This window comes from Massilia niabensis, assembly GCF_042655085.1.
Classification (GTDB): domain Bacteria; phylum Pseudomonadota; class Gammaproteobacteria; order Burkholderiales; family Burkholderiaceae_D; genus Telluria; species Telluria niabensis.
On record NZ_JBHSMU010000014.1, the window covers coordinates 227583 to 282460 of the forward strand.

At 64.8% G+C, this 54878-nt stretch carries 54 protein-coding genes (2 of these 54 cut by a window edge); 24 read left to right on the top strand and 30 right to left on the bottom strand.

Going from position 1 to position 54878, the window contains the following annotated elements; all coding sequences use genetic code 11:
- The 6 genes from ACFPN5_RS14160 to ACFPN5_RS14185 all read right to left on the bottom strand — a co-directional run.
- Nucleotides 1-920, bottom strand: the 5' portion of a protein-coding gene (locus ACFPN5_RS14160) for an HDOD domain-containing protein (protein WP_379784318.1). Its footprint begins 103 nt before the window's first position; only the first 920 of its 1023 coding nucleotides appear in the window; its start codon is at nt 918-920; its stop codon lies beyond the left edge, outside the window.
- A gap of 51 nt (nt 921-971) precedes the next feature.
- Nucleotides 972-1316 carry a Dabb family protein gene (locus ACFPN5_RS14165; protein WP_379784320.1) on the bottom strand — a complete coding sequence of 115 codons (345 nt, stop codon included), beginning with the start codon at nt 1314-1316 and terminating at the stop codon, nt 972-974.
- 64 nt (nt 1317-1380) lie between these two features.
- On the bottom strand, nt 1381-2442 hold the full coding sequence (locus tag ACFPN5_RS14170) for a porin (protein WP_379784322.1): 1062 nt from the start codon (nt 2440-2442) through the stop codon (nt 1381-1383).
- Nucleotides 2443-2564: 122 nt separating this feature from the next.
- On the bottom strand, nt 2565-3890 hold the full coding sequence (locus ACFPN5_RS14175; protein WP_379784324.1) for an MFS transporter: 1326 nt from the start codon (nt 3888-3890) through the stop codon (nt 2565-2567).
- A 116-nt stretch (nt 3891-4006) separates the two neighbouring features.
- Nucleotides 4007-5005 carry a transketolase family protein gene (locus ACFPN5_RS14180; RefSeq protein WP_379784326.1) on the bottom strand — a complete coding sequence of 333 codons (999 nt, stop codon included), beginning with the start codon at nt 5003-5005 and terminating at the stop codon, nt 4007-4009.
- Complete coding sequence (locus ACFPN5_RS14185; protein ID WP_379784328.1) at nt 5002-5880, bottom strand: transketolase; 879 nt, start codon at nt 5878-5880, stop codon at nt 5002-5004. The genes ACFPN5_RS14180 and ACFPN5_RS14185 overlap by 4 nt, the downstream gene beginning before the upstream one ends.
- Before the next feature lie 114 nt (nt 5881-5994).
- Here ACFPN5_RS14185 and ACFPN5_RS14190 point away from each other — a divergent pair, with 114 nt between their 5' ends.
- Nucleotides 5995-6939 carry a LysR substrate-binding domain-containing protein gene (locus ACFPN5_RS14190; RefSeq protein WP_379784330.1) on the top strand — a complete coding sequence of 315 codons (945 nt, stop codon included), beginning with the start codon at nt 5995-5997 and terminating at the stop codon, nt 6937-6939.
- A gap of 32 nt (nt 6940-6971) precedes the next feature.
- Here the strand turns inward: ACFPN5_RS14190 and ACFPN5_RS14195 are convergent, their stop codons facing one another.
- Entirely contained in the window at nt 6972-7721 is a 750-nt protein-coding gene (locus ACFPN5_RS14195) for an SDR family NAD(P)-dependent oxidoreductase (protein WP_379784332.1), read from the bottom strand.
- 166 nt (nt 7722-7887) lie between these two features.
- Here ACFPN5_RS14195 and ACFPN5_RS14200 point away from each other — a divergent pair, with 166 nt between their 5' ends.
- A complete protein-coding gene (locus ACFPN5_RS14200) occupies nt 7888-8151 on the top strand; it encodes a hypothetical protein (RefSeq protein WP_379784334.1) in 264 nt (87 codons plus the stop codon).
- Between the two features lie 49 nt (nt 8152-8200).
- Here the strand turns inward: ACFPN5_RS14200 and ppsR are convergent, their stop codons facing one another.
- Nucleotides 8201-9052 (bottom strand): posphoenolpyruvate synthetase regulatory kinase/phosphorylase PpsR, encoded by an 852-nt coding sequence (gene ppsR, locus ACFPN5_RS14205; RefSeq protein WP_379784336.1) that lies wholly within the window; start codon nt 9050-9052, stop codon nt 8201-8203.
- A 177-nt stretch (nt 9053-9229) separates the two neighbouring features.
- On the opposite strand from ppsR, the gene ppsA reads away from it, so the two are divergent.
- Complete coding sequence (gene ppsA / locus ACFPN5_RS14210; protein WP_379784338.1) at nt 9230-11674, top strand: phosphoenolpyruvate synthase; 2445 nt, start codon at nt 9230-9232, stop codon at nt 11672-11674.
- Between the two features lie 134 nt (nt 11675-11808).
- On the opposite strand, the gene ACFPN5_RS14215 is transcribed toward ppsA, so the two are convergent.
- The 10 genes from ACFPN5_RS14215 to ACFPN5_RS14260 form a co-directional block, all read right to left on the bottom strand.
- Nucleotides 11809-11949, bottom strand: coding sequence for a hypothetical protein (locus ACFPN5_RS14215; protein WP_379784340.1), 141 nt, complete (start codon nt 11947-11949; stop codon nt 11809-11811).
- Nucleotides 11950-12097: 148 nt separating this feature from the next.
- Entirely contained in the window at nt 12098-13030 is a 933-nt protein-coding gene (locus ACFPN5_RS14220; protein WP_379784342.1) for an ACP S-malonyltransferase, read from the bottom strand.
- Nucleotides 13031-13032: 2 nt separating this feature from the next.
- Nucleotides 13033-13950, bottom strand: coding sequence for a triphosphoribosyl-dephospho-CoA synthase MdcB (gene mdcB, locus ACFPN5_RS14225; RefSeq protein ID WP_379784344.1), 918 nt, complete (start codon nt 13948-13950; stop codon nt 13033-13035).
- Nucleotides 13938-14645 carry a malonate decarboxylase holo-[acyl-carrier-protein] synthase gene (gene mdcG / locus ACFPN5_RS14230; protein WP_379784346.1) on the bottom strand — a complete coding sequence of 236 codons (708 nt, stop codon included), beginning with the start codon at nt 14643-14645 and terminating at the stop codon, nt 13938-13940. Before mdcG ends, mdcB begins: the two co-directional genes overlap by 13 nt.
- On the bottom strand, nt 14629-15345 hold the full coding sequence (gene mdcE, locus ACFPN5_RS14235; RefSeq protein WP_379784349.1) for a biotin-independent malonate decarboxylase subunit gamma: 717 nt from the start codon (nt 15343-15345) through the stop codon (nt 14629-14631). The genes mdcG and mdcE overlap by 17 nt, the downstream gene beginning before the upstream one ends.
- On the bottom strand, nt 15345-16235 hold the full coding sequence (locus ACFPN5_RS14240) for a biotin-independent malonate decarboxylase subunit beta (protein WP_379784351.1): 891 nt from the start codon (nt 16233-16235) through the stop codon (nt 15345-15347). The genes mdcE and ACFPN5_RS14240 overlap by 1 nt, the downstream gene beginning before the upstream one ends.
- Nucleotides 16232-16546, bottom strand: coding sequence for a malonate decarboxylase acyl carrier protein (mdcC, locus tag ACFPN5_RS14245; RefSeq protein WP_379784353.1), 315 nt, complete (start codon nt 16544-16546; stop codon nt 16232-16234). Before mdcC ends, ACFPN5_RS14240 begins: the two co-directional genes overlap by 4 nt.
- Before the next feature lie 23 nt (nt 16547-16569).
- Entirely contained in the window at nt 16570-18267 is a 1698-nt protein-coding gene (mdcA, locus tag ACFPN5_RS14250) for a malonate decarboxylase subunit alpha (RefSeq protein ID WP_379784355.1), read from the bottom strand.
- 13 nt (nt 18268-18280) lie between these two features.
- A complete protein-coding gene (locus ACFPN5_RS14255) occupies nt 18281-19711 on the bottom strand; it encodes an SLC13 family permease (protein WP_379784357.1) in 1431 nt (476 codons plus the stop codon).
- Nucleotides 19712-19863: 152 nt separating this feature from the next.
- Complete coding sequence (locus ACFPN5_RS14260; RefSeq protein WP_379784359.1) at nt 19864-20796, bottom strand: LysR family transcriptional regulator; 933 nt, start codon at nt 20794-20796, stop codon at nt 19864-19866.
- A 287-nt stretch (nt 20797-21083) separates the two neighbouring features.
- Here ACFPN5_RS14260 and ACFPN5_RS14265 point away from each other — a divergent pair, with 287 nt between their 5' ends.
- From ACFPN5_RS14265 to ACFPN5_RS14275, 3 genes are read left to right on the top strand one after another with little or no spacing between them, the layout of a single operon-like run.
- Nucleotides 21084-21506 carry an NfeD family protein gene (locus ACFPN5_RS14265; RefSeq protein ID WP_379784361.1) on the top strand — a complete coding sequence of 141 codons (423 nt, stop codon included), beginning with the start codon at nt 21084-21086 and terminating at the stop codon, nt 21504-21506.
- 33 nt (nt 21507-21539) lie between these two features.
- Nucleotides 21540-22460, top strand: a complete 921-nt coding sequence (locus ACFPN5_RS14270; protein ID WP_379784363.1) for an SPFH domain-containing protein — start codon at nt 21540-21542, stop codon at nt 22458-22460.
- A complete protein-coding gene (locus ACFPN5_RS14275) occupies nt 22457-22867 on the top strand; it encodes a hypothetical protein (RefSeq protein WP_379784365.1) in 411 nt (136 codons plus the stop codon). The genes ACFPN5_RS14270 and ACFPN5_RS14275 overlap by 4 nt, the downstream gene beginning before the upstream one ends.
- Nucleotides 22868-22876: 9 nt before the next feature.
- Here the strand turns inward: ACFPN5_RS14275 and ACFPN5_RS14280 are convergent, their stop codons facing one another.
- Nucleotides 22877-25081, bottom strand: coding sequence for a TonB-dependent receptor (locus ACFPN5_RS14280; RefSeq protein ID WP_379784367.1), 2205 nt, complete (start codon nt 25079-25081; stop codon nt 22877-22879).
- A 107-nt stretch (nt 25082-25188) separates the two neighbouring features.
- Here ACFPN5_RS14280 and ACFPN5_RS14285 point away from each other — a divergent pair, with 107 nt between their 5' ends.
- The 3 genes from ACFPN5_RS14285 (at nt 25189) to lepB (ending at nt 27303) form a co-directional block, all read left to right on the top strand.
- Entirely contained in the window at nt 25189-26370 is a 1182-nt protein-coding gene (locus ACFPN5_RS14285; protein WP_379784369.1) for a PepSY-associated TM helix domain-containing protein, read from the top strand.
- Nucleotides 26367-26543 carry a hypothetical protein gene (locus tag ACFPN5_RS14290; protein WP_379784371.1) on the top strand — a complete coding sequence of 59 codons (177 nt, stop codon included), beginning with the start codon at nt 26367-26369 and terminating at the stop codon, nt 26541-26543. The genes ACFPN5_RS14285 and ACFPN5_RS14290 overlap by 4 nt, the downstream gene beginning before the upstream one ends.
- A gap of 88 nt (nt 26544-26631) precedes the next feature.
- Nucleotides 26632-27303, top strand: coding sequence for a signal peptidase I (gene lepB / locus ACFPN5_RS14295; RefSeq protein ID WP_379784373.1), 672 nt, complete (start codon nt 26632-26634; stop codon nt 27301-27303).
- A 242-nt stretch (nt 27304-27545) separates the two neighbouring features.
- Here the strand turns inward: lepB and ACFPN5_RS14300 are convergent, their stop codons facing one another.
- From ACFPN5_RS14300 to ACFPN5_RS14325, 6 genes are all read right to left on the bottom strand, one after another.
- Nucleotides 27546-29000 carry a catalase gene (locus ACFPN5_RS14300; protein ID WP_379784375.1) on the bottom strand — a complete coding sequence of 485 codons (1455 nt, stop codon included), beginning with the start codon at nt 28998-29000 and terminating at the stop codon, nt 27546-27548.
- Nucleotides 29001-29135: 135 nt separating this feature from the next.
- Nucleotides 29136-30227, bottom strand: a complete 1092-nt coding sequence (locus ACFPN5_RS14305) for a porin (RefSeq protein ID WP_379784377.1) — start codon at nt 30225-30227, stop codon at nt 29136-29138.
- Complete coding sequence (locus ACFPN5_RS14310; RefSeq protein WP_379784379.1) at nt 30224-30790, bottom strand: TMEM175 family protein; 567 nt, start codon at nt 30788-30790, stop codon at nt 30224-30226. Before ACFPN5_RS14310 ends, ACFPN5_RS14305 begins: the two co-directional genes overlap by 4 nt.
- A 49-nt stretch (nt 30791-30839) precedes the next feature.
- Nucleotides 30840-31661, bottom strand: coding sequence for an alpha/beta fold hydrolase (locus ACFPN5_RS14315; protein WP_379784447.1), 822 nt, complete (start codon nt 31659-31661; stop codon nt 30840-30842).
- Nucleotides 31662-31709: 48 nt separating this feature from the next.
- Nucleotides 31710-33587 (bottom strand): amidohydrolase, encoded by a 1878-nt coding sequence (locus ACFPN5_RS14320; RefSeq protein WP_379784381.1) that lies wholly within the window; start codon nt 33585-33587, stop codon nt 31710-31712.
- Nucleotides 33588-33601: 14 nt separating this feature from the next.
- Entirely contained in the window at nt 33602-34228 is a 627-nt protein-coding gene (locus tag ACFPN5_RS14325; protein ID WP_379784383.1) for a response regulator, read from the bottom strand.
- 249 nt (nt 34229-34477) lie between these two features.
- Here ACFPN5_RS14325 and ACFPN5_RS14330 point away from each other — a divergent pair, with 249 nt between their 5' ends.
- The 3 genes from ACFPN5_RS14330 (at nt 34478) to ACFPN5_RS14340 (ending at nt 36431) form a co-directional block, all read left to right on the top strand.
- The gene (locus tag ACFPN5_RS14330; RefSeq protein ID WP_379784385.1) at nt 34478-35161 is read left to right on the top strand and encodes a YoaK family protein; all 684 of its coding nucleotides are present in this window, start codon (nt 34478-34480) and stop codon (nt 35159-35161) included.
- A 113-nt stretch (nt 35162-35274) separates the two neighbouring features.
- On the top strand, nt 35275-35961 hold the full coding sequence (locus tag ACFPN5_RS14335; RefSeq protein WP_379784387.1) for a hydrolase: 687 nt from the start codon (nt 35275-35277) through the stop codon (nt 35959-35961).
- Between the two features lie 80 nt (nt 35962-36041).
- A complete protein-coding gene (locus ACFPN5_RS14340) occupies nt 36042-36431 on the top strand; it encodes a DUF1622 domain-containing protein (protein WP_379784389.1) in 390 nt (129 codons plus the stop codon).
- On the opposite strand, the gene ACFPN5_RS14345 is transcribed toward ACFPN5_RS14340, so the two are convergent.
- Together ACFPN5_RS14345 and ACFPN5_RS14350 are read right to left on the bottom strand one after the other, a co-directional pair.
- Nucleotides 36416-37051 (bottom strand): response regulator, encoded by a 636-nt coding sequence (locus ACFPN5_RS14345; RefSeq protein ID WP_379784391.1) that lies wholly within the window; start codon nt 37049-37051, stop codon nt 36416-36418. The genes ACFPN5_RS14340 and ACFPN5_RS14345 overlap by 16 nt on opposite strands.
- Nucleotides 37052-37086: 35 nt before the next feature.
- Nucleotides 37087-39117: a sensor histidine kinase gene (locus ACFPN5_RS14350; protein WP_379784393.1), complete on the bottom strand. Its 2031-nt coding sequence runs from the start codon at nt 39115-39117 to the stop codon at nt 37087-37089.
- 319 nt (nt 39118-39436) lie between these two features.
- Here ACFPN5_RS14350 and ACFPN5_RS14355 point away from each other — a divergent pair, with 319 nt between their 5' ends.
- The 5 genes from ACFPN5_RS14355 to ACFPN5_RS14375 all read left to right on the top strand — a co-directional run bounded on the left by ACFPN5_RS14355 (nt 39437) and on the right by ACFPN5_RS14375 (nt 43872).
- Nucleotides 39437-39727: a XapX domain-containing protein gene (locus ACFPN5_RS14355; protein ID WP_379784395.1), complete on the top strand. Its 291-nt coding sequence runs from the start codon at nt 39437-39439 to the stop codon at nt 39725-39727.
- On the top strand, nt 39717-40157 hold the full coding sequence (locus ACFPN5_RS14360) for a response regulator transcription factor (RefSeq protein WP_379784397.1): 441 nt from the start codon (nt 39717-39719) through the stop codon (nt 40155-40157). The genes ACFPN5_RS14355 and ACFPN5_RS14360 overlap by 11 nt, the downstream gene beginning before the upstream one ends.
- Complete coding sequence (locus tag ACFPN5_RS14365) at nt 40154-41326, top strand: sensor histidine kinase (RefSeq protein ID WP_379784399.1); 1173 nt, start codon at nt 40154-40156, stop codon at nt 41324-41326. Before ACFPN5_RS14360 ends, ACFPN5_RS14365 begins: the two co-directional genes overlap by 4 nt.
- Nucleotides 41323-41943: a response regulator transcription factor gene (locus ACFPN5_RS14370; RefSeq protein WP_379784401.1), complete on the top strand. Its 621-nt coding sequence runs from the start codon at nt 41323-41325 to the stop codon at nt 41941-41943. The genes ACFPN5_RS14365 and ACFPN5_RS14370 overlap by 4 nt, the downstream gene beginning before the upstream one ends.
- Before the next feature lie 129 nt (nt 41944-42072).
- A complete protein-coding gene (locus ACFPN5_RS14375) occupies nt 42073-43872 on the top strand; it encodes an amidohydrolase (RefSeq protein ID WP_379784403.1) in 1800 nt (599 codons plus the stop codon).
- Nucleotides 43873-43957: 85 nt separating this feature from the next.
- Here the strand turns inward: ACFPN5_RS14375 and ACFPN5_RS14380 are convergent, their stop codons facing one another.
- Entirely contained in the window at nt 43958-46951 is a 2994-nt protein-coding gene (locus ACFPN5_RS14380) for a sensor histidine kinase (protein ID WP_379784405.1), read from the bottom strand.
- Between the two features lie 258 nt (nt 46952-47209).
- Between ACFPN5_RS14380 and ACFPN5_RS14385 the strand changes: the two genes are divergently transcribed.
- Nucleotides 47210-48136, top strand: a complete 927-nt coding sequence (locus ACFPN5_RS14385; RefSeq protein ID WP_379784407.1) for a helix-turn-helix domain-containing protein — start codon at nt 47210-47212, stop codon at nt 48134-48136.
- Nucleotides 48137-48226: 90 nt separating this feature from the next.
- Nucleotides 48227-49393, top strand: coding sequence for a multidrug effflux MFS transporter (locus tag ACFPN5_RS14390; protein WP_379784409.1), 1167 nt, complete (start codon nt 48227-48229; stop codon nt 49391-49393).
- A 44-nt stretch (nt 49394-49437) separates the two neighbouring features.
- On the opposite strand, the gene smpB is transcribed toward ACFPN5_RS14390, so the two are convergent.
- Entirely contained in the window at nt 49438-49887 is a 450-nt protein-coding gene (gene smpB / locus ACFPN5_RS14395) for an SsrA-binding protein SmpB (RefSeq protein ID WP_379784411.1), read from the bottom strand.
- Between the two features lie 98 nt (nt 49888-49985).
- Here smpB and ACFPN5_RS14400 point away from each other — a divergent pair, with 98 nt between their 5' ends.
- The 3 genes from ACFPN5_RS14400 to ACFPN5_RS14410 all read left to right on the top strand — a co-directional run bounded on the left by ACFPN5_RS14400 (nt 49986) and on the right by ACFPN5_RS14410 (nt 52153).
- A complete protein-coding gene (locus ACFPN5_RS14400) occupies nt 49986-50420 on the top strand; it encodes a type II toxin-antitoxin system RatA family toxin (RefSeq protein WP_379784413.1) in 435 nt (144 codons plus the stop codon).
- Nucleotides 50410-50721, top strand: coding sequence for an RnfH family protein (locus ACFPN5_RS14405; RefSeq protein ID WP_379784415.1), 312 nt, complete (start codon nt 50410-50412; stop codon nt 50719-50721). Before ACFPN5_RS14400 ends, ACFPN5_RS14405 begins: the two co-directional genes overlap by 11 nt.
- A 142-nt stretch (nt 50722-50863) precedes the next feature.
- The gene (locus tag ACFPN5_RS14410) at nt 50864-52153 is read left to right on the top strand and encodes a GGDEF domain-containing protein (protein ID WP_379784417.1); all 1290 of its coding nucleotides are present in this window, start codon (nt 50864-50866) and stop codon (nt 52151-52153) included.
- 21 nt (nt 52154-52174) lie between these two features.
- Here ACFPN5_RS14410 and ACFPN5_RS14415 read toward each other — a convergent pair whose 3' ends face one another.
- Nucleotides 52175-52687 carry a DUF4124 domain-containing protein gene (locus ACFPN5_RS14415; protein WP_379784419.1) on the bottom strand — a complete coding sequence of 171 codons (513 nt, stop codon included), beginning with the start codon at nt 52685-52687 and terminating at the stop codon, nt 52175-52177.
- 149 nt (nt 52688-52836) lie between these two features.
- Here ACFPN5_RS14415 and guaB point away from each other — a divergent pair, with 149 nt between their 5' ends.
- Complete coding sequence (guaB, locus tag ACFPN5_RS14420; RefSeq protein WP_379784421.1) at nt 52837-54297, top strand: IMP dehydrogenase; 1461 nt, start codon at nt 52837-52839, stop codon at nt 54295-54297.
- 84 nt (nt 54298-54381) lie between these two features.
- A protein-coding gene (guaA, locus tag ACFPN5_RS14425) for a glutamine-hydrolyzing GMP synthase (protein ID WP_379784423.1) crosses the window boundary here: on the top strand, nt 54382-54878 show its start. It continues 1114 nt past the right edge of the window; the window shows 497 of its 1611 coding nt (coding positions 1-497); the start codon lies at nt 54382-54384; the stop codon falls past the right edge of the window.

Below are 54878 nucleotides of genomic sequence, written 5' to 3' on the forward strand. Positions count from 1 at the left end.
TGGCGCAGCTTGGCCAGGCGGTCACCCAGCGCCAGCGCCTGCGCCAGCGCGCTGCTGCCGCTGTTGCTATTCGCGCCGCTGCCGCCAGCCGCCGCGATGGCCTGCGTAACCGGATCGGGAAACTCCCACAGCGCGGCAATGCGCGCCGACAGGACGCGTGCCCCGTTGAACAGCGCGGCAATGAAGGCATCCGAGTGCGGCAGCGTTTCTCCCGGGCAGACCTGGTCGATCAGGCGGAACGCGACCACGAGGCCGATGTTTTCCATCAGGCCGGCCAGGTAGGCCTCGAACGGGTTGGCGCGCATGGAGGGAGCGAGGCGGCTGGCGGCGAGCGCGCAGGTTTCGGACTGGCGCCAGATGGCCGGCGCCACGCGCCGCGCATGGCGTCCGCTCCCCATGCCGATGATCGGCCGGAACGCGACCCGGGCCAGCAGCATGCGCATGCCGTTTTGCCCGAGCAGCATGATGGCCGCCTCGATGCTGCTGACCGGGGGGCCGGCATGGTAACGGGGCAGATACGCGGGCCGGTTCGCTTCGCGGAAGACCTCGGCCACCAGTACCAGGTCCTGCGACAGCTGGCGCGACAGTTCGGCGGCGTTCATGCTGTCGTCGCGCAGGCTGCGCATCAGCTGCGGGATGATCTCGGGCATGCGCGGCACCAGCGCGGCGCCGGCCAGCGGCGCCTCGGCCAGGCGCGCCAGCTCGTCCAGGACGCGCTGTTCGCGGTCCGGCACGGCATACGGAGGCAATGCGGCCGCGAGCCAGCGGTACCAGGTCGCGTCGATCTCGGCGGCGCTCGAGCGCTGATCGGCGTGCGCCGGCACGGGCGATGCGCTAGCGACGGCGCTGCGCTTGTCCGCATTCTCGCCGCCTAACAGTTTGTCCAGCCACCCCATGTTGCCGCTGCCCGTCAAAGTCAAGGCTGCGATTCTACATGATGGAGGGTGGCGGACGACAGCGTGCCGGCGGTGTTACTGGGTCCAGTAATCCACGACCAGCGAGCGTTCGAGGCAGGCGCCGAGCGTGGCGACGAAGGCCTGGTGCGCCGCGTGGACCAGGTAGCCGTCGCGCGCCTCGGCGGTGGCGAAGCTCAGTGTGAAGCAGTGGGTGAAGCCGTCGTTCAGGCCTTCCGGGCTGACGTTGGTGCCCCATTCATAGGCCTCGATGCCGGGAACGGCGTCTTTCAGTGTGCCGAAGTCGCCGACGACACGGTCGACCTGCTCGGCGCTGGCGCTGGCCTTGAAGGAAAACAGGACGACGTGGCGCAGTAGGGATGAGGGGTTGGCGGCTGGGTTGGCAGCTAAGTTGGCAGACATGGCGTTCGACAGGAATGGAGGGATGCGCCATCTTACCGCGTTGCCGCCGGCTGCTGCGCCGGCGTCAGAAGCGGTGCTGGATGCCCACCAGGACACTACGCTGGCTGTCGCCGGAGCCGGCTTCGTCGCGCGACAGGCTGACCCGCCTATCCTGTCCGGCCCGTGCGTAGGCGGCCACCAGATACAGGTCGGTGCGGCGCGACAGCGCATGGCGCACACGCGCCACTACCATGGCCGGGTCGGCGTCGGCGTCGCTCGTTCCTTCCTGCACCTCCTGGTAGTAGAGCGCGCCGGTCAGCGTGGTGGCGGGCGTGGCCTGGTAGTTGGCGCCTGCCCAGTACAGCCTGGCGCGCTCAGAGGGCAGGCCGGGCTGCGCGCCGCTGCGCCGGTAGTCGCGCACGGCAGCCTGCAGCTTCCACGGGCCGCGCCCGAACATCGCGCCGAGGTGCCAGGTGGTGGTCGCGGTGCGCTCGCCGGTGCCGGCCGGCGCATTGGCGTTGATCCGCTCGGCAGCAGCGACAAAGGCAAGCGGCCCGCGTGCATAGTTGACGGCTGCCGCCGCTTTCGCGCCGTCGGCGCTCGCCGATCCCTCGCCGGCGCCGAGGCTCGCTCCATAGCTCAGGCTGCCCGACTTGCCGGCGTATTTGAGCATGTTGTCGAAGGCTAGCGTCATGCCGTATTTGTTGCTGCCGCTGCCGTTGCCGGTGGGCGCCCACGAGTAGAAGGGGGCATAGCCCATCGGGTCATAGGGCAGCAGGAAATCATAGACGGTGGTGAAGGCGCGGCCGGCGAGCAGGCTGCCGAAACGGCCTTCGAGGCCGACGGTGGCCTGGCGCTTGAACAGGGGCGTGTCAGCGACGCCGGTGTCGGCTGCGATCCCCATTTCGAGCTGGTACACCGCCTTCAGGCCGCCGCCCAGTGCCTCGCTGCCGGCAAAGCCGAGTCGCGAGCTGTTCATGCCCCCGGAACCGATGCGCAGGGCGTTGCCGCCGTCGGGGTTGACGTGCGTGGTGTGGCCAAGGTGCAGGTCGACCAGGCCGTAGACGAGGGGCCCGTGCTGCGCCCATGCAGCAGGGGAGGACAGGAGGAGGATGCAGCAGGTCAGCCGCAGGGAGACGGTTTTCATGATGGGGTTCCGAAATGGTGTGGCGTCAGGACGAACACATCCGCACCAGGCGGGCGCCTGGCGCAGTCCAGAGACGAGAAAGCGAAGGAGGAGGTCAGGCGGCGCGGCGCGCCGCCACCCGGTCAGCGGTCGACCATTTTCCCGGGCACGAAGGCGAGCATGCAGGCGCCGACGGCCAGGGCGCCGGCAGTGAGCCAGAGGCCGGCGCCCTGCTTGCCGGTGAAGTCGTTCAGCCAGCCGACCATCGACGGCGAGAAGAAGCCGGCAAGGTTGGCGATGCAGTTGATGGTGGCGATACCCGCCGCCGCCGACATGCCGCTCAGGAAAGCCGTCGGCAGCGCCCAGAACTGGGCCGTGCCGCAGATGGCGCCGGCCGCCGCCGCGCTGAGCAGCACCAGCGCGCTGGTCACGCCGTCGGTGAAGGGCAGGGCGAACAGCGCCGCCGCGGCAACCAGCATCGGCACGCCGCAATGCAGGCGCCGAGCCAGGGTGCGGTCCGAGCTGCGGCCGACGAACGGCAGGCAGAGCAGGGCGACGGTATAGGGGATGGCCGCCAGCAGGCCGACCATGCCAACGCCAGTCACACCGGCATTCCTGACGATGGCGGGCAGCCAGAAGGTGATGCCGTACTGGCCCATCACGATGCAGAAATACACGCCGGTCAGCAGCCACAGGCGCCGGTCCGAGAAGAAGGCGCCGACCGAATGGTGCGCGACCTTCTCGCCTTCTTCGGCGGCGATGTTGCGTTTGAGAAGCGCCTTTTCTTCCGGCGTCAGCCATTTGGCATCGTCGATGCTGTCGTCCAGGTAGAACAGGATCGCGATGCCGAGCAGGAGCGAGGGCAAGGCTTCCAGCGTGAACAGCCATTGCCACCCCGTCAGGCCGCGCAGGCCAGCGAACGACTCCATGATCCAGCCCGACAGGGGGGCGCCGACGATGCTTGCCAGCGGGATCGCCATGAAGAAGATCGCCATCACCTTGGCGCGGCGCGCCGACGGGAACCAGTAGGTGATGTAGAGGATGACGCCCGGCGCGAAACCGGCCTCGGCCACGCCGAGCAGGAAGCGCAGGATATAGAAGGTGGTAGGGGTCTCGACGATGCTGAAGCTGGCCGAGATGATCGCCCAGGTGATCATGATCCGGGCCAGCCAGCGGCGCGCGCCAAAACGGTGCAGGATCATGTTGCTCGGAACTTCGAACAGGAAGTAGCCGAGGAAGAAGACGCCGGCGCCGAGGCCATAGACCGTGTCGCTCCAGCCCAGGTCGCTGAGCATCTGCAGTTTGGCGAAGCCGACGTTGACCCGGTCCAGGTAGGCGCCGAGATAGCACAGCATCAGGAAGGGGACGAGCCGGCGCACGACCTTGCCATAGGCGCGCGATTCGAGATCCTGGGCTGCGGACGGGATGCCGGCGGCGCCCGCCGGGGAAATGACGGTATGCGATTTCATGTGTGTCTCCATTATTATCGTTCCGGTGCCGTTTGTCGGCACTCTCCAGCCATGGGCAGGCCGGAGGTCTTCGCCTCCTGGCACTGCCCTTCGGTGCGTTCGTCCTGGGCGAGTACTCAGCGAAGCCAGGACTTGATGCTGGCCGCCATCGCCTCGGTCGAGATGCCGTAGCGGTCGTGCAGCGTCGGCAGCGCACCCGCATCGAGGAAGGCGTCCGGCAGGGCGATCTGGCGGAAGGGCGGGGCCACGCCTGCGCGTAGCAGGGCCACCGCCACCGCTTCACCCAGGCCGCCGACGACCGAATGGTTTTCGGCGACGACCACCAGGCGTCCAGGTTTCGAGGCTTCGCGCACGATGGTTTCCGCGTCGAGCGGCTTGATGGTCGGCGTGTGCAGTACCGCGACACCGATATTATCCGCGCGCAGGCTTTCCGCCACTTCGAGCGAGCGCATCGTCATGATGCCGCTCGAAATGACCAGCACCTCGCGCCCGTCACGCAGCAGCTTGGCTTTGCCGAGCTCGAACTGGTAATCGTACTCGTCCAGCACCAGCGGTACCTTGCCGCGCAGGAGGCGCATGTAGACGGGGCCCTTGTGTGCGGCGATGGCGACGGTGGCCTGCTCGGTGTCGAGCGCGTCGCACGGGTCGACGATGGTCAGCCCCGGCACGCCGCGGAAAATGGCGATGTCCTCGGTCGCCTGGTGGCTGGGACCGTAGCCGGTCGTCAGTCCCGGCAGCGCGCAGCAGATCTTTACGTTCAGGTCTTCTTCCGCGATCACCTGGTGGATGAAGTCATAGGCGCGGCGCGATGCGAACACGGCGTAGGTCGTGACGAAGGGCGTGAAGCCTTCCTTGGCCATGCCGCCGGCCGCGCCCATCAGCAGTTGCTCGGCCATGCCCATCTGGAAAAAGCGTTCCGGGTATTCCTTGGCGAACAGGTGCAGGTCCGTGTATTTCGCCAGGTCGGCGCTCATGCCGACGATGTCGGGCCGCCCGGCGGCCAGTTGCACGAGGGCGTTGCCGAACGGTGCGCTGCGGGTGCGCTGGCCTTCGCTGGCGATCGAGGCGATCATCGCCGAGGTGGTCAGGCGGGGTTTGGTGGCGGTGGCGCTCATTGGGTGTCTCCTGCGTGTTGGGTGTCTCCTGTGTGCTCGGCGTCGAGGATCGCGATGGCTTGCTGCCATTCGTCGGCTTCGACCCGGATGAAGTGGTTCTTGTCGCGCTCCTCGAGGAAGGGCACGCCGCTGCCCATCAGGGTGTCGCACAGGATCACGCGCGGCTGCGGCAGCGGATGGCTGCGTGCGGCGTCGAAGGCGGCGAGCACGGCCTCGATGTCGTTGCCGTCCACGCGCTGGACGTACCAGCCGAAAGCGATCCACTTGTCGGCCAGCGGCTCGAAGCCGAGTACCTTGCCGGATGGCCCGTCGGCCTGCTGGTTGTTGACGTCGACCAGGGTGATCAGGTTGCCGAGCTGATGGTGGGCGGCGGACATGGCCGCTTCCCAGGTCGCGCCTTCGTCGAGTTCGCCGTCCGACATCGAGTTGTAGACGAAGGCCGGATTCTTCTTCTGGCGCAGGCCGAGCGCCATGCCGACGGCAATCGTCAGGCCCTGGCCGAGCGAGCCGCCCGACATTTCCATTCCCGGCGTATAGGTCGCCATGCCCGACATCGGCAGGCGGCTGTCGTCGCTGCCGTAGGTGTCGAGTTCGGCTTCCGGGATGACGCCCGCTTCCAGCAGGGCGGCGTAGAGGGCGATCGCATAATGGCCGTGCGAGAGCAGGAAGCGGTCGCGGCCTTCCCATTCCGGCTCGTCAGGCCGATAATTCAGCGCATGCCGGTAAGCAACTGCGAGGATGTCGGCCATGCCGAGGGCCTGGCCGACATAGCCCTGGCCCTGGACTTCGCCCATGCGCAGGGCGTAGCGGCGGATGCGGTAGGCCGCGCCGCGCAGGGCGGCCATGCGTCGCTGGTGATCTGATTCGTGTTCCATGTGTGTCTCCAGTAGTTGATCGCAGCGATCGGATCGCCGTCTTGTGCAGCGCTTGATGGAGACCAGTGTATAAATGCACCCATGAACCGTATAGCGAGTATTTCTTACCAATAGATGAAACCAGTTCAGCGATACCGCGCCCTGCGCAAGGCCTCCCTCAAGGGACTGCAGGCATTCGAGGCGGCCTACATGCACCGTTCGTTCGCCAGCGCCGCGCAGGAGCTGTCGATCACCGCGTCGGCGGTCAGCCATTCGATCCAGACCCTGGAAGAGGCGCTCGGCACGCTGCTGTTCGAACGCGCCCGACGTGGCGTGGTGCCAACCGAGGCCGGCGCCCGGCTGTTCGAGGTGATCCGGCGCTCGTTCGGCGAGATCGACGACGAACTGCGCACGATCCTCGACCGCAGCGACAGGCAGCAGGTGGTGACGATCCAGTGCGCGCCGAGTTTCGCCGCGATCTGGCTGATGCCGCGCCTCCCGGCCTTCCTGCGCGCCCATCCGGAAATCGACGTACGGCTGTGGGCGGTCCACCAGGCGCCCGATTTTTCGCACAGCGGGGTCGATGTGGCGGTGACCTATGGCCGCCCGCCGGCGTCGGCCGGCGTGCACGTGGAGCCGATCTCCGCGCATGAGCGCTACCTGCCCGTGTGCAGTCCCACGCTGGTCGACGGCTGGACGCTACCGCTGCCGCCGGGCGACATCGAAAACTTCTACCTGATCCAGAACGATGTCTCGCTGACTTCGTGGGACGAGTGGATCGCGTGCTTCGCGCCCGGCTGCGGCAACCCGGTGCGCGGGCTGCGGCTCGACCGCGCGTTCATGACCCTGAGCGCGGCGGAAAACGGGCTGGGGATGTGCATCGAAAGCAGCGTGCTGGTGCAGGAATACCTGCGCGAGGGGAAGCTGGTGTGCCCGTTCGGGGAACTGGCGATCGAGGCGACCGCGCACTACCTGGCAGTGCCGAAGAGCCGCGAAGGCTTGCAGGCGGTGCGCACGGTGCTGGACTGGATCCGCGGCCTGGTGGGCGCGGGCGCGCAGGGCGCCGGCGCTGGAGCGTGAAGCGGCCGGCAGGGTGCCGGCCGCCCGTTCGATCAGTGAATCAGCATGCCGCCGTTGACGTCGAGGGTGATGCCGGTGCAGTAGGCGGACAGCTCGCTGGCCAGGAAGACGACCGCGCCCCCGATGTCGGCGGCGCGCCCGAGGCGTGCCAGCGGGATTTCCCGTGCGATTTCGACCTTGCGTTCCTCCGTCAGCTTGCCCTTGATGATGTCGGTCGCGATCAGTCCAGGTGTAATCGCGTTGACGCGGATGCCGTCGGGCCCGAATTCGCGCGCCATGGCCTTTGTCAGCCCGAGCACGCCGGCCTTGGCGGCCGAATAGTGCGGACCGCCGAGGATGCCGCCGCCCCGCTGCGCCGACACCGACGAGGTGTTGACGATGCTGCCCCCACCCTGGCGCTGCATGGCCGGCAGCACCGCCTGCGACATCAGCAGCGTGCCGCGCAGGCTCACATCGAGCACGGCATCGTAGTCGGCGTCCGTGATGTCGAGCGTCTTTTTGGCCTGCGTGATGCCGGCATTGTTGAACAGGATGTCGATGCGCCCGTAGCGCGCCAGCGCGGCCTCGGCCGCTGATTCGCATTCGTCACGCCTGGTCACGTCGGCGACCACGCCGAGATGTTGCGGCCCGAGCTCGGCTGCCGCCGCAGCCGGGTTGGCCGCCGCCAGGTCGAGGATCACGACCTGGGCGCCGTGCGCCGCCAGCATGCGGGCAGTGGCAAACCCCAGGCCATTGATGCCGGCGCCGCCGGTCACGATTGCCACGCGATCTTTGAGTAACATGTTTGTCTCCATGGAAGTGTGATTGTCTTCGCATGGTGGCGTGGGGCCGGCGCGCGGGCAAACGAGGAAATCTCAGGCCGGGGCGAAATCAATTCATGCCAGGCACGCGCTGCCGGATGCGCATCACCGCTAGAATGCATTTTTAGAAACGAACGAAAGATCCACAATGAAAAAGACCGGCCTGGCAAAGAGCGACGCCAAGAAACTGATGAACCAGATGGGCGCGCGTGGCGGCGCGATCGGGGGCGGCGAGGCGCCCGCGCCGGACAAGCGCGAGCAGCGCGAACGCGACCGCGCGGCAGGGCTGGTGCCATTCGCGGTCAAGCTCAATGGCGACCTGGTGAAGGAACTGCAAAGCCGCGCCGCCGACGAAGGACGCGACATGAACGAGCTGGTGGCCGAGCTGCTCAAGAAGGGCATGGCCGGCTGACGAGCCTGTGCAAGCCGGCTGCAAGCCGGCCGCGTGCCCTTCGAACTTGTCAGTACTCGCGCCGGTCCGGCTTGATTTCCTGCAGGATCGTCGTTGCGATCTCCTCGATCGACTTGGTGGTCGAGGACAGCCAGCGAATCCCTTCGCGCTTCATCATCACTTCCGCTTCGTTCACCTCATAGCGGCAATTCTCGATCGACGCATACTTGCTACCGGCGCGGCGTTCGTTGCGGATCTCGGCCAGGCGCTCGGGCGTGATCGTCAGCCCGAACAGCTTGTGTTTGAACTGCGGCAACGACGAGGGCAGCTTGCCGCGCTCGAAGTCGTCCGGGATGAGCGGGTAATTGGCGGCCTTGATACCGTACTGCATGGCAAGATACAGGCTGGTTGGCGTCTTGCCCGAGCGCGACACGCCCACCAGGATCACGTCGGCGTCGGCCAGGTTCTTGTGCGACTGGCCGTCGTCGTGGGCCAGCGAGAAGTTGATCGCCTCGATCCGGTTCTTGTATTCCTCGGAGTCGACGATGTTGTGGATGCGCCCGATGGTGTGGGTCGACTTGACGCCCAGTTCCATCTCGAGCGGCGCGACAAACGTCTGGAACAGGTCCATGTGCATGCCGTTGGCCGCGCGGATCACGCCCGACAGGTCGTGCTTGACGAGGGTCGAGAACACGATCGGCCGCTGCTGGTTGTCCGCGTGATACACCTCATTGATGCGCCGCGCCGCGTCGCGCGCCTTGTCGAGCGTGTCGATGAAGGGAATGCGGATCTGGCGAAAGCGCATCTCGAACTGGCTCAGGACCGCGTGGCCGAAGGTCTCGGCGGTGATACCGGTGCCGTCCGACACGAAGAACACGGTGCGCGTGGCGGGGGGGAGAGATGGGCGGCCTTCAACTGTCATAATATTTTTTTAACTATTGCTGTCAGGGTTGCAGTGTTGTGCGATGTGAATTCGCGATACCCGATGTAGAATGCTCGGCAACGATTTGGCATTGTGCTGCACGGCGACCAGAATAACAAGAACGCTCGCCGGCGGCCCGCACTACAGATTTCTATCATCAAGCAAGGGTGTTTTACTATGACTAACCTGTCCAACGCAGCATTGAAGGAACCCGAACAAGCCACCGGCGTCTATGTGGCCGCGTTCGAGAACCTGCGCATGACCGATGTCGAATCGGTCGGCGGCAAGAACGCCTCACTCGGCGAAATGATCAGCCAGCTTGCCGAAGCCGGCGTGCGCGTGCCGACCGGCTTCGCCACCACGGCCGAGGCTTTCCGCGACTTCCTGGGCCACTCGATCGATGGCGGCCCGTCGCTGGCCGACCGCATCGCCACCCGCCTGGAAGGCCTCGACATCGACGACGTGCGCTCGCTCGCCGCCGCCGGCGCCGAAATCCGCCAGTGGATCGTCGAGACCCCGTTCCAGCCGCGCCTGGAAGAGGAAATCCGCAGCTACTACGAGCGCCTCGTCGCTGACTCGACCGCCGAGATGTCGTTCGCCGTGCGCTCGTCGGCCACCGCCGAAGACTTGCCGGACGCTTCGTTCGCGGGCCAGCAGGAGACCTTCCTGAACGTGGTCGGCATCGACAACGTGCTCGAGGCCATGAAGCATGTCTTCGCTTCGCTGTACAACGACCGCGCGATTTCCTACCGCGTGCATAAAGGCTTCACCCACGCCGAAGTGGCGCTGTCGGCCGGCGTGCAGCGCATGGTGCGCTCCGACCTCGGCGCGGCCGGCGTCATGTTCACGATCGACACCGAATCGGGCTTCAAGGACGTGGTCTTCATCACCTCGAGCTACGGCCTGGGCGAAACCGTGGTGCAGGGCGCGGTCAACCCGGACGAGTTCTACGTCCACAAGCCGATGCTCCAGCAGGGCAAGTCGCCCGTCATCCGCCGCAACATCGGCTCGAAACTGATCAAGATGGAATTCACCAGCGAGGCGAAAGCCGGCCGCTCGGTGAAAACCGTCGACGTGCCGATCGAGATGCGCAACCGCTATTCGCTGACCGACGCCGAAGTCGTCGAGCTGGCAAAGTACGCCGTCATCATCGAAAACCACTACGGCCGTCCGATGGACATCGAGTGGGGCAAGGACGGCCGCGACGGCAAGCTCTTCATCCTGCAGGCGCGTCCCGAGACCGTGAAATCGCAGCAGAAGTCGACCGACGCCCAGCAGCGTTTCAGCCTGAAGGGTACCGGCACCATCCTGACCCAGGGCCGCGCGATCGGCCAGAAGATCGGCGCCGGCCCGGTGCGCGTCATCAAGGACCCGTCCGAGATGGAACGCGTGCAGCCGGGCGACGTGCTGGTTGCCGACATGACCGACCCGAACTGGGAGCCGGTCATGAAGCGCGCCTCGGCGATCGTCACCAACCGCGGCGGCCGTACCTGCCATGCGGCCATTATCGCCCGTGAACTGGGCGTGCCGGCCGTCGTCGGCTGCGGCGACGCGACCGAACTGCTGAAAGACGGCACCTTCGTGACCGTGTCGTGTGCCGAAGGCGACGAAGGCAAGATCTACGACGGCCTGCTGGAAACCGAGATCACCGAAGTGTTGCGCGGCGAACTGCCGCCGATCGCCACCAAGATCATGCTCAACGTCGGCAACCCGCAGCTGGCCTTCGACTTCCAGTCGGTGCCGAACAACGGCGTGGGACTGGCGCGTCTGGAATTCATCATCAACAACAACATCGGCGTGCACCCGAAGGCCATCCTCGAGTACCCGAACATCGACGCCGACCTGAAAAAGGCGGTGGAATCGGTGGCGCGCGGCCACGCTTCGCCGAAAGCCTTCTATGTCGACAAGCTGGCCGAAGGGGTGGCAACCATCGCCGCCGCCTTCTGGCCCAAGCCGGTGATCGTGCGCCTGTCCGACTTCAAGTCGAACGAGTACAAGAAGCTGATCGGCGGTTCGCGCTACGAGCCGGACGAGGAAAACCCGATGCTGGGCTTCCGCGGCGCCGCGCGCTACCTGGCCGAGGACTTCGCCGAGTCCTTCGAGATGGAATGCCTGGCCATGAAGCGCGTGCGCGAAGAGATGGGCCTGACCAACGTCGAGCTGATGATCCCGTTCGTGCGCACCCTGGGCCAGGCCGAGAAGGTCATCGACCTGCTGGCGAAATACGGCCTGAAACGCGGCGAGAACGGCCTGCGCGTCATCATGATGTGCGAAGTGCCATCGAACGCGATCCTCGCTGACCGCTTTCTCGAGTTCTTCGACGGCTTCTCGATCGGCTCGAACGACCTGACCCAGCTGACCCTGGGCCTGGACCGCGACTCCGGCATGCCGCTGCTGGCGGCCGACTTCGAGGAGCGCGACCCGGCCGTGAAAGCCATGCTCTCGCTGGCGATCAAGGCCTGCCGCGCGCAGGGCAAGTACATTGGCATCTGCGGCCAGGGGCCGTCGGACAACCCGGACTTCGCCCAGTGGCTGGTGGAAGAGGGCATCGAGTCGATGTCGCTCAATCCGGATTCTGTGATCGAGACCTGGCAGAAGCTGGCGTCGATGAACACGAAGTAATCCGGCGCGCAGTACTTCACTGCCGTCGACCGAACCCTCGCCAACCCTCGCGGTGGCGAGGGTTTTTTTATGGCTCGGGCAAAAAAACGCCAACCGGGCGGTTGGCGTGTGTGCATGCAGGGCTGGGCAAACGCTTAGTTCCAGCCGCCCGCATTCGCACGGTAGTCTTCAGCGGCCTTGCTGCGCGCCTGCGCCTGCATGTGCATGACCTGTTCGGCGCGGCCGTGGGCGGCGCGCATCAGTAGCGTTGCCACTGCGTTCAATACCTGTTTCATATGATCTCCTGAGATTGCCTTGCAGCGTCCGGCAAAAGCCGGTTTCGCGTGGATTGCCGATACTCCCGTTATAGGCTCCTTCGGGCGTTTCGGCCAATTCTCATTGGCAATATCAGGTATCGGACTGATGAATAGGTTTTTTGACAGCTCACTCGACATGGCGGCCCAGCCAGGCGGCGATACCGCCCAGTGAGCGGAAGTCGGCAACGGAGCGGGTGGCGATCTGCGGATGCCGTGCCTGCAGCATGCGCGACAGGCCGGCGCCGGGGCCGAGTTCCAGCGCCACGGTGATGCCGGCCTCCACCAGCGCGTCCATGCAATCCTTCCAGCGGATCGGTTCGGCCAACTGACGCGACAGGTGCTCGATTGCCTTCGCGCCGTGATTGAGGCGCTCGGCGGAGATGCCGGACAGGACGGGCACGGCGGGGTCGGGGATGGCGTGCTGCCGTAAGGCGGCGGCGAACGGGTCCACGGCGCCGCGCATGAATGGCGTGTGCGAGGCGACGGTGACGGGGAGCAGGCCTGCGCGGCCGCCAAGGGCTCCGATGGCGCGTTCGAGGTCGGCGGCCTGGGCGGCAGGTCCGCCGGCGATGAAGCTGTCGTCCCCGGTCTCGATGGCGAGGTGGAAGTCGAGCCGGCGCATCACGCCATCGATGGCGCCGTACGGCAGGGCGGAAATGGCGACCAGCGCCTGCGCCGGTCCTGCCGCGACGCAGTCGTCCATCAGCCCGGCGCGCGCGCGTGCCAGTGCCACCGCGGCCGCCGGCGCCAATCCGCCGGCAACGGCCCAGGCGGTGAGTTCGCCGATGCTGTAGCCGGCCACCAGGGCCGGCGCCGGCAGCACGGCGGCCAGGGCGCGCCAGTTGGCCAGCGTCGCCGCGACCATCAGCGGCTGGGCGAGTCGGTTCGAGAACAGCCGGGCGTCGTCCTCCAGCACCTGCGCAAGCGTTGCGTCGAGCCTTATTGCGGGAAGCAGTGTGTCCAGCAGTTCGCTGGCGCCGGGGCTTGTCCCCGCCAGGTCGAACATGTGCCGGTGCTGCGCGCCCTGGCCGGGGCAGAGGAGTGCCAGCCTGGAACCCATGGTCAGGCGTCGCCCGCCGTCACGGCGTCGACCAGGCAGGCGGCCGCCAGCAGGTCGGCGGCGCCGCCGGGCGAGAGCCGGCGCGCCACGAACAGGCGGTGGCAGCGCTCGGCGCGTTCTTCCCAGCCGGCGGCGCCGGTGCCGCCGCTGGCGAGGAAGGCGCGCGCATGTCGCGACACGGTCGCCGCGCCCGCGGCGCCGCCCCGGTGATACACATTGGTGTCGCCGATATGGGCCATCAGGGCGAACAGGGTGTCGACGCGCGCCCGCCGCTGTCCGCGCCCGGCGGCGAGCGCGCGGCGCAGGGCCGGCAAGGCGACCTCGAACACGGCAGGCAGGCCGCGCGCGGCTTCGTGGCGGGCGCCGCCGACGCCATGGCGGGCCGCCACGCGCCGGCCGTGGGAGCCCGTATTCGGCGTGCGCGCGTGCGCCGCCAGCGCCGCGCCCCAGCGCGCGACCATGGCCGCGCGGATCGCCTGCGCGCTCAAGGCCTCGCCCTGCGCGCGGCAATTGCCGATGGCGGCGCACAGCAGGCCCAGGCCGAAGATGGCGCCGCGGTGCGTGTTGACGCCGCCGGTCGCCGCCAGCATGCGCCGTTCGGCCTCGATGCCGAGCGCCGCCAGGACGCCGAAGGGTGCGCCGCGGCTGCCGGCCAGCGTGATGCGCACGAAGTAGTGGCGCAGCGCGAAGATGCTGCGCATGAAGGTCTCGGCGCTCATGTCGTCGTGGCTGCCGTTGTCCCGCAGCGAGACCAGGCCGGGTTTCGGATACAGGGTCAGCTCGGCGTACAGGCTGCGCAGGGCGAGGCGGCCAATGCGCAGGCAGAAGCCGCGCTCGTCCTCATGCACCGGCGCTGCGGCGGGCAGGCCAGGGGCCGCGCGGGCGCCGGCCATGTCCGCGGGGGCGATCAGGCCGTGCATCTGTCTGTCCTCAAGGCTGCCAGCAGGCTGCCCACGGTCACGAGCTCCGCCCCACGCAGCGATTTGGCGAGCACCCGTGCCGTGGCACCTGGCAGGTGCAGGAGCTCCTTCCACGCCACCGTCCAGCCTTGCGGAAAGACGATCTCCCCGTCCAGCGGTAGCAGGAGCGCGTGGCGCGCCAGCAGGCCCAGTGCGCAGCGGTATGCTTCCAGCGTGCGCGGCGCCAGCAGCAGGTCGATGTCGGAAGCGGCAGTCAGGTAGCCTTGCCCCGTCAGCGCCTGCAACGCGACCGAACCATAGACCCGCACGTCGAGGCGGGCATTGCCGGCTTCATCGAGCAGGGCCGTCAATGGCCCGCGCCATGCTTCGGGGACAGCCGGCAACGCTTGCGCAAGGGGCAGGGCGGGGCAGGTGTCAGCAATATCGGCCATGTGCGCAATGAAGGCGATGCGCGGTTTGGCGCCGTCGCTCGCACTCGGCGGCAGTGCCAGTCCGAGTGGTACATCGCCCGGCGCGAGACCGGGTGGGACCCGGGTGGCGACGGCGGGCCAGCGCGCCCGGCCCCAGCGCATGATGGCAGCACGCGCATCGCCGGCATCGCGTGCGCCGGGCGCCGCCAAGGCGGCAGCACGCTCCCAGCCGGCCTGGCTCAGCCAGACCAGGTTGTGTCGCGCAAGTTCAGGCCGCGCCAACATGGCTGCCTGTGGACACCGCTTCCGCTACCGGATGCGCCAGCTTGCGTCCGCCGCGTTCGAACCCGAGCAGGCGCCGTCGATCGACCTGGTCGTCGCTTGCCAGCGCAGCGGCCAGCAACGGGGCAAAGTCACCCTCCCACAGCGCCTGCAGGCCACCCATGCGCAGGTAATTCTCAGCACCCGGCGCGAAGACCGGGTCGGTTTTCGCGAGTTCGGTCAGCCTTTCCTCGGGCACCTTGGTGATGCGCGCCATTGCCGGCAGGCCCATGACGCGGATCGTGGCGTCGGGCAGGGCGAAGCAGGCGTCGGCCATCAGGCCGCTCGTGATGAAGCCGCCCGACAGGGCCTGGTCGTACACCAGGCCAATCACCTTGTGACCCTGGCGGCGGGCGAAGTCGATGCATTTGCCGAGGTGCGCCATGTAGCTGTTAATGCCCAGCATTTCGTCGCGGTGGCGCAGGCGCTGGCCCTGGGTATCGACCAGGATCAGGATCGGCCGCCCCGGGTTCGCGCGCACGGTCGCCAGTACGGCCGTCGCCTGGGCAAGCGCAATCTCGATACCGATCGGTGCATGCCCGGTGGTGCCGATGACGGCCACCGTCTCGCCGTCCACGGTACCGGTGCCGGACAGTAAATGGTCATGCTCGTGGATGGTGTGCCCTTGCGGGAAAAGCCCTGATGCCACAGTCTGCCAGTCCATCAATGGACTCCTTTGCGATAGGCGTGTGCCAGCCCGGTGAATTCAAAGGCGTCGAGCATCGGGATCGCGGCCGGGTCGGGAATGCCCAGCGCTTTCCAGACGTCCAGGGGTTCGGCGATGCCGCCAAAGTCGCGCAGGCGCGTCGCCAGCATCATGTGTTCGTCCTCGAGCTCGGCGCGCGTCAGCTCGGCCTGCCCCTGGGCCTCGCGAATGACGTCGATCGCCGCCTGGCGAAACGCCTGCACGTCATCGAGCACCAGGCGCTGGCAGTCGCCCAGCAGGTAGCGGTGCTTGCCGCCGGTGGTGCGCCAGACGAGCGCCCGGTCCTTCGAATCGAATTCCTCGACGCCGTTCGCCGTTTCGATGACTTCCGGACCGGACATCGCCAGCCGGCCTTCCTCGGACATGACGATGGCGTTGGCGCAGCGCGCCGCGATGCCCATGCCGCCGAAGCAGCCGTTGGCGCCGCCGATCAGCGCCACCACGGGAATGCCCTGCGAGCGCACTTCGAGGATCGCGCGCATGACTTCCGAGACCGCAATCAGCCCGGCGTTGGCCTCGTGCAGGCGCACGCCGCCCGACTCGAGCAGGAGCAGCACCGCATGCACGCGTTCGCGCACGGCGCGCTCGAGCATGCCGACCAGCTTGGCGCCATGCACTTCGCCGACGGCGCCGCCCATGAAGCCTCCTTCCTGGGCGGCGCCCAGGACGAGCTGGCCATCCAAGAGCGCGCGGCCCACGATGACGCCATCGTCGAAGGACACCGGCGCGTCCAGCTGCGCCAGGTGCGGGCTGACGATGCGCAGCGAGGGCGGCAGGAATTCCTCGAATGAGCCGGGGTCGAACACCTGGGCGATGCGCTCGCGCGCGTTGCACTCCAGATAGCTCATGGCAAGCCTCCCGTCATGGTCTCGGCGGCCTGGTCGAGGCGCAGGCTGACCACGGCGGGAGTGGCGCCCATGTCGTTGATGCAGATGCGGGTGTCCGTCAATTGCCAGCGGTCGTGGAAGTCGGCCATCACGGCCTGCCAGGTAGGCCCGAAACCGTTGGCGGCGGTGCGGATCTCGATTTCGCAGCCCCCGGCCAGGGGCGCCGGCTCGATCAGCACTTCCAGGTTGCCGGAGCTGACCACGCCTACCAGTTGCGGCTGTGCCGCCAGCTGGCGGCGTCCGTTTTCGAAGCGAAAATGCAGGGTTTCCATGCTGATTCCTTAGTACAGCTCCATTACCAGTTGCGAAAGCGCTTCGGCGGCTCGTACAGCCCGCCGGAGGCCCGGACCAGGTCCTTCATGTTCTTTGCGGCGAGCAGGTCGCGCGTGGCGAGGCGCTTGTCGATGCCGAGGTCTTCCGGACGCTGGACGATGCCTCTGTCGCGCAGGTTTTCCACCATGCGCTTGTCGCGCGCCATGCCGACCGGCGTGTAGCCGGCCACGGCGCGGATTGCCTGTTCGCGTTCCTCGCCCGTGCGGCACAGCAGCAGGTTGGCAATGCCTTCCTCGGTCAGGATATGGGTCACGTCGTCGCCGTAGATCATCACCGGCGGGATCGCCATCCCGGCCTGCTCGCCGAGCTTCCAGGCGTCGAGTTCTTCCACGAAGGCCGGCGCCATGTGCTCGCGGAAGGTCTCCACGATCTGCACCACGAGCTTCTGGCCGCGCGGGACGGTATCGCGACCGGTGCGCGCCTGCTGGCCCGCCTTCAGCCAGGCCGGGCTGACGTGGCGCCGTCCGCGCGCGTCGCTGCCCATGTTGGGGGCGCCGCCGAAGCCGGAGATGCGTCCGGTCGTCGCGGTCGAGGAATTGCCCTGCAAGTCGATCTGCAGGGTCGAGCCGATGAACATGTCGCAGGCGTAGTGGCCGGCCGCCTGCGAAAAGGCGCGGTTGCTGCGCATCGAGCCGTCCGGGCCGCAAAAGAAGACGTCCGGCCGCGCGCGGATATAGTTTTCCATGCCCAGCTCCGAGCCGAACGAGTGGACGGACTCGACAAAGCCGGCCTCGATCGCGGGAATCAGCGCCGGGTGCGGATTGAGCGCCCAGTAGCTGGCGATCTTGCCCTTCAGGCCAAGGTCCGCCGCATAGGTCGGCAGGATCAGTTCGATCGCGGCCGTGTCGAAGCCGATACCGTGGTTCAGGCGCTGCACCCCGTATTCGGCGTAGATGCCCTTGATCGCCATCATGGCCATCAGGACCTGGATCTCGGAAATCTGGGCCGGGTCGCGCGTAAACAGCGGCTCGATGTAATACGGCGTCGGCGAGGGCACCACGAACTCGACCCAGTCGGCCGGGATGTCGACGCGGGGGAGGGTATCGACGACGCGGTTGACCTGGGCGATCACGATGCCGCCCTTGAAGGCGGTGGCCTCGACGATGGCCGGGGTATCCTCGGTATTCGGGCCGGTGTACAGGTTGCCATCGCGGTCGGCCGCTTCGGCGGCGACGAGCGCCACGCGCGGCGTCAGGTCGACGAAATAGCGGCCGAACAGTTCTAGATAGGTGTGGATCGCGCCGATGTTGAGCTTGCCGCTTGCTGCGAGCCGGGCCAGGCGCGCCGCCTGCGGGCCGGAGAAGGAAAAGTCGAGGCGCGCGCCGATGCCGTTCTCGAACACGTCCAGGTGCTCTGGCAGGGACAGCACCGACAGCAGCAGGTGCAGGTCGTGCACGCGCGCCGGGTCGAGCCTGGCCAGGGCCTTGCCGAGGAAGTCCGCCTGCTTCTGGTTGTTGCCCTCGAGGCAGACGCGGTCGCCCGGCTCGATCACCTCGTGCATCAGCGCGACCACCTGCGAGGCGTCGACGACCTTGCCGGCCAGCGCACCGCCCAGCACATTGCGCGCCCGCTCCAGGCGCGCAGCCCGGTTTTCCTGCAGGCGGTTCCACTGGCGCCCTGTGCGGCCGACGCCGGTAAGCCCAACCTTGGCTTGACTCATCGCGGCCTCTCCACTAGAGAACAACGAACAGGAACCAGACCACGACCGGCGCCGCGAGGGTGACGATGCCGCCGTAAATCATCAGCTGGCGCAGGAAGACGTCGCGGTCGACGCCCTGGGCGTTGGCCAGCACCAGCGCGCCATTGGTCGAGAACGGGCTGACGTCGACGATGGTCGAGGAGACCGCCATCGCGGCGATGAAGCCAATCGGGTCGACCCCGGTGCCGGACTGCAGGAAGGGCACGGCCAGCGGGATCAGCGAGCCGAGCACGGCGGTGGACGAAGCGAAGGCCGACACCACGGCGCCCACGAAGCACAGCAGGAGGGCGGCGATCAGCGGCGACGTGAGGCCGGCGACGCTGTGGCCGACAAAGGTAATGGTGCCCATCTTCTCCATCACGCCGACATAGGTGCTGACGCCGACGATGAGCATGATCTCCGGCCACGACACCTGGGTGATGGCGCGCTTTTGCACGTTCGGGGCGATGATCGACAGCAGCAGGCCGATGGTGATCGCGACGAAACCGATGTCGAGCTTGTAGACCAGGGTCAGCACCGCCAGCGCGATCAGCCCGAGCACGGTCAGCATCTGCTGCATCGTGGCGCCCTCGTGCACCGGCACGGCTGAGGCTGCGGCGCCTGCCCCGGTGGCCCCGGGCCCACCGGCCGTGGCGGGCGCCGTGCTGGCATTGAGCGCATCGGGCGAGCGCTTGATGATCAGGCGCTCCTCGCTCAGCGCTTCGCCTTCGGACTCGTCGAAGATCTGTGGGCCGGAGGCGGGCATCGCGACCTGGGTGTTAAAGGCCGGCAGGGGGCCGGACGGTCCACCCTGGCGCTGGCGCATCAGGGCCATGCCGCCGAACATGAAGAACAGCAGGAGCGCGACGGCGAAGTTCACGCCCAGGCTCACGAAAGCGGTGGTCAGTTCGGAGATCGGCAGCCCGGCTTTCTGCACGATCTTGTTGGTGATGCCGCCGTAGATGCTGATTGGGGAAAAGCCGCCGCCCTGGGCGCCGTGGATCACGAGCAGGCCCATCATCAGGGGATTGATCCCGTACTTGGCCGCAAAGCCCAGCGCGATCGGCGCGATGATGGCGACCGCCGCCGGGCTGACAGCGCCCACCGCCGTCAGCAGGGCGGTGATGGCGAACATGATCCAGGGAATGGCCGCCACCCGCCCGCGCACCGCGCGCAGCGCCAGGCGCACCAGCCAGTCGATGGTGCCGTTGTTCTGCGCCTGTGCGAACAGGTAAGTAATGCCGACCAGGGTGAGGAAGAGCTCGGCGGGAAAGCCGGCCATGATCGCCTTGGTGGTCATGCCGGCGACCAGCGTGCCGACCAGGAAGGCGCCGACGAAGGCGATCACGCCCATGTTGATCGGCAGGGCCGTGGCGAGGACGAACATTGCGATCAGCGCATAAATCGAGATCATGTGAGAGGACATCGGCTTGCCTCCAACGAATGAACTGCACGGCACGTCGTGCCGACGGTGGTGCTGACGTAGTGCTCCTGACAATTGAGACCAAGGTAGCGCCGAATCCGTCCGTGATCAATTAGCGCGGACGGCGTAATCTTTACGGTAAGCGTAAGTGTTCCTCACGCCGCCATACCGGCGCCGTGCCGCCCGGCCCGCAGCATGCGGCACACCGCGGCCAGGGCCAGCAGGTTCGGATCGCGCTCACGCACGCGCAGGAAGTTTACGCCGATCGTCTGGCGCATGCGAAATTCCGGCTTGAGTGGAATGAGCTGCAGCTTGTCGCCGAAAACGTTGCGCACGCGCCCGGGCAGCAGCGTATAGCCGAGTCCCGCACTGACGAGGTTCATCAGCGTAAAAATGTCGCCCACCTGCATGACCACGGTCGGCGCAAAGCCGGCCACCCGGAACGCTTCGACGAAGCCCTGGTAGGTGATGAAGCCTTCGCTCAGGCTGACATAGTGTTCGCGCGCGCACTGGCGCAGGTCGATCGCCGTTTCCCGGGCGTAGGGCGAGCCGGCGGGCGCGGCGAAAAAGATGTCGTCTTCGAACATCGGGATCGAGATCAGGTCGGGGTCGTCGCCCGGCACGGCCATCAGGGCGGCGTCGACCAGGTTCTGCCGAAGCTTGGCCAGCAGGTCGGCGTTCGATCCCAGCACCAGCTCGGTCTGCAGGTCGGGGCGGCGCAGCTGCATGTCGAAAATGACCTCGGGCGTGGTGCTGTTGGTGAGCGAGTACAGCGAGCCGATCTTCAGGTGGCTCGCGGAATAGCCGGCCACCTGGCGCGTGGCGGCGATGCCGTCGCCCATCCGCCCGATGACGTCGCGGCTGGCCTCGGCCAGCACGCGCGCCGCCTCGTTCGGGATCAGGTTGCGCCCCTTGTGGCCGAACAGCTGGCAAGACATGCCTTCCTCGAGCGAGTGCAGGGCGCGGTGGACGCTGACGGCGCTGATCCCGAGCATGGCCGCTGCATTGGTGAGGCTGCCGCCGTCCATGTAGGCGATCAGCACTTCGAGCTTGCGGAAGGTGATGTCCTCGCTGATCTGGCTGCGCATGATGGTTTCCCGCTCCTGGTTAAGAAGGCACAGGTGTTAGACAGCGAAAAAGTGGGAACAACCTGTCCTGCCGCGCCCGGATGCCTTGACGCTGCGCAGGGTCGGGCCGGCGCCGGACGGCGAACTGCTTGTCGTGGCAGAGTTAATAGCTCAAAGGCAACAAATAGCTTGACTCGACGCCGGAACAAGTTAGACTTTTGGAAACCCTCGTCCCCCCAGCGGCGGCGGGGGTTTTCCGTGTCACCTGGCGCCGCAGTCGCCATACAAGAATCGATGAGGAGGATGACATGTCGGACTGGATGAACTGGATGGTCGGCGCCGGCATTCTGGTCGTGGCCGAACTGTTCACGGGAACGTTTTACCTCCTGATGATCGCCATTGGCCTCGCCTTTGGCGGCATTGCCGCGCTGCTCGGCTGGAGCGGGCCGATCCAGACCCTGGTCGCGGCCGCGGTTGGCCTGGGCGCGACCGGCGTTCTGCACCGCAGCCGCTTCGGCAGGCCGGCAAAGCAGAGCGCGACGCGCGACCAGAACGTCAATCTTGACATCGGCGGGCGCGTCACCGTCCATGCCTGGAACAACGGCCGCGCGCGCGTCATGTACCGCGGCGCGCTGTGGGACGTGGAACTGGGCGGCGGCGCGGTTCCCGAGGCGGGCGACTTCCGCATCGTCGAGGTGCAGGGCAACCGCCTGATTGTCGCCAATTCATAACTCGTACTTGTCACTCATCTATCAGGGATGCTCATGGAATTTTCGTTTGAAATCGTGGCGCTGGTCATCTTCGTCATCGCAATCGTCTTCGTCTTCAAGACGATCAACGTCGTGCCCCAGCAGCACGCCTGGGTGGTCGAGCGCCTCGGCAAGTACCACGCGACGCTGGCGCCGGGCCTGAACATCGTGATTCCCTTCATCGACCGCATCGCCTACAAGCACGTGCTGAAGGAAATCCCGCTCGACGTGCCGCCCCAGGTCTGCATCACCAGGGACAATACCCAGCTGCAGGTGGACGGCATCCTGTACTACCAGGTGACGGACGCGATGCGTGCCTCGTATGGCGCCTCGAACTACGTGCAGGCCATCACCCAGCTGGCCCAGACCACGCTGCGTTCGGTGATCGGAAAGATGGAGCTGGACAAGACTTTCGAGGAGCGCGACCACATCAACACCACGATCGTCAATGCGATCGACGAGTCGGCCGCCAACTGGGGCGTGAAGGTGCTGCGCTATGAGATCAAGGACCTGACGCCGCCGGCAGAGATCCTGCACTCGATGCAGCGCCAGATCACCGCGGAGCGCGAGAAGCGTGCCCTGATCGCCGCCTCGGAAGGAAGGCGCCAGGAACAGATCAACATCGCCAGCGGCGAGCGTGAGGCGTCGATCGCGCGTTCCGAAGGCGAGCGCCAGGCCGCGATCAACCGCGCACAGGGCGAGGCGAGCGCGATCGTGGCCCTGGCCGAAGCGAGCGCCACCGCGCTGCGCCAGGTCGGCGCCGCGATCCGCGAACCGGGCGGCGAGGACGCGATGAACCTGCGCGTGGCCGAGCATTATGTCGACGCCTTCGGCAAGCTGGCCAAGACGAACAATTCCATCATCGTGCCGGCCAACCTGGGCGAGATGAGCGGGCTGATCGCCAGCGCGCTGCACATCGTCAAAACCCAGAAATGAGCCTTGACGGCAGCACCCCGGGCGCGGAAGCGGTCGAGCACACCACCGCCTCGCGCCGGATACTGGCCGGGATCCTGGCGACGATGCTCGTCTCGGGCTTCGTCACCGGCATGGCGGAGGAACGGCAGCTCCCCGAACCGGTGTGGTGGACGATCGTGTCCGCCTTCCTGTCGAGCTTCCTGACCTTCTGCTGGTTCCGGCTCGACCGCGACGCACGGGGCGTGCGCCGCTCGGTCTGGGCCAACATCGCGATCCTGCTGCTCGAGCCGGTCGCGATCATCGTGTATGTGCTGGTCAGCCGCCCGCGCGGGCAAAAGCTGCGCGGTGTCGGGCGGCTGCTTGGCTTCTTCCTGCTGATGCTGCTGGCCACCATCCTCGGCATGATGGCCGCGTATTTGGTTACCTGAGCTGGCCGTTTAGAAGTCCACCGACCCCGACACCACCAGCGTGCGCGGCGCACCCGCCACCAGGTAACCGAAGCCCGGATAACCGCCGGCCGAGGCCCAGTAGTTCTTGTCCGTGACGTTGTCGATGCGCGCGCGGAGCGTCACGTCGCGGTTCATCAGGCGCGTGCTCCAGCTGGCGCCCAGGTCCAGCCGCGTCCAGGACGGCACGCGCTGCAGGTTTGCGCCGTCCGCGTACTGGGGCGAGGTCGAAACCGCGCGTGCATTCAGGGCCAGGCCAGGCACGCCCGGCACATCCCAGTCGGCGCCGAGGTTGAACTGGATCTCGGGCACGCCGATCGCTTCGCGGCCGTCAAAGGCGCCGCCCGGCGTGCGGCGCTGCTGGGAGTCGAGCGCCGTCAGGCCGCCCAGCAGGCGCAGGCCCGTTGCCGGCATGCCGAACACGGACAGCTCGAGGCCACGGTTGCGCTGCTCGCCGAACAGGCCGAAAGTGCGGTCCTGAATATAGGCCTGGGGCTGGGCGACCGTGAACAGCGCCACGCTGCCGCCAAACTTGCCGCCGTCGAGCTTGACGCCGATTTCCTTCTGGCGCGAGCGGTAGGGCGCGAACACGGCATTCGGATTCGTCAGGGGCCGGCCCAGGTTGTCGGCAGCCGGAGCGACCGCGCCCGGCTGCAAGGCCTCGATATAGTTCGCATACAGCGACACGCCATCAAGCGGCTTGTAGACCAGGCCGAACACGGGCGTGTTCGCGCTCGACTCGTAGCGCGAATTCTCGATGCCGGTGACGTAATCGAAGCCGGCATCCTTGATGCGCTGGTGGCGCAGGCCGACCGTCAGCAGCACCCGGTCGCCCGCAAACGACAGCGTGTCGGCAATCGCGGCGCTCGACAGGATGCTCTTGCGGGTCAGGAGCGGATCCGCCATGTTCCCGCCCGGGAAAAAGCCGGTCGGGGGCGCGGCCACATCGCGCGGCCGGTAGATGTTGGTCGCGAAGCCCGCGAAGTCGCCGAGCGCGAACGCATTGCGCGACTCGGAATGGAAGCCCGAGGCAGTGGCCGAAAGCGTATGGCCTATGGCACCGGTACGCAGCGTGCCGCGCACCCCGATTTCGCCGGTGCGCACCTGGTCCTCGCGCACGTTGTCGAAGCGGCTCATGGTCGCGCCGCCGTCCACGCCCGTGACCGTGGTGTTCGTCAGCACGTTGAGTTCATCTCCCTCGCGCGCGCCAAAGGCGGCCCAGGCCACCGCATCCTTGCCGAGGTCGACTTCGCCGCGCAGGGTGCCGAAGACGTCGCGCTCTTTCGACACCGTCCATGGCTGCGCCCAGTTGCTGTCGGCGTCGGGCGCCGCGATGATCGGCAGGCCTGACGCGATCGTCACGCTCGGGCGCGCCTTGTCCAGCTGATGGTTCTGGTAGCCGACGTCGGCCGACACGCGGTAGCCGCGGCCGCGGTAATCGGCGCCGATCGAGAACACGCTCAGCTCGCGCTCCTCGCGGTCGATCGCGGTTTCGCCATCGCGGCGCACGGCATTCACGCGCAGGCCGGCGCGGTCCTCGGGACCGAAGCGGCGCGCCACGTCGACTGCGCCGTACAGCTGGCCGCCGCTCTCGACCCCGAAGGTGGCGCGGTTGAGCGGCGCGTTCGGGGCGCGTTTCGGCACCAGGTTGATCATGCCACCGATGCCGCCGCCGCCCGGCGCCGCGCCGTTGATGAAGCTGTTCGCGCCGCGGAACACTTCCACGCGCTCGAGCAGTTCAGAGGCCACGAACTGGCGCGGCAGCAGGCCGTACAGGCCGTTGTAGGCGAGGTCGTCGGAGTTGACTGCGAAGCCGCGGATCACGTACAGCTCCTGGTAATTGCCGAAGCCGCGCGCCACGCGCACCGATGGATCGTTCTGCACCACGTCGGCCACGCTGCGCGCCTGCTGGTCCTGGATCAGCGCCTGGGTGTAATTGCTGGCATTGAAGGGCGTGTCCATGATGTCGAGGTTGCCGAGCAGGCCGAGGCGCCCGCCGCGCGCGACCTGGCCGCCGGCGTAGGCGCGCGGCAGGCCCTGGGCGGAAGCGTCGGCGGAGGCCGTGACGACCACGGTCGCCATGGGCTCCCCGGTTGCAGGAGGGGCGGCGGGATCGGCGGTCTGGGCGCCGGCGTGGCTGGCAAGGAGCAGGGCGCCAAGGGCGAGTGGTGTGAGGGGGAAGCGCAAGCGGTTCATATCTTCGTTTTCTTGTTAATGAGAATGGTTCTCATTATTATGCGTGCAAAGCTTGCGAATGTAAATGAGAACTACTATCATTTGCCGCTCATCATCGAACACACACCATGTCATCACACTCCCTACGCCGCTGGAGCTGGATCCACAAGTGGAGCAGCCTGGTCTGCACCGTCTTCATGCTCCTGCTGTGCCTGACCGGCCTGCCGCTGATCTATCACCACGAGATCGGCCACCTGCTCGGCAACGACGTCGAGGCTCCAGAACTGGCGCCGGCCCTGGCCGCCAATCCTCCGCGCGCGAATGTCGACGAGGTGATCGCCTCCGCGCGCGCCCTGTACCCAGGCAAGATCACAATGTACATCTCGCAGGAGATGGATGAGCCGGCGATCTGGAACGTGACCCTCGGCGACCATCCGAACGACGAGGATTACAAGCCGATCGCAGTCGACGCCCGTACGGCAAAAGTCATCACCGAGCCGGCTTTCGAGGGCGGCGCCTTCATGTCGACCATGTTCCGCCTGCACGTGGACCTGTTCGCGGGCCTGCCGGGCAAGCTGTTCCTCGGCCTGATGGGGCTGCTGCTGCTGGTGGCCCTGGTCAGCGGGGTGGTGCTGTACGCGCCCTTCATGCGCAAGCTCGAATTCGGCACCGTGCGCCATGGCCGCACCCGGCGCCTGAAATGGCTCGACCTGCACAACCTGCTTGGCATCGTCACGCTGGTGTGGGCGCTGGTAGTGGGTGCCACCGGCATGATCAATACCTGGGCCGACGTGCTGCTGAAATACTGGCAGGAGACGGAAATTGCGGACATGCTCGAGCCCTACAAGGGCGCGCCGCCGCTGGGCCGGCTGGCCTCGATGGATGCGGCAATCAGGCTGGCGGAAAAGGCGGCGCCCGGCATGCAGGTCGGCTTCGTCGCCTTCCCCGGCACGCCCTTTGCGAGCCCGCGCCATTACGGCGTCTACATGCGCGGCAACGAAGCGTTTTCGTCGCGCCTGTACAAGCCGGTGCTGATCGACGCGCAGACGGGTGCCATTACCGACCACCGCGACTTGCCCTGGTACCTGACGGCGCTGCTGGTGTCGCAGCCGCTGCACTTCGGCGACTACGGCGGCGGCTGGATGCAGCTGCTGTGGGCGCTGCTCGACGTGGCGACGATCATCGTCCTCGGCAGCGGCCTGTACCTCTGGATCAAGCGCGGCCAGGCCGAGAAGCGCCACGTGCAGGCCGCGCAGCATGCGCGGACAGCCCCGAAGCCGGCCCTGGCGCGCACGGGAGAGGGGCGATGAGCGGGCGCTTCATGGCGCTCTGGGGCATGCCGATCCTGCTCGGCATCCTCACCATCATTGGCCTCATCAGCGCCCTGCTCGGCGACGGGATCTGGGACCTGGTCTCCGCGTTCGCCCTCGGCGCCCCGGTGCTGGTAAGTCTCTGGTACAGCCTGCGACCCAGGCGGCCCTAGCGTCGTCGAAGCCTTAAGCATTTCCAAAGCATCCACACGGAAACTCCCGGTATAAGGTGGGTATCGACCACCACATCAGGAGACTGCAATGAAGGGCTTCATCCGCGCCAACAAGGGGTTTTTGCTGTTCATGTTGCTGTTCGGCGTGTTCCGGACGGCGGTCGCGGACTGGAACCCGATTCCCTCGGCCTCGATGCGGCCCAACCTGCTCGAGGGCGACGTCGTGTTCGTGAACCGGCTGGCCTTCAATGTGAAAGTGCCGCTGACCGATCATGTGGTCACCCATACCGGCGAGCCGCAGCGCGGCGACGTCGTCACCTTCAGCTCGCCCGTCGACGGCACGCGCCTCATCAAGCGCCTGGTCGGCGTGCCGGGCGATGTGGTCGAAATGCGAGACGAGCGCCTCGTCATCAACGGCGTCGAGGCCGCCTATGAGAAGCCCCAGCAGGTGATGGAGCCGATCGGGGCAGGGCAGGTGGCGGCGCTGCGCGTGAGCGAAAGCATCGACGGCCACGCGCGCCGCATCCAGCTGATCCCGCAGGCGGTCACGGGCGCGCGCAACTTCGGCCCGGTCGTGGTGCCTTCCGGCCAGTACCTGATGCTCGGGGATAACCGCGACAACAGCGCCGACTCGCGCGTGATCGGTTTCGTGCCGCGCCACCTGCTGATCGGGCGCGCCGAGCGCCTGCTGGTGTCGGCCGATATCCTGGCAAATTGGACGCCGCGCTTCGAGCGCTTCGGCATGTCGCTGCGCGACTAGCTCGGCACGCTCAAAGCCCGATTCTCACTGGATCGGGCTCGACTGGAAATCCCGCCTGAACCCAGCCATCGATGCCGTTTTTCAAAGGGGAGACGTGCGGGTCGTGCTGCAAGACTGCCGGCAATGATCAAGGCAGGCATCGCGGAAATCAGCAGGCCCGGTTGAACAAGCAGGACGTTCAGGAACAACAGTAGGGCGCCATATTCCCGCAACAGGCCGGACATCGACTCAGGCATGTGTACCTAGGCTCCGTTCCGGAGCGCACTGATAGCGGAAGCAACAGCATGGCCGTATGCCGGGTCTGCCTTCATGAAATGATGTAACTGGCGGTCCTGCACTGCAGGATCGGCATGGCTCAAGGAGGCGGCAATATTGTCGACCAGGTTCCGCTTCGCGTCGGCGCCGAGCAGGCGATACAGGTTGCCGGCCTGGGTATAGTGGTCGTCGACCGGGCGCGTGTCGTACCTTCCGGCCGTACCATGAAGTTCCCAGCCGGCGTCACCGTGGCCATACCCTCCGGAGGCCGGGAGACCGGAGCGCACCGGATCATAGTTGGGTGCCGCCCCGCCGTTGGCGATCGACATTGCGCCATCGCGCTGCTGGTTGTGGACAGGGCACACGGGCCTGTTCACCGGGAGGTGCTGGTGATTCGTCCCGACGCGGTAGAGCTGTGCGTCGTGATAGGCAAACAAGCGTGCCTGCAGCATCTTGTCCGGGCTGTAGCCAATACCCGGCACGACGTTCGACGGCGACAGGGCGGCCTGCTCGACTTCTGCATGATAGTTTTCGGGGTTGCGGTTGAGCTCCAGCACACCGACGGGCTGGCGCGGGAAGTCGCCCTGGGGCCATACCTTCGTCAGGTCGAACGCATCCCATCCGGTCTTGTTCTCCCAGTCGACACGCTGCGAATCGGTCATGACCTGGATCTCAACGCTCCAGCGCGGGAAGTCGCCCCTGTCGATCGCGTTGAACAGGTCGCGCTGGGCGTAGTCCGGATCAGTCCCTGCCAGGCGGACAGCTTCAGCGGCCAACAGGTTCCTGATGCCCTGTCGGGTCTTGAAATGCCATTTGACCCAGACGCGGCCGCCGTTCTCATCGATAAGGCTGTAGGTATGGCTGCCGAAGCCGTCCATGTGCCGGTAGCCGTCCGGCGTACCGCGGTCTGAAAACAGGATCGTGACCTGATGCAGCGACTCCGGCGCATTGCTCCAGAAGTCCCACATCATCCGGGCCGATTTCAGATTGGTCTGCGGATCTCGTTTCTGGGTATGGATAAAGTCCGGGAACTTGATGCCGTCCTTCAGGAAAAACGTCGGCGTGTTATTCCCGACGAGATCCCAGTTGCCGTCTTCGGTGTAGAACCGCAGCGCAAAGCCGCGTGGATCGCGTTCCGTATCGGCGGAACCCTTCTCGCCCCCCACTGTCGAAAAGCGCAGGAATACCGGGGTTTGCTTGCCGAGGGATGCAAATACTTGCGCCCTGGTGTACCCGGTGATGTCATGCGTGACGGTGAACGTGCCGAAGGCCCCCGAGCCCTTGGCATGCACGACGCGTTCAGGGATCCGCTCCCGATTGAAATGCTGGAGCTTTTCGATCAGGTGGAAGTCTTGCAGCAGGACAGGGCCGCGCGGACCTGCGGTAATCGAGTTCTGATTGTCGGCAACGGGAATGCCTGATGCAGTGGTGATGTCGTTCATAGTTTGCTCTTCTGGGTGAACATTGGGCTTGCCGGTATCGTGCATACCGATGGTGAAACAGAGTAGGGCAGCATTGCTGTGACGGACACTATCGAAATGTATGGCGTGGCTGGCGTGTGCAGGAACCGCCGGCCGTCAGAACGCGTGCCGCATTCCAAGCGTCGCGCCTTTGAGCGTCGCACCGGTCCCGGCCCCCAGCTGGTTGATGCCGAAGTCGTGCACCGCGTTTTGCTCGTTGTCCAGGTGGGTCAGGTAGGCATGCAGCGCTGTGCGCTTGGACAGGGCATATTCATAGCCAGCCGTCATGTGCACCGCGCCGCTATCCGGGCCGGCTTGCACGTACCCAAGCGTGTCTGTCGACCTGCCGCGCGCGTCGTTGGCGCGTGCAAGGCTGGCGCGCAATCCATGCGCGCCCATCTGATGCGTGAGCGACAGATACCATGCGGTGCGCCCCAGCTCGCCAGTGACTGTTTCGTACTCCAGCCGCTCCACGACACCCGCCACACGCGTGTTACCGAACCGGTAGGCCACGCCCAATTTGGTGCCCGTGTCGTCAAGCCCCGGGCCCTGGTAATTGCGATGGATCTCATGCGCGAGCGACACATACCATGCGCCGCGGTCGAGGATGGCGGCGACGGAAGTGAGCGAAGGCTTGCTGGGGCTGCCCTGGCGCGACTCGCTCAGGCCGTGCGTCAGGCGCAGGTGGGCATCACCCCAGGATGGCGTCCAGTAGTGGACCGAATTGGCCTGGCGGCGATCGAAAGACACCTTGTCGTTCTCGTGGTCTGTCGAGGCAGCCGATCCATTGCCAAGGATGCTCGAGTACGCCGCCGTGGTCACGTAAAACGGGTCCAACCCGGACGTGGCCGCGCTGTAGGCGCTTGCCCAATGGCCGAAGAGCAGGGTGCCATGCCGGCCCTCCAGGCCAACACGGGTGTCCCGCTGGGCGATCGCGCCCCCTCCCGTATCCGGCGCCAGCGCCCCTTCGACCTGGTACACCAGGTTCATGCCGTCACCCAGTTCTTCCTTGCCGCGAAAACCGAACACGGAACGGTTGTTCGAAAGGCGCGTGACCCTAGCCCCGCGGACATCCGCGCCAGGCGAGGCTGTCATTCGCTCAACCGAGATGTTGAGGCGGCCGTACACCTGTGCGCCCGTTTGGGCGCTCGCGTGCCTTGTACCGAGTACAAGGCACGCGGCCATTCCATAGCTAATGTGCTTATTCATAGAAAACTTCCCGCCTGCTCGCGGCGATCCGGATAGATCCAGATCAGGGCGAGCAGGACATGGATGAGAGAACCAGTGGGGGGATGCGACAGCGATACAAGAATCGCCAGGGCGTAGAGCCCTATCGACAGCCGGTTCTTGTTCCTGTATCCGGCCGCCTGCTTCGAGACCGCCTCTGCCGCGTGCAGTCGCCACGAGAGCAGCATGAACGAGATCGAGCACATCAGCAGGATGAAGCCATACAGCGCCACCGGGACCGGCTCCATCGGGTTTTCGCCGGCCCATGCCGTAACATAGGGAATGAGCGACATCCAGAACAGCAAGTGCATGTTCGCCCAGAGCGCTCCCCCATCCACGCGCGAAAACTTGTTCAGCAATGCATGGTGGTTGATCCAGTAGATTCCGACATACACGTAACTGAGCAGGTAGCGGAGCCATCCGGGGAACACAGTGGCGAGATCCGCTACCGCGGCAGATTCCGGCGGCCTGAGTTCCAGGACCATGATGGTGATAATGATGGCGATGACGCCGTCGCTGAACGCCTCGAGCCGGTTCTTGTTCATGCCGATTCCGTACGTGGTTGCACCCGGCGCCGCCGGGTGCGTGGGCGCATTACGAGCGCAGGAACGCCAGCAGTTCGGCGTTCAGACGCTCCTTGTGCGTCTGGGGCAGGCCATGGCCGGCGCCTTCATAGACGCTCAGCGTCGCTTGGGGCAACAGCTCAACGGCGCGGCGCGCTGTCGTGGACAGGGGAACGATCTGGTCGTCGTCCCCATGGATGACCAGGGTCGGGACCGTCATTTTCTTCAGGTCGCTTGAGAAGTCCGTCTCCGAGAACTGCTTGATGCACGCGTAGGCGCTGCGCAGGCTGCAGCGCATCCCTTGCAGCCAGAAGGTCTGGCGCATGCCTTCGGATACCTTCGCGCCTTCACGGTTGAAACCATAGAAAGGTCCTGCCAGGTCGAGGAAGAACTGTGCGCGATCGGCTTTCACGCCATCGCGGATGCCGTCGAAGACCGACATCGGCACGCCGTCCGGATTGGCGTCGGATTTCATCATCTGTGGCGTGACGGCGCCGATCAGCACTGCCTTGCCGACGCGGCCGGTGCCATGACGGCCGATGTAGCGCGCCACCTCGCCACCGCCGGTTGAATGGCCGACCAGCATGGCATTCGTCAGGTCCAGGGCGTCGATCAGGGTGCCCAGGTCGTCCGCGTAGGTATTCATGTCGTTGCCGTGCCATGGCTTGCTCGAAGCGCCATGGCCGCGGCGGTCGTGTGCAATCACGCGATAACCGTGCTCGGCCAGGAACATCATCTGGTCTTCCCAGGCGTCGCCCTGCAGCGGCCAGCCGTGGCTGAACACAACCGGTTGGCCATGGCCCCAGTCGGTGAAGTGGATGATGGTGCCGTCCTTGGCGGTGACGGTGTTGATGGTGCGATTGGTGCTCATGGATGTCCTTTCAGGGGTGTTGGCAAGAAGTTAGAAGGCGAAGCAGTTGCAGCCCAGCGCGCCCCAGAAACCGGTCACGTTCGTTACCGGAACTGATGACTTGCGCGCACGGTCATGGGCGTGGGCATGTACGCCGCAGGCGCTCTTGCACTGGTGCGGGAGCGGCATCAGCGCTTGTGGCGGCGCCGCACTGTAGTGCCCGGGAACCTTGTTCACGGGCGACCAGTCCGGCAGCACGGGAATCCGCGGTGGGCCGAGCGCGGTGAACTCCGCCTGGCCGAAGACGACCCTGCCGCCGACGATGGTGAGCACCGACTCGATATCCTTGATGGCCTCCTCGTGGATACGGAAGAAGTCGGCGCTCAGCACGGTAAGGTCGGCCAGCATGCCTTCGGCGATGCGGCCTTTCTTGCCCTGGTCGTTCGAGAACCACGCGCTGCCACTGGTCCATAATTCGATGGCGGTCTCGCGGGACAGGCGCGCACCCGCGTCGTAGAGGCGCAGGCCGCCGACGGTGCAGCCCGAGACCAGCCAGTACAGGGCCGTCCAGGGGTTGTAGCTGGCCACGCGGGTGGCGTCCGTGCCGCCCCCGACAGGAATGCCGGCGTCGAGCATGCGCTTGATCGGCGGCGTCGCTTTGGCCGCCTCAGCCCCGTAGCGCTCGACAAAGAACTCGCCCTGGAACGCCATGCGATGCTGGATCGCGATGCCGCCGCCGAGCGCCCGCACCCGGTCGATGTTCCTCGGCGAGATGGTTTCGGCATGGTCGAACAGCCAGTGCAGGCCGTCGAACGGAATGTCGCGGTTGACCTTTTCGAACACGTCGAGCATGCGGTCGATCGATTCGTCATAGGTGGCGTGCAGGCGGAAGGGCCAGCGCTGCGACACCAGGTGGCGCACCACTTTTTCCAGCTCGTCTTCCATGGTCTCGGGCAGGTCTGGGCGCGGCTCGAGGAAGTCTTCGAAGTCCGCGGCCGAGAACACCAGCATCTCGCCGGCGCCATTGTGGCGATACCAGTCGGTGCCCTGGTGCAGTTCGACGGTGTCGGTCCACTTCTCGAAGTCGCCCAGCTCCTTGCCCTTGTTCTGGGTGAACAGGTTATAGGCCACGCGCACCGTGAGCTGATCCTCGCGCGCCAGTTCGTCGATGACCGAGTAGTCTTCCGGATAATTCTGGAAACCGCCGCCCGCGTCGATGACGCTGGTGACGCCGAGGCGATTCAGTTCGCGCATGAACTGGCGCGTGGAATTGACCTGCAGTTCGCGTGGCAGGGCAGGGCCTTTGGCCAGCGTCGCGTACAGGATCATCGCGTTCGGTCGTGCGATCAGCATGCCGGTCGGGTTGCCGGCGGCGTCGCGGACGATCTCGCCGCCAGGCGGATTCGGCGTGTTCTTGTCGTAGCCAACGGCGCGCAGCGCCGCGCGGTTGAGCAACGCGCGGTCGTACAGGTGCAGGACGAATACCGGGGTATCCGGCGCTGCCAGGTTGATCTCTTCAATGGTCGGCATGCGCTTTTCGGCAAACTGGAATTCGTTCCAGCCGCCGACCACGCGCACCCACTGCGGGTTCGGGGTACGGTCGGCCTGCTCCTTGAGCATGCGCAGCGCATCGGCGAGCGAGGGCACGCCTTCCCAGCGTAGTTCGAGGTTGTAATTCAGGCCGCCGCGGATCAGGTGGATATGGGAATCGTTCAGGCCTGGAATCACGGTGCGGCCGTTCAGGTCGATCACCTGGCTCTCGTCCGTACGGTGCCGCATGACTTCATCGCTGTCGCCGACCGCAAGGAACCTGCCGTCCTGGATCGCGGCGGCGCTGGCCTGTGGATTGCTCCTGTCGTTCGTATGGAAGCAACCGTTGACGAGGATGAGCGGCGCGCTGCTGCCTGCTCGATGGGTGGCTTGGTTCATTGTTGTGCTCCGGTTCAGTATGGATGGATCAGCCCGCGCTGCATGGCGACGCATGCCGCCTCGGTTCTGCATGAAACGTTCAGCTTCGACAGGATGTTGTTGACGTGGTATTTGACGGTGCCGACACCGATGCCGGCCGCACGGGCAACCATCTTGTTGCTCTTGCCCGTGCTGATGTAAGTCAGGATTTCCAGTTCGCGCTTCGACAGCGCATCGCATGCGATGCGCCTGGCGAGTTTGCTTGCCAGCTCGGGCGGCACGAAGCGGCCGGTCTCGACTACCCGGCGGATGCATTGCATGACCTGTTCGGCGCCGGACCGTTTGAGCAGATAGGCGCTGGCGCCACTATCCAGGGCACGAAATACGTCTTCCTCGCCTTCGTAGCCGGAGAGGACGACAATCCGGGCTTCCGTATCCAGTGCCCTGATGCGCGAAATGGCTTCCATGCCGCCACCACCAGGCATATGGAGATCGATCAGCATGACGTCCGGGCGCAGATGCGCGTACATTGCCAGCGCCTGCACGCCGTCCGTGGCTCGCCCTGCCAGCACGAAGCCAGGCTCGGACTCGATCAGCGCCGCGAGCCCGTCCAGGATGAGTGGATGGTCGTCGGCGATCAGCACGGAAATGGTGTTATCCATGATGCGCACATCGCCCGCTGCAGGACCTGGAATGTTCATATGCTGACTCTTCAATGTAAACCGTCACCGGCAAGGCGGTACCGAACGTCATTGTCGAGACGACTGGACATCGGGTCTAGATATACAAACAGATACCCCGAAGGCGAACCTACCCGATCGCGAGCCACCTGACCATTTGGGATGGGTAAAAAAGGCGCAAGCAGTCTAGTGTTCCTGTTTTTATCGAACCAATGTTCAGAGGAGCACCATATGACGAAGCTAGGATGTCACCGCCTGCAGGGAACCAGCCTGGGATTTTTGGCAGGGTATGTCGACACCCTGGGATTTTTAGCGCTGTTCGGGCTGTTTACCGCGCATGTGACCGGTAACTTCATCCTGATCGGCGCGGCCCTGGCCGATCCGGGAAGCATGCCGATCCTTCTCAAATTCCTGGCCTTCCCGGCTTTCATTGCCGGGGTCGCAGCCGCGCGTGTCCTGATCGCGTCCTGCGAACAGCGAGAAGCGAGGGCGCTGCGGCCGGCATTCGTACTCGAGCTCCTGCTGCTTGCCTTGTTCATGGCGGCCGGCATGGCTTCGGTTCCAGGCGCGACGGGTCCGGACGGCTGGGCCATGGCGTCCGGCTTGATCGGTGCGGCGGCAATGGGCGCGCATAGCGCCACCAGCCGTCTCCTGCTGGGGCACCTGGCGCCCACTTCAATGATGACCGGTAACGTCACGCAGATGGTCATCGACTCGGTCGACTATGCCCGCGGTAGCCGCGACGCTGAACTGGATGCCCGCCTGGGCAAGTTTGCCTGGCCTTTGCTGTCGTTCGCGGCCGGGTGCGTGATCGCAGCCTTCGGGTTCCACCAGTATGGCTTCCTTGCGCTGGCCGTGCCCCTGCTGATCCTCGTCGCCTTGATCGCAGTCGGGGAACCTGCTGAAGCCAGCTGAGGCCTGACGTATACCTTTGGATAGTTATTTCAAATGCCGCGCAGCCCTAAGATCGATCCTGGTAGCGGCCGCTCCGGCACCGTCAATTCCCACCACCCTGATAGGAAACACCCATGAGCAATCCAAAACTCGAAGTCCTGACTCCGCATAACTCGCAACTGATCATTATCGACCACCAGCCGCAGATGGCCTTCGGCGTCCAGTCGATCGACCGCCAGGTCCTGAAGAACAACACCGTGGCGCTGGCCAAGGCCGCCAAGGTGTTCGATATCCCGACCACGATCACCACCGTGGAAACCCAGTCGTTCTCCGGCCACACCTATCCGGAAGTCCTCGACGTATTCCCCGGCAAGGAGATCCTGGAGCGCACCTCGATGAACTCGTGGGACGACCAGAAGGTGCGCGACGCGTTGGCGCGTAATGGCAAGAAAAAGGTCATCGTGGCGGGCCTGTGGACCGAAGTATGCAATACCACTTTCGCCCTGTGCGCCATGCTCGAAGGCGGCTACGAGATCTACATGGTTGCCGACGCCTCGGGCGGCACGTCCAAGGAGGCCCACGACTACGCGATGCAGCGCATGATCCAGGCCGGCGTGGTGCCGGTCACCTGGCAGCAGGTGCTGCTCGAGTGGCAGCGCGACTGGGCGCACCGCGATTCGTACAATGCCGTCATGGATATCGTGCGCGAGCACTCGGGTGCCTACGGCATGGGTGTCGACTACGCCTACACCATGGTGCACAAGGCTGATCCACGTAACAAGAGCAGCCACGAAACGCTCGCTCCGGTCCCGGCAAACTAAGCCCCGGAGGCGGCAGTCGTGGAGATGTCTGCCGCCTCCTGCTTGTACTGTTTCACGATCGATGGAGCGAGGAAGATACTGTGTTCGAACACGTCGAAGAGCAGGTAAGCGCATGGGTGCAGTGGCTCAGGCTTCTGGTCGAAGCCTTGGGCGCAGGCGTCGTTGCCGTCGGCGTGCTGGTCGTGATGGCGGGACTTGTGCAATACACGCTGACCTGCGGAGAGCGAACGCTCGTGCCGATCCGCCTGGCTTTTGCGCGCTACCTGACACTCGCCCTGGAGCTGCAGCTGGCTGCGGATATCCTGTCCACGTCGGTTGCGCCCAGTTGGGAGCAGATCGGCAAGCTCGCTGCCATCGCCGTCATCCGCACCGCACTCAATTTTTTCCTGAACAAGGAACTAAGGGAAGAGGGCAGCGGCAGTGAACTTCGGCGTGATGCGTCGCCACCGGCGAGTCAAAGGATTATGTAACCGCGCTTGTGCGCCAGGGTGACTGCATGGGTCCGATCGCTGGCGCCGAGCTTGACCAGGATCGCGCTCATATGGCTCTTGACGGTCGGTTCGCTGATCGACAATGCCTCGCCAATGATCCGGTTCGAATTCCCATTGGCAGCCAACCGCAGTACGTCGAGCTCACGTACCGACAGCTTGTCGGCCGGGTAGTGTCCCTCGACTTCGCGCCGTGCCACCGCCGCCAGCACGCTTGCCCCATTGTAGGCACGGCGAACGGTTGCGGCCAGTTCTTCACCCGGCACATCTTTCAGAAGATAGGATGAGGCCCCCGCTTTCAGGGCCGCAACGACGCGGGCGTCGCCACTGTATGTCGTCAGGACGATAATGCGCGCCTCGGGTTGCAGCGCGCGAATGCCGATGATCGCCTCGAGGCCATCCTTGACCGGCATCTGCAAGTCGATCAGCGACACGTCCGGCCGGTGGCGGGCGAAGTGTGCGATCGCCTCTTCGCCATTGCTGGCGCTGGCAACGATCTCGATGCCGCCCTGCGCCAGCAGTACTGAAGCGATCCCTTCGCGCATCATTGGATGGTCATCGGCGATGAGGACGCGGATCGGCGTCGAGTTCTCGGAGGTCATGTGGATTCCTGCTTTCTGCTCTTGGCTCAAATATATCATTCGCCCGCCACTGCCCAGGACTGCGGCCCGCGCACCGGGAAGCGGACACGGAAGCATGCTCCGCGGGGCTCGCGCGGTTCGAAGTCGATATGTCCATGATGGGCGCGGACAATCGCAAGACTGATCGGCAATCCCAATCCGGTGTTGTCGGGTTTGGTTGTGAAGAGGCGTCGGAACATGCGATCCCGATTGACGGGCGCAATCCCGGGGCCGTTGTCCTCGACAATGATTTCGACTTCCTCCACCTGGGCCAAGCGGGACTCGACCCGAATCCGGCGCGGTCCCAGCGAGCGCTCGGTAGCGGACAGTGCTTCGATGGCATTGACGACCAGGTTGGTGACGACCTGCTGGAACTGGGCGCGGTTCGCGTGTATCACTGCCTGACCCAAATTCAGGGCAAGCTCCAGTTCGATGCCATGCTTGCGCAAGGGACGGTGCAGAGAGCGCAGGGTGTCGCTGATGGTTTGATCAACCGCTACGCAGCCAATTTCGTTTTCCTGATCGGACGCCAGGCGCTGGATACCGCGGACGATCTCACCTGCATGGCGCCCGGCTTCGCTGATCAGGCCTAGCGATGCCAGCGCACGTTCGACGTTGGGCTCGGGCCGGCGAAGCCACTTGCGCGCAGCAGATGAATGCAGCGCTATCGCCGCCAAAGGCTGGTTGACCTCATGCGCGATCGACAGGCCGATTTCTCCTGCCTGGATACGGCGCACGCGCTCGTTCTCGGCACACGTCTCTTGCGCCGGAGCGTGCGACATGTTCCCCCACTCACGGATGAGCATCTCCACGCGGCCGAGGCCACCCCAACGTTTGTAGCTTGCAAGCGCCTGCTGGCGATAATGCGTTGCTGCTGAATCCAGTCCTGCGTTCGAGGCGGCCAGCGCCGCCTCTTCCGACGCCAGGGCCGCCAGCCATTGCTGACCGCGTCGGGCGGCGACATCGCACACGCGCTCCACGCCATGCAGGGCAGCCAGGGTCTTGCCCCCGCATCGGTCGCGTACCGCGCTTGCAAGCTCGGCGAACGCTGCGGCGCTCGCAGGCCAGGCACATGCGAGGCGGTGCAAGGCAAAGCAATGCATATCGAGGGCCGACGCATCGCTCGGGGCATGCGAACGGCCAAGTGCAAGGACCGAGAACAGGTGGTAACACAGGACATCCGCCACTGGCGTGCACGGACCGATCAACCCAGCAGCGCGGCGCGAGGCAGCAAGCGCATTGTCGATATCGCCGGCGTACCAGGACGCCTGCAACCGTGTAACCCAGTAAGCCGAACCGGGCTCCTTGCCAGGGACCCCTTGTGAGGCCGGTTTCTGAACAGTTGACGTCGATGCCGGGCATGACAGTGCCTTGACCAGACCAAGGCGGAGCGAAAGTTCGGCTTGTGCGTTCGCATGCAGCTGCCGGGCAGGCTGATTGCGCTCCAGCTTTTGCAGATCGTGCAGTAATTCGGCCAGCGGCAATCCCGCAGCGAATGCCGTGCTTGCCCAGTGCACATGGGCCGCCAGGGGCAGCGTCACGTCCTTGCGCAATTGCTCGAGCGTGCTGGCCGCGCGACTAAGCCCCCCCGTGCGCGCCATGACCAGGGCCGCATGCATGACAAGGACGCAGCTGCCGTTAGCCTGCCCGGGCTGCGCCGCCAGGTGCAGGGCCGCCTGGGCCAGCGCCAATGCGTCGTCTCCACCGTCATGGCATTCGAGCGCTATCGACGCCAGCAGCATGCATGCCAACGCCGTGGTACTGCGCGTGCCATATTCCAGTGCATGCTCAACTTCACCTGCGATGACGGCGTGAGGTATGCGTCCGGCGAGAGCGGCTGCTGCCGACAATTCCGGAACACCGTGCTTGTCCTCCCGGCAGCGTTGTAGCCCTCGCCAATACCCGGCCGGCATGCGGCGAACCCGCTCCCACACGGCGAGGGTTGTCGCTGGCGCCAAGGCCTCTTGAACAGACAGGGGAGGAATGACGATGGCAGGGGATGGCGACATGGCGTTGGGCGGCTTCGATGGCGCGTCGATTGGGTTCATGATCCGTGCTTTCCGCTGTGCGAGAGTGATTGCGCGCAGGTGCAGGCGCGTTGGCAATCTGATTATGGTGCGCCGCAGCGATAAGCCGTTCATACGAAAGTCGTACCAGGTTCGAGGTAGTCGCGAAACGTGGGGATTTTGTCGATCGGGCAGGCGGGCACTATACCTTTGGATACTGTCTGGACTGGCCGCACTTCCTTATGATGAAGCCGGCACTGGCCAATAGCTGGTGGCGGCCGGACGGACCTTTGGCATACGAGCTATTCGACGCCTGCGGCAGCGATCCGTGTACGGATTGATCGATTCTGATGGAGACTTCATGAAGATTTACATCGTTACTCTCGCCGCAGGTGTGCTCGTAGGTATCATTTACGCGTTGTTGCAGGTGCGCTCGCCAGCGCCTCCGGCCATTGCACTTGTCGGACTGCTCGGCATCCTGATTGGCGAGCAGGCCCTTCCCGTAGTAAAGAAGCTGGTCAGCGGCCAGCCAGTGACGGCTGCCTGGCTTCGTACGGAATGTGTTGCGCAGATTACCGGGGTCCAGCCGCCGGCACCTGCCCAGCCTGCCGGGCAGGACAAGCAGCCGGCAGCGGGCGATCATGCGGTCTGAGGGCGACGGCGGCACTGCCGGATCCACGGACTGCGTGCAAGCATACGACCCGCACAACGCGACTGTCTGCGTTGTGGATGATGACCCGGCTGTCCGCTCCGCCATGATCAATCTGCTCGAGGCGAGCGGCTTCAACGCACTTGTCTTCGATTCGGGCGAAGCTTTTTTCGCTTCGGCGCATCTGAAGACTATCGATTTTGCGGTTTTCGACATCAAGCTGCGTGGCATGGATGGTTTTGCAATCCAGGAGCGCTGCGTGGCGCTTGGACTCGACCTGCCGGTCTTGTTCATCAGCGGTCATGGCGGCCACGATATGGAGCAGCGAGCATTGCAGGCCGGCGCGCTTGCCCTGTTGCGAAAGCCCGTCGATCCGGAACTGCTGTGCGCGTACATGGAGGATCGGCTCGGAACGTGCCGAGTGCCGTCGTGAGCGGTGCTGCCGCCGACTACCCGCTGGACGGCCCGCTGGACAGCCGGACACTGCTCCTGATCGGTGAACGGATCAACCAGAGCGGCAGCTGGACCTGGGATGTAGGGCAGGGCGTCGTGAACTGCTCGGCCGGGTTCTGCCGGATCTACGAGCTCGATCCCTGCGTCTCCGCCAGCGATTTCGACGCACTGGTGCAGCATATCGACCCCCGTGACCGCAACCATGTCATCCGCACGCTCGGCGAGGCGGTAGCGCAGCAGCGCACAGCGCGTTTCGAATATCGGATAGTCGCCGCGAACGGCGAGACCCGCCACCTTTCCGTGATCGGCCAGCCGATGCTTGAAACGGGTGGAAAGGTGTATGTCGGCACCGTCAGCGACATCAGCAGCCGGAAAGCGGACGAGGGTGCACGTAGCGAAGCGCAGGCGGAACTGGCACGTGGTGCGCGTCGGGCCACCGTCCACCAGATGGCCGCCGTGATCGCGCACGAAGTGAACCAGCCCCTGATGTCGATCTCATCGAATGCATGGGCCGCGCTCGTCCGGCTGCAACGCGACTCGCTGGATGCCGCCAAGCTGGAGGAACTGCTGCGGGCGATCATCGGGCAAAGCCAGCGCGCGGGAACGGTCATCCAGACGCTGCAAGCGCTCGCATATCGACGCCCACGATCGGAACCGATCGATTTGCACACACTGGTTCCCCAGGTTCTCCTGATCATGCGTGGCGAACTGGATCGTCACCACATCGCAGTCGAACTTGATCTGCGAGACCAACCGATTAGCCTTGAAGGCGACCCGCATCAACTCCGGCAGGTATTCGCCAACCTCGTTAGCAATGCGGTCGACGCGATGCGCGAGGTCCAGGGGCGCGAGCGCATGCTTCGCATAGCCTCCCGGACCATCGACAGCAATCAGGTCGAGGTGTGCGTGGAGGACAATGGCGTGGGCGCTGCCACGTCCTCCACGTATGAGCAGATGTTCGAGCCATTCGCCGGAACCAAACCTGACGGCGTCGGCATGGGGCTGGCCATCTGTCGTTCCATCATCGAGCGGCATGGCGGCAGGATCGGGGCGCGTGGCAGGCAACCTTATGGTTGTAGCGTTACCTTTACACTGGCGGAACCGGCAGGCATAGTCTCTTGCTGGGACCGGCCAGGAGAATCAACATGAAACCAGTTGTCTACGTTGTCGACGATGACCACGCTGTACGCAGCTCGGTCATGAACCTGCTCATGGCAGAGGGCTTTGACGCGTGCGACTTCGCCACGGGCAGCGCTTTCTTCGCGGCCGAAAAGCCGGATGCACCGTCCTGCCTGATCTGCGACATGGCCATGCCGGAGTCCAGCGGCCTGGACATCGCCGCGGAGCTTGCGCGGCAGGGCCTGGCGATTCCCATCATCTTCATGACCGGGTACGGCTCCATCCCGCTGACGGTGCAGGCAATGAAGGCCGGGGCCATAGAATTCCTGACCAAGCCGGTCATCCCCGGCGACCTGCTATGTGCCGTGCGCGACGCGCTGGCTTTCGATGAGGCCAACTACGCCGTGCGGCGCGAGCTGGCTGATTTGCGCCTCAGGCATGCCAGCCTGACGCCGCGGGAACGGGAGACGATGGCGCTGGTCATCGGGGGGCTGCTCATCAAGCAGGTTGCCCATGTGCTGGGAGTCAGCGAAATCATGGCGAAGATCCACAAGCGCAACGTGATGGAAAAAATGGCTGCGCGCTCCTTGCCGGACCTGGTGCGTTACGCCGAGCGCCTCCAGATTACACAGTCCGGCAGCCGCTGAGCTGCCCCTGCCGGCAGGCCCTGACAAATGACAGGGGCCGGCTCGACGGGTAGCCGCTATCGTGACGACTGTCGCAGTCCTGCCCCGCATCAGGCTTCCACGCATGCCAACGAAGAAAGTGAAAACACCATGAGTATCATCAAGCGCGCCGCTGGCGCGTCCCTCCAGGTCCTGGCGGTCAGCCTCGGCCTGTCTTTGGCCGCGATCGCGCAGGCCCAGGGTCAGGCCGACCTGATTCTCACGAACGGCAAAGTCGCCACGATGACGCGCGAAGGCGAGTTCACCCAGGCAATCGCCGTGAAGGATGGGAAAATCCTGGCGACGGGGAGCAATGCCCGCATCCTGAAGCACCGGCACGCCGGCACCCAGGTCATCGATGCCCGCGGGCGCACCGTCATTCCGGGCCTGAACGACTCGCACACCCATGTGATCCGCGAGGGCCTGAACTACAACATGGAACTGCGCTGGGATGGCGTCACGTCGCTCAAGCGCGCGCTGGCGATGCTCAAGGAGCAGGGCGAACGCACGCCCGATGGGCAATGGGTCAAGGTGGTCGGCGGCTGGAACGAATACCAGTTCGAGGAAAAGCGCTTGCCGACGCTCGAGGAAATCAACGCTGCCGTGCCGGACAAGCCTGTCTTCATCCTTTACCTGTATGGCCTGGGCTTCCTGAACAAGAAGGGCGTCGAGACGCTGGGCTATGACAAGGACACGAAGTACAAGGATGGCGTCGTGGAGCTGGACGCCAGCGGAAATCCGACCGGCAAACTGATTGCGAAACCGAATGCCCTCATCCTGTATTCGACTCTGGCCAAGACGAACACGCTGGGCCGTGAAGACCAGCTCAACTCGACGCTGCAGTACTACCGTGAGCTCAACCGCCTGGGCGTCACCAGTGCGATCGATGCCGGTGGCGGGTTCCAGAACTATCCGGATGACTACGTAGTGACCCTGGAACTGGCGCGCGGCGGCAAGCTGACCGTACGCACCTCGTACTACCTGTTCGCGCAGAAAGCGGGCAAGGAGCTCGAAGACTTCCAGCGCTGGGTGGCGATGACCCACCCGAACAAGAACGACCACATGTTTTATGCGAACGGCTTCTCGGCCGAAGGCGGTGGCGAAAACCTGGTCGCAAGCGCGGCCGACTTCGAAAACTTCCTCGAGCCACGCCCCGACCTGCCGGCCTCGATGGAAGCAGAACTGGAACAGGTGGTGAGCCTGCTCGTGAAGAACCGCTGGCCATTCCGCCTGCATGCCACCTACGGCGAGAGTATTGACCGCGACCTGGCCGTCATCGAAAAAGTCAACGCGAAAACGCCGTTGAACGGGCTGCGTTTCATCGTCGACCACGGCGAGACCATCACGGATGCGCAGCTGGCACGTATCAAGAAACTGGGCGGCGGCGTTGCCGTGCAAAACCGCATGCACTTCCAGGGGGAGTCGTACTGGAAACGTTATGGGGCGCAGGTACGCCAGATGCCCCCGATCCGCAAAATGCTGGAAATGAAGGTTCCGGTGGGCCTGGGCACGGATGGCACGCGGGTGTCGAGCTACAACCCCTGGCCCTCGATCTATTGGGCCGTTACCGGTAAAACCGCGGGCGGCATGAAGACCTGGCAGGAGCGGGATCTCCTGACCCGCCACGAGGCCCTGAAGCTGATGACAACCGGCTCGGCCTGGATGAGCGGTGAAGAAAAGGTCAAAGGGACGATCAAGCGCGGCCAGTACGCCGACTTTGTCGTGCTGCCGAAGGATTACTTCACGGTCAATACCGAAGAGATTAAAAACTTCGAGAGCGTGCTGACCGTCGTTAACGGCAAGGTGGTGTATGGCGCGGGTGAGTACGCGCCCCTGTCACCGTCGCTGCCCCGGATTTCTCCGGCGTGGAGTCCGGTCACGGTCTTCGGCGGCTATCAGAATCGTCGGTAATTCGCTCACCTGCAAATTCGTTTCACCCCGGCGGGCGGTGCTTCCGGTCCGGGCGATACCTGCCCGATCCCGGGGCAGGCACCGCTCAGCCCGCCCTGAGATTCTTGTCCGGATCGACGTAGGCCAGCTTCGCAGCGATGCACAGGGTGACGCGTGTACCGCCCCCCTCGATGTCTTCGATATCGAGGCGCCCGCCGATTTGTGCAGCATGTTCACGCATCCCTTGCAGGCCGTAGTGGCTGTGCTTGCCGGCCTTGTAGGGCCCCAATCCGGGGCCACGATCCGTTACCGATACAACGAATGCCTTTGGATCAGGCGAGGCATGGATGACGACCATGCTTTGTGTGTGCCGCAACGCATTGACAGCCGCTTCACGCACGACGGCATAGACATCGTGGTGGATCTGCGTATGCAGCGAATCGATTCCCTTGGGCCCTGTGATCTGGACACGCTCGCTACTGTCGGGAATGATCAACGCAATGTCGCGTTGCAGCGCTTCCCAGAAGTCTTCATCCGATCCAAACTCGCTGCGCAGGCCTTTGACCTCGTCGCGTCCCTCTGCCAGCACGCGCCTTGCACGTTCGAGCAAGGTGTCGAACTCGACACGGGCCGGGCTGCCAGGGGGAAGCCTGGTCATCACCGCTTGCATGCTGAAGAATAAACCTTGCAAGCTCTGCAGGAACGTATCGTGGAGGGCGCGCGCAATCGACTCACGCTCCTTGGAGCGAATCTCGAAGCGCTCTTCAAGCCGTGCGGCCAGGTGGCGCATGCGCATCCGATACATCAACAGCAGGATCAGCACCAGGACCGCAGCGCAGAAGGCATAAAACCACCACGTCTGCGTCATGTAAGGCGTTATTTGCAAGCGCAGCGAACTCACCTGGGGGCTGGGCAGTCCGTTTTCATTCAGCGCCACGACTTCGAATGTATAGTTTCCAGGCGCGAGGCTTTGGTAGAAAGCGGTTCGGCGCGCGCCTGCATCGACCCATTGTTCATCGACGCCAACCATCCTGTATCGGAACTGAACGCGCTGCGGAATACGAAGGCTTGGAGACGAGTAATCAATTTCCACGTCTTGCGACCCATTGCCAAGCTTGATCAGGGCACCCGGCAGGTAGCTTTTTCCTCCCGAGCTTAATCGCAGTATCTCGACATTCGCCGTGACCTTGTTCGGTTGCAGTTTACCTGGGTCGAGCCATGCCAGGCCACGTTCTCCAGCCAGCCAGAGCTTGCCGTCGCCGGCGACGAAAGCCGTATCAGCAAGCAGGATCGCCTCACCTTCGCCAGTATAGCCATCGAGAGCGTCGAAAAGCTCTCCTTTTAATGGCAATTCAGGGTTGCGCATCGTACGTTTCCAGTTGTCTTCCGAGACCTGTAGCAGACCTTGGGAAGAATTCAGCCAATACTGACCATCCTGTCCACGCGCGATTCCACTTATCACTGCCGGCCCTTTGAAAGCGGGAATGCGAATCAGCTCCAACCGGTTATTTCTGATCACGCCGTTGCCCCGGGTTCCGGACACCAAGACTTCTCCAACAGCATGGATATACTCGACGTGGCCAATATCAGGATTTTCCGTACTAATTTTCCGTATATGGTCGCCTTCGAAGACGGATAACTCATTGCCGCTGTTGACATACATTTCGCCTGAGCCACCGACAGCGATCGCGGGCCTGATCATCTCCTTGAACTGCACCCACTTGTCTTGATGAAAGCGCCACGTGCCGTGCTGCGAAATGCGCAGCCATAATTCATCGTTGCCGGCTGCTATGGTGCGAAACGTAGGAATCTGCCCGGCAGGTAAATTAATTGGCGGGAAGGGAATTTTCTTTGCACTGCCGGCGTACTGTCGTTCGATTCCACGGCTTCCTGCCAGTACCAGGCTACCGTCGGGCGCTCGGGCCATGACTTGCACATGCAGGGGGTTGTCGCTGGGAACGAGTTTGCCATCTACCATGTCCGATAGGCCGACTGTGCCATTCAATCGCCATCTTTCAAGCACAACGATTCGGCCGTCCGGATGTGGCAGCGCCAGGGCAGCTCCACGATCGATCAGTTCCTCGATCATATGCACGGGTTGGTCGCGCAGTCGCTCTATGCCTCCGGCAGTACCGACCCATACATTATGTTCACGATCGACGAAGACCGAAAGCACCCGGAGGCTGGTCATCTGCCACGGCTGATCCAGCCGTTCCTTGCTCGACATGAGGTCGAAGCTCGCACTCTCTTTCCAGGTATCGGAGCGCACTACACACAGCCCAACAGGGCAATTGCCAGTCCAAACATTTCCATCTGCGTCAAAGGCGGACTGATACATATTGCCTCGCCGGGATTGTCGCGGGCTTCGCCCGGTCGTTGCAGGCGTCAGTCTTTCAAACCGCTTGCCGAGTACAAGCCAAACACTGCCGTCTGGCGCCTCGATCATCATGGGGTTGACTGAAACCTGCCGTACCCGGCGAAATACCGTGCTTCCGGATTCCAGGACGTAGAGATTGATGCCGTCGGCAGCCCAGACACGGCCCTGGCTGTCGGCCATCACATATTCGCTGCGGGCACCGCCATAACCCCTGGCTTTATCGACGCGTGTTGCCTTGTCGTCCCGGACTTCGAACAAGCCACGGCCAGTCGCAATCCAGGTACTGTTGTTGTTTGCATGCGTAATGGCAAAGACGCTGTCGGTCTTGTCAGGCGTGAGGATGTGGTGCAGTCGACCGCCGCGCAGGACACTGAGCCCACCGATCCCGTGGCCGATCCAAAGTGAATTGTTCCTTCCGGACTGTAAGGCGCTGATGCCAGTATTCTGCAGCCGGCTTCCGTCCGCGCTCGTGTAGCGGATGAACCGGACCCCGTCAAAACGGTAGAGACCTGCGCGGCGGCTTGCCATCCACAACCAGCCGTCCTCCGTCTGAGCAATTGCATCGATCAGGCCAGGGGCGCCGTCGACTTGACTCCAGCGCTCATGGCGGTAGCCACCCAGGGGGATCGTGGGGTCAAGGGCATGTGCCGCTGGCAGGGTAGAGAGGTAAACGAGCAATAAGAGCAGAACTCGACTGATCAGGGAGCTGGAACATGTGCGCATCTTTTGTTTCTTTTACTGTTTGCTGCGATCGCTTTAGGGAAAGGCCGCTTGATGAGACTACCGCCCGGAAGAAAGCAGACCATGTCGGGACGGCCCGAACCGTGCTTTACGGGTAGTGTTAGCCTTTCATTATAATGAACGTAAACACTACGGATAGAACGAAACCGCCAGGACCGGTACAAAACGGCTATCGCAAACATCGGCACACGCTTGATAAAGCATGTCACAAGCGCGGCGCCCCAGGAACACGGAGAACGGATGGGCAAGGCTTATGGCCAGGCAATGGGCGAGTATTTCAACCTGCGGAGCACGCCGCCGGCTGTGCGCAGCGCGGTGCTGGAGAACCGCATTGCCGTTACCCACTTGCGTTACGACGGTCCCGGCACCGGCATGACCGATGCCATCCCCGCCGAACCCGCACTACTGCTGGCAGTGCAGCTGCGCCGTCTGGTCGGCCATCAGTTGTGGCTGGACGGGCGAAGCATTGACGTCAAGCCGTATGCCCCGGGTGCACTAACCATGCTCGACCTGCGTACACGGCCAACAGCGAACCTGGTTTCCGATTACGAGTGCGTGCAGATCTACCTGCCGCGCGCGGCGCTCGACGACATCTCCGAAGCCGACGATACTGCGCGCCTGGGCGATCTGCCGACCCTGAACGGGGCCGAGGATCCGGTACTGGCCCACCTGGCGCAGATCGCCCGCGTGTCGGTCGATCCTGCCGGCCCGGCAACCGAGCTGTTCCTGGAATCGCTGCTGCTGGCTGTGCACCGCCACTTGCGTGCCAGGTACGAGGGCCGGTGCGAGACGGTGCCTGGCCCGCGCGGCGGCCTGGCCGGCTGGCAGGAAGCGCGTGTGAAAGAGTATATCGAGGCGAACCTGCAGAGCGGGGTCGGTGTTATCGAACTGGCTACGCTCTGCCAGCTGTCGGTCAGTCAGTTCGGCCGGGCCTTCAAGGCCAGCACCGGCATTACGCCGCATCGCTGGCTGGTCGAACGCCGCCTGGCACGCGCCCGGGAACTGATGGTGCGCACGGGCCGAACGCTGGCCGATATCGCGCACAGCTGCGGCTTCGCCGACCAGAGCCACCTGGCGCGAGAGTTCCGGCGCGCGGAGGGCGTGCCCCTGAGTGTGTGGCGGCGCCTGCATGGTGCGGCGCCGATCTGCCTGAAAGGGCCGGAGTGATCCTGCCTCCGATGGCCTGACGGAAATCTCTGTACAATCGCCGCCTCCCGCGCCGCCTGTTGCGGCGCGCTTTGTTTTAAAAGGCTTTTGATGTACAGAACACTCACCGTCGTCCTCGCATGCCTCGGCATGGCGGGCGCCCTCGCCATTGACACCTACCTGCCGTCCATGCCTGCCATCGGACGCGAATTCGGGGTCGGCACCGTCGCCGTACAGCAGACGCTCTCCGTCTTCCTGTTTACCTTCGCCTTCATGATGCTGTTCTACGGCACCCTGTCCGATTCCTTCGGCCGGCGCCGCGTGATCCTCGTTTCCCTGGTGCTCTACACGATCGGCTCGATCGGGGCCGTCTTTGCGCCGAGCTTCGGCTGGCTGCTGGCCTGCCGCGCGCTGCAGGGCCTGTCGGCCGGCGCCGGTTCAGTGGTGGGCCAGGCGATCGTCCAGGACCGCCTGAAGGGTGCCGAGGCCCAGAAGATGATGTCGAACATGATGATGGTGTTCGGGCTTGCGCCGGCGATCGCCCCGATCATCGGCGGCTGGCTGCACGTGCACTTCGGCTGGCGCTCGACCTTCCTGTTCCTGGCCGCCTTCGGCGTGCTCCTGATCGCGATGACCCTGCGCTTGCTTCCCGAAAGCCTGCCGCCCGAGAAGCGCCAGGCCTTCCACCCGGGCACGATCGCGCGCAACTACATGTTGGTGCTGCGCCATCCGCAGTTCCTGCTGCTGTCGCTGTCGGTGGGCCTGGCCTTCGGCGGCCTGTCGCTCTACATCGGCTCGGCGGCGAACTTCGTGATGGAGATCCTCGGCCTGCCGGAGACGGCCTTCGCCTGGATGTTCATCCCGCTCATCGGCGGCATGGTGCTGGGCTCGGGCTGGGGCGGCAAGCGTGCCGCGACCATGGCGCCAGGCAAGATGAAGTGGATCGGCTTCGGCACCATGCTGGTCGCGGCGGTGATCAATATCGGCTACAACGCGCTGTTCCCGGCAGCGGTGCCGTGGGCGGTGCTGCCGCTGGCGATCTACACCTTCGGCCTGGCGGTGGCGATGCCGGCGATCCAGATGAACGCACTCGGGCTGTTCCCGGACAACCGCGGCCTGGCCTCGTCGATGCTCGGGTTCATCCAGATGATGTCGTTCGCGCTGGTGTCCGGGCTCGTTGCGCCGCTGTTGTTCGACAGTGCGTTCAAGCTGGCGTGCGGAGTGGGGGTGGGGCTGGCGGGGAGCTTTGCCGCTTGGAGGTTGAGCAAGCTGGCGTGATGTAGCGCGTGGGCCGGGACGCATGCGTCCCGGCCCACGATTGCTTAACGCTTGTGCGTCTTCAGCGCCGCCTGCACTTCGCGCTTGGCGTCGCGATCCTTCTCGGTGGCCCGCTTGTCGTGCTGCTTCTTGCCCTTGGCGAGGCCCACTTCGCATTTGATGCGGCCTCCCTTGAAGTGCAGGTTCAGCGGCACGAGCGTATAGCCCGAGCGCTCGACCTTGCCGCGCAGCTTGTCGATCTCGGCGCGGTGCAGCAGGAGTTTACGGGTGCGCAGGGCTTCCGGGTGGCTGAAGGCGGACGCGGTGCTCAGGGCGCTGATGTGCGCGCCGAACAGGAACAGCTCGTCGCCACGCACGACGACGTAGGCTTCCTTGATGTTCACGCGGCCGTCGCGGATGGCTTTGACTTCCCAACCTTCCAGCATCAGGCCCGCTTCGTAGCGGTCCTCGATGAAGTAGTCGAAAAATGCTTTTTTATTGTCAGCGATGCTCATGAAATAGCGAAAATTCGCGGGTCGGTTAAACTACGGCTATCGCGCCCTGATGGGCGCAGAAATGCAACTCGTCCAACATCATAACAAACGGTTGACCAATGGCAGTAGTGCACAAATCAGTTTTCTTGGGCTATAGCGCTGAACAGATGTTCGATCTGGTGGCGAAGGTGGAAGATTATCCGAAGTTCCTGCCATGGTGCAGCGGCGTCAAGCTGCTCGAGCGCAGTGACGACAAGCTGGTGGCCAGCCTGGGCATCAACTTCCACGGCGTCAAGCAGAGCTTCACCACCGCGAACCACAACCTGCGTCCCACGCAGATGAAGATGCACCTCGTCGACGGCCCCTTCAAGATGCTCGAGGGAACCTGGAATTTCAAGGCCCTGCGCGCCGACGCCTGCAAGATCGATTTCGACCTGCACTACGAGTTTTCCAGCGTCATCCTGGCGCAACTGGTCGGCCCGGTCTTCGGCATGATCGCTAACAGCATGGTCGATTCGTTCTGCAAGCGGGCCGAGGTGGTGTATGGCGTCTGAGATGCTGGAGGTGGTGCTCTGCTACGCTACGGCGCGCGCGGAATTCCTGCACACAATGCAGGTCGCGCCCGGCACCACCATCGGCCAGGCGATCGAGGGCAGCGGCGTGCTGCTGGCCTTCCCTGACATTAACCTGGTGACCCAGCCGGTCGGCATTTTTGCCAAGAAGAAGACGCTTGATACGACCCTGCGCGACCGCGACCGTATTGAAATCTACCGGCCGCTGGTGGCGGACCCCAAGGATTCGCGCCGCAGGCGCGCGGCCAAGAAAGACACGGCGGGCTCCCGCGCGCCTGCCTGAGTGGCATCTACAGGCATTTGCACGCTGAGCGGCGCGCCTGGTCGCTTCCCATTATAAAAGGGAGTTGCAACTACGCAACCTATTCGGTTTCCGCACGGGAATTTTGATAAGATGGCTGGCTCTTCCGCGTGCCAGGCGCCCGGTGACCAGGCCTCGGGCCGAGGTGTCGCCTGACACCGGCGACCGTGGCGCTGCGGCGCCTCCCACCACCGGCCTCTGTCCTGCCATGTCCATCCACGTGCTCAGCGCCCTGATCCTCCTGCTGGTGACTACCGCAATGTCGGTTGTGATGCTGCTGGTGCTGACCTCGCTGAAAGCAAGCCGGGTCGTGGGCGTCAAGGAATGGAGACAGGCCAATGCTATTGCCGTGCTGGCGCTGCTCTTGTTCGCCGCGCGCGGCGCGCTGCCCGACCTGCTGACCATCGAAGGAGCAAATGGCCTGTTTCTCGTTACCATTGCTTTGATGTATGCCGGATTCCGGCGCCATCTCGGCCTGCCGGTGCAGGGCGCACGCCTGCTGGTGGGGGGATTGCTTACGCTGGGCGGCGTCGCCGCCTTTCATTACGGGCTCGATTCAATCGAAGTGCGCACCGTCAGCGTTTCCATGTTCCACGGCACGCTCTGCCTGGCCATTGGCGCCAGCGTGCCCGTGTCCGCCGATGCGCGCCTGCGTTACCCGACCCTGTTCACGAAAGTCGCGGCGCTCGCGCTCGGCACCGCGCATGGTGTGCGCGGCCTCGTGTATGCGATCGAAGCGTGGATGCCCGGAACCTTCGACGCCATGCCGACCTACAACCTGGTCTTCATGGCCCTCGGCACGCTGGCGCTGCCGGCGCTGACACTGGGCGCGGTGATGATGGCGAATGCGCGCATCCTCGCCGCCGCGGCCCACGCGGCGGACCACGATCACCTGACGGGAGCGGCCTCGCGCCGCGCCTTCTCCGCCTTCGCCGAACGCGAGCACGCGCGCGCACAGGGCAGCGGCTCGCCGCTTGCGCTACTGCTGTTCGATGTCGATCATTTCAAGCGGATCAATGACAGCCACGGCCATGGCGTGGGCGACCGCGTGCTGCGCGAGATCGTGGAACGGACACGCGAGGCTGTGCGCGAGGTCGATTACTGCGGGCGCCTGGGCGGCGAGGAGTTTGCCGTCCTGCTGCCGGACACCGACGCGGCGGCCGCGCTTGCGGTGGCCGAACGGGTGCGCGCGGCGCTCGACACCGCGCTTGAGCCGGTTCCGGCGGGGCAGGCGGTCTGCTACACAGTCAGTATCGGCGTGGCCATGCTGGAAGAGGGCGAAGCGCTGGACGGCCTGATGGCAAGGGCCGACGCCGCCCTGTACAAAGCCAAGGCCGGCGGGCGCAACCGGGTAGTGGGCGCGCCGGCGCTGCATCCCCACGGACGGGCGCTGCCCGTCAAGGCGCAGGACTGAAGCCCTCTGGCTGGGCTGCGCTCAGCGGCAGTCGGCCAGCGCCTTGTCGATCGCCGCCGCGCGCTCGGCGCGCTCGCTGTCGTCCAGGAAGCGCTGCTTGCCGTCGCTCCCCACTGCCGCGACCCGGGCGCCGGCCTCGTACATGCGTTTTGAATTGCGCATCTCATTGCAGTATTCCCGCTGGGCCGTCAGGCGCTTTGCCTCGTCTCGCGCCTTTCCCTCCGCTTCCACGCGTTCCTGGGCACGCTTACGGTAATCCGCCTCGCGCTCAGCCAGTGTCATTCCCTTCGGTTTCGCTACGGGCGGAACCTGTGCAGGAGGTATCCCGGCCGGCTCGCCCGCGCTCATTGCCGAACGGCCCGGGGCCTTCAGAATCTTCGATGGCGGGGTGCCGGGCGGCGGCGGCTGGTCCGAGTACTGGCGGGTACCATTTGGCGCGATCCAGACGAACTGCGCCTGCGCCAGGCCGGCGCAGCAGAGCAGGGCGATGCCGACCAGGCGGGAGAGAAGAGGGCGAAGCGGCGTGTGCGTCATCAAAATATTTCCTTACGGTATGAACTGTGATTTCCTCATGATTGGCCAGCCCTGTCAACGAAAGGCTGGCTGAAGGTCTTTTTTTGGCCACTGGAGACGCCTTTCCGCGCATTCTGTATAATTCGCTTTTGCGCCTATAGGAAAATGGTATGCGTCTACTTCAAAAAGCACTCACGTTCGATGATGTGCTGCTCGTCCCGGCCTACTCGAACGTTCTTCCGGCCGATACCTCCCTTCGCACCAAGCTGACCCGCAACATCACGCTCAACATCCCGCTGCTCTCGGCTGCGATGGATACCGTGACCGAAGCCCGTCTCGCTATTGCGATGGCGCAGGAAGGCGGCATTGGCATCATCCACAAGAACCTGCGTCCGGCCGACCAGGCCCGTGAAGTAGCGCGCGTCAAGCGTTTCGAAGCCGGCGTGCTGCGCGATCCGATCATCGTGCCTCCGAGCATGAAGATCCGCGACGTCATCGCCCTGCAGCACCAGCACGGCTTCAGTGGCTTCCCTGTGGTTGAGGGCAAGCAGGTGGTCGGCATCATTACCAACCGCGATTTGCGCTTCGAGGAAGACCTCGACGCCGAGACGCGCACCAAGATGACCCCGCGCGAAAAACTCGTCTACGTGAACGAGGAAGCGAATACCGAAGAAGCCAAGCGCCTGATGAACAAGCACCGCCTCGAGCGCGTGCTGGTCGTCAACGACGAGTTCGAGCTGCGCGGCCTGATCACCGTGAAAGACATCATGAAGTCGCACGAGCACCCGTTCGCATCGAAAGATGCGCAGGGCAAGCTGCTGGTCGGTGCGGCTGTCGGCGTCGGTGAGAAAGACCGCGAACGCGTCGAGCTGCTGGTTGCGGCCGGCGTCGATGTACTGGTCGTCGACACCGCGCACGGCCACTCGCAAGGCATTCTGGACACTGTGAAGTCGATCAAGACCCGCTACCCGCACGTGGACGTCATCGGCGGCAACATCGCTACGGCGGCCGCCGCGCGGGCGCTGGTCGAGGCCGGCGCGGACGCCGTCAAGGTCGGCATCGGCCCGGGCTCGATCTGCACCACGCGTATCGTCGCCGGCGTCGGCGTGCCGCAAATTACCGCGATCTCGAACGTGGCTGAAGCGCTGGCCGGCACCGGCGTGCCCTGCATCGCCGACGGCGGCATCCGTTACTCGGGCGACGTCTCCAAAGCGCTCGCAGCGGGCGCCTCGACCGTCATGATGGGTTCGATGTTCGCCGGCACCGAAGAAGCGCCGGGCGAAGTCATCCTGTACCAGGGCCGCAGCTACAAGTCCTACCGCGGCATGGGCTCGCTGGGCGCAATGGCCGAAGGCTCAGCCGACCGCTATTTCCAGGACGCCTCGGCCAAGGCCGACAAGTTCGTGCCGGAAGGTATCGAAGGCCGCGTTGCCTACAAGGGCAGCGTGCTGGCGATCATCTTTCAACTGGTCGGCGGCGTGCGCCAGTCGATGGGCTACTGCGGCTGCGCCACGATCGACGAACTGCGCGAAAAGGCGGAATTCGTCGAGATCACGTCGGCCGGCATGCGCGAATCGCACGTCCACGACGTCCAGATCACCAAGGAAGCGCCGAACTACCGTTCGGAATAAGCAAAAAGCGGCCGGCGACGGCCGCTTTTTCCATGCGCGCCGTGATTCGCGCCTTGACCTGATTATTACTTTCTGACTGCCTCAATGCACTCCAAAATCCTCATCCTCGACTTCGGCTCCCAGGTCACCCAACTGATCGCCCGCCGCGTGCGCGACGCCGGCGTCTTCTCCGAAGTCTTCCCCTACGACGTCAGCGAAGAATTCGTCCGCAACTACGGCGCCGCCGGCGTGATCCTGTCCGGCAGCCATAACTCGACCCTGGAAGGCGACTCCCCGCGCGCCCCGCAAGCCGTGTTCGAACTCGGCGTCCCTGTGCTCGGCATCTGCTACGGCATGCAGACCATGGCCGCCCAGCTCGGCGGCAAGGTCGAAAATGGCAAAGTGCGCGAATTCGGCTACGCCGAAGTGCGCGCCCGCGGCCACACGGCCCTGCTGAAAGGCATCAACGACTTCGTCACCGACGAAGGCCACGGCATGCTCAAGGTGTGGATGAGCCACGGCGACAAGGTGCTGGAAATGCCGCAAGGCTTCAAGCTGATGGGTTCGACCGACAGCTGCCCGGTCGCCGCCATGGCCGACGA

What these genes read in the sequence shown, in the direction of transcription:
- ACFPN5_RS14165 (WP_379784320.1), bottom strand. Translation starts at nt 1,316, where the DNA reads ATGTCTGCCAACTTAGCTGCCAACCCAGCCGCCAACCCCTCATCCCTA.
- ACFPN5_RS14170 (WP_379784322.1), bottom strand. Translation starts at nt 2,442, where the DNA reads ATGAAAACCGTCTCCCTGCGGCTGACCTGCTGCATCCTCCTCCTGTCC.
- ACFPN5_RS14175 (WP_379784324.1), bottom strand. Translation starts at nt 3,890, where the DNA reads ATGAAATCGCATACCGTCATTTCCCCGGCGGGCGCCGCCGGCATCCCG.
- ACFPN5_RS14180 (WP_379784326.1), bottom strand. Translation starts at nt 5,005, where the DNA reads ATGAGCGCCACCGCCACCAAACCCCGCCTGACCACCTCGGCGATGATC.
- ACFPN5_RS14185 (WP_379784328.1), bottom strand. Translation starts at nt 5,880, where the DNA reads ATGGAACACGAATCAGATCACCAGCGACGCATGGCCGCCCTGCGCGGC.
- ACFPN5_RS14190 (WP_379784330.1), top strand. Translation starts at nt 5,995, where the DNA reads ATGAAACCAGTTCAGCGATACCGCGCCCTGCGCAAGGCCTCCCTCAAG.
- ACFPN5_RS14195 (WP_379784332.1), bottom strand. Translation starts at nt 7,721, where the DNA reads ATGTTACTCAAAGATCGCGTGGCAATCGTGACCGGCGGCGCCGGCATC.
- ACFPN5_RS14200 (WP_379784334.1), top strand. Translation starts at nt 7,888, where the DNA reads ATGAAAAAGACCGGCCTGGCAAAGAGCGACGCCAAGAAACTGATGAAC.
- ppsR (WP_379784336.1), bottom strand. Translation starts at nt 9,052, where the DNA reads ATGACAGTTGAAGGCCGCCCATCTCTCCCCCCCGCCACGCGCACCGTG.
- ppsA (WP_379784338.1), top strand. Translation starts at nt 9,230, where the DNA reads ATGACTAACCTGTCCAACGCAGCATTGAAGGAACCCGAACAAGCCACC.
- ACFPN5_RS14215 (WP_379784340.1), bottom strand. Translation starts at nt 11,949, where the DNA reads ATGAAACAGGTATTGAACGCAGTGGCAACGCTACTGATGCGCGCCGCC.
- ACFPN5_RS14220 (WP_379784342.1), bottom strand. Translation starts at nt 13,030, where the DNA reads ATGGGTTCCAGGCTGGCACTCCTCTGCCCCGGCCAGGGCGCGCAGCAC.
- mdcB (WP_379784344.1), bottom strand. Translation starts at nt 13,950, where the DNA reads ATGCACGGCCTGATCGCCCCCGCGGACATGGCCGGCGCCCGCGCGGCC.
- mdcG (WP_379784346.1), bottom strand. Translation starts at nt 14,645, where the DNA reads ATGTTGGCGCGGCCTGAACTTGCGCGACACAACCTGGTCTGGCTGAGC.
- mdcE (WP_379784349.1), bottom strand. Translation starts at nt 15,345, where the DNA reads ATGGACTGGCAGACTGTGGCATCAGGGCTTTTCCCGCAAGGGCACACC.
- ACFPN5_RS14240 (WP_379784351.1), bottom strand. Translation starts at nt 16,235, where the DNA reads ATGAGCTATCTGGAGTGCAACGCGCGCGAGCGCATCGCCCAGGTGTTC.
- mdcC (WP_379784353.1), bottom strand. Translation starts at nt 16,546, where the DNA reads ATGGAAACCCTGCATTTTCGCTTCGAAAACGGACGCCGCCAGCTGGCG.
- mdcA (WP_379784355.1), bottom strand. Translation starts at nt 18,267, where the DNA reads ATGAGTCAAGCCAAGGTTGGGCTTACCGGCGTCGGCCGCACAGGGCGC.
- ACFPN5_RS14255 (WP_379784357.1), bottom strand. Translation starts at nt 19,711, where the DNA reads ATGTCCTCTCACATGATCTCGATTTATGCGCTGATCGCAATGTTCGTC.
- ACFPN5_RS14260 (WP_379784359.1), bottom strand. Translation starts at nt 20,796, where the DNA reads ATGCGCAGCCAGATCAGCGAGGACATCACCTTCCGCAAGCTCGAAGTG.
- ACFPN5_RS14265 (WP_379784361.1), top strand. Translation starts at nt 21,084, where the DNA reads ATGTCGGACTGGATGAACTGGATGGTCGGCGCCGGCATTCTGGTCGTG.
- ACFPN5_RS14270 (WP_379784363.1), top strand. Translation starts at nt 21,540, where the DNA reads ATGGAATTTTCGTTTGAAATCGTGGCGCTGGTCATCTTCGTCATCGCA.
- ACFPN5_RS14275 (WP_379784365.1), top strand. Translation starts at nt 22,457, where the DNA reads ATGAGCCTTGACGGCAGCACCCCGGGCGCGGAAGCGGTCGAGCACACC.
- ACFPN5_RS14280 (WP_379784367.1), bottom strand. Translation starts at nt 25,081, where the DNA reads ATGAACCGCTTGCGCTTCCCCCTCACACCACTCGCCCTTGGCGCCCTG.
- ACFPN5_RS14285 (WP_379784369.1), top strand. Translation starts at nt 25,189, where the DNA reads ATGTCATCACACTCCCTACGCCGCTGGAGCTGGATCCACAAGTGGAGC.
- ACFPN5_RS14290 (WP_379784371.1), top strand. Translation starts at nt 26,367, where the DNA reads ATGAGCGGGCGCTTCATGGCGCTCTGGGGCATGCCGATCCTGCTCGGC.
- lepB (WP_379784373.1), top strand. Translation starts at nt 26,632, where the DNA reads ATGAAGGGCTTCATCCGCGCCAACAAGGGGTTTTTGCTGTTCATGTTG.
- ACFPN5_RS14300 (WP_379784375.1), bottom strand. Translation starts at nt 29,000, where the DNA reads ATGAACGACATCACCACTGCATCAGGCATTCCCGTTGCCGACAATCAG.
- ACFPN5_RS14305 (WP_379784377.1), bottom strand. Translation starts at nt 30,227, where the DNA reads ATGAATAAGCACATTAGCTATGGAATGGCCGCGTGCCTTGTACTCGGT.
- ACFPN5_RS14310 (WP_379784379.1), bottom strand. Translation starts at nt 30,790, where the DNA reads ATGAACAAGAACCGGCTCGAGGCGTTCAGCGACGGCGTCATCGCCATC.
- ACFPN5_RS14320 (WP_379784381.1), bottom strand. Translation starts at nt 33,587, where the DNA reads ATGAACCAAGCCACCCATCGAGCAGGCAGCAGCGCGCCGCTCATCCTC.
- ACFPN5_RS14325 (WP_379784383.1), bottom strand. Translation starts at nt 34,228, where the DNA reads ATGGATAACACCATTTCCGTGCTGATCGCCGACGACCATCCACTCATC.
- ACFPN5_RS14330 (WP_379784385.1), top strand. Translation starts at nt 34,478, where the DNA reads ATGACGAAGCTAGGATGTCACCGCCTGCAGGGAACCAGCCTGGGATTT.
- ACFPN5_RS14335 (WP_379784387.1), top strand. Translation starts at nt 35,275, where the DNA reads ATGAGCAATCCAAAACTCGAAGTCCTGACTCCGCATAACTCGCAACTG.
- ACFPN5_RS14345 (WP_379784391.1), bottom strand. Translation starts at nt 37,051, where the DNA reads ATGACCTCCGAGAACTCGACGCCGATCCGCGTCCTCATCGCCGATGAC.
- ACFPN5_RS14350 (WP_379784393.1), bottom strand. Translation starts at nt 39,117, where the DNA reads ATGAACCCAATCGACGCGCCATCGAAGCCGCCCAACGCCATGTCGCCA.
- ACFPN5_RS14355 (WP_379784395.1), top strand. Translation starts at nt 39,437, where the DNA reads ATGAAGATTTACATCGTTACTCTCGCCGCAGGTGTGCTCGTAGGTATC.
- ACFPN5_RS14360 (WP_379784397.1), top strand. Translation starts at nt 39,717, where the DNA reads ATGCGGTCTGAGGGCGACGGCGGCACTGCCGGATCCACGGACTGCGTG.
- ACFPN5_RS14370 (WP_379784401.1), top strand. Translation starts at nt 41,323, where the DNA reads ATGAAACCAGTTGTCTACGTTGTCGACGATGACCACGCTGTACGCAGC.
- ACFPN5_RS14375 (WP_379784403.1), top strand. Translation starts at nt 42,073, where the DNA reads ATGAGTATCATCAAGCGCGCCGCTGGCGCGTCCCTCCAGGTCCTGGCG.
- ACFPN5_RS14380 (WP_379784405.1), bottom strand. Translation starts at nt 46,951, where the DNA reads ATGCGCACATGTTCCAGCTCCCTGATCAGTCGAGTTCTGCTCTTATTG.
- ACFPN5_RS14385 (WP_379784407.1), top strand. Translation starts at nt 47,210, where the DNA reads ATGGGCAAGGCTTATGGCCAGGCAATGGGCGAGTATTTCAACCTGCGG.
- ACFPN5_RS14390 (WP_379784409.1), top strand. Translation starts at nt 48,227, where the DNA reads ATGTACAGAACACTCACCGTCGTCCTCGCATGCCTCGGCATGGCGGGC.
- smpB (WP_379784411.1), bottom strand. Translation starts at nt 49,887, where the DNA reads ATGAGCATCGCTGACAATAAAAAAGCATTTTTCGACTACTTCATCGAG.
- ACFPN5_RS14400 (WP_379784413.1), top strand. Translation starts at nt 49,986, where the DNA reads ATGGCAGTAGTGCACAAATCAGTTTTCTTGGGCTATAGCGCTGAACAG.
- ACFPN5_RS14405 (WP_379784415.1), top strand. Translation starts at nt 50,410, where the DNA reads ATGGCGTCTGAGATGCTGGAGGTGGTGCTCTGCTACGCTACGGCGCGC.
- ACFPN5_RS14415 (WP_379784419.1), bottom strand. Translation starts at nt 52,687, where the DNA reads ATGACGCACACGCCGCTTCGCCCTCTTCTCTCCCGCCTGGTCGGCATC.
- guaB (WP_379784421.1), top strand. Translation starts at nt 52,837, where the DNA reads ATGCGTCTACTTCAAAAAGCACTCACGTTCGATGATGTGCTGCTCGTC.